Annotated in this window: 47 protein-coding genes and 1 pseudogene (2 of these 48 running past the window's edge); 28 read left to right on the top strand and 20 right to left on the bottom strand. The window is 42.1% G+C overall.

Annotated features, from left to right (window positions below):
* On the top strand, positions 1–183 hold the 3' portion of the coding sequence (locus TI10_RS08700) for a helix-turn-helix transcriptional regulator (RefSeq protein WP_049582920.1). The gene continues 9 nt to the left of window position 1, outside the view; the window shows 183 of its 192 coding nt (coding positions 10–192); its start codon lies off the left edge, out of view; its stop codon occupies positions 181–183.
* Between the two features lie 161 nt (positions 184–344).
* Here TI10_RS08700 and TI10_RS25610 read toward each other — a convergent pair whose 3' ends face one another.
* A complete protein-coding gene (locus TI10_RS25610) occupies positions 345–518 on the bottom strand; it encodes a hypothetical protein (RefSeq protein ID WP_167337838.1) in 174 nt (57 codons plus the stop codon).
* A gap of 223 nt (positions 519–741) precedes the next feature.
* On the opposite strand from TI10_RS25610, the gene TI10_RS08710 reads away from it, so the two are divergent.
* From TI10_RS08710 to TI10_RS08730, 7 genes are all read left to right on the top strand, one after another.
* Positions 742–924 (top strand): hypothetical protein, encoded by a 183-nt coding sequence (locus TI10_RS08710; RefSeq protein WP_049582922.1) that lies wholly within the window; start codon positions 742–744, stop codon positions 922–924.
* A 10-nt stretch (positions 925–934) separates the two neighbouring features.
* Positions 935–3,346 (top strand): DUF5906 domain-containing protein, encoded by a 2,412-nt coding sequence (locus TI10_RS08715; protein WP_049582923.1) that lies wholly within the window; start codon positions 935–937, stop codon positions 3,344–3,346.
* Between the two features lie 934 nt (positions 3,347–4,280).
* Entirely contained in the window at positions 4,281–4,478 is a 198-nt protein-coding gene (locus TI10_RS24940; RefSeq protein WP_139180572.1) for a hypothetical protein, read from the top strand.
* Between the two features lie 323 nt (positions 4,479–4,801).
* Positions 4,802–5,683, top strand: coding sequence for an integrase domain-containing protein (locus tag TI10_RS08720; RefSeq protein WP_049582924.1), 882 nt, complete (start codon positions 4,802–4,804; stop codon positions 5,681–5,683).
* On the top strand, positions 5,683–5,871 hold the full coding sequence (locus TI10_RS08725; protein WP_049582925.1) for a helix-turn-helix transcriptional regulator: 189 nt from the start codon (positions 5,683–5,685) through the stop codon (positions 5,869–5,871). Before TI10_RS08720 ends, TI10_RS08725 begins: the two co-directional genes overlap by 1 nt.
* A gap of 54 nt (positions 5,872–5,925) precedes the next feature.
* Complete coding sequence (locus TI10_RS24945; protein WP_139180571.1) at positions 5,926–6,123, top strand: hypothetical protein; 198 nt, start codon at positions 5,926–5,928, stop codon at positions 6,121–6,123.
* 41 nt (positions 6,124–6,164) lie between these two features.
* Positions 6,165–6,428, top strand: coding sequence for a helix-turn-helix domain-containing protein (locus tag TI10_RS08730; RefSeq protein WP_049582926.1), 264 nt, complete (start codon positions 6,165–6,167; stop codon positions 6,426–6,428).
* 242 nt (positions 6,429–6,670) lie between these two features.
* On the opposite strand, the gene TI10_RS08735 is transcribed toward TI10_RS08730, so the two are convergent.
* Positions 6,671–7,603: a DUF4435 domain-containing protein gene (locus TI10_RS08735; RefSeq protein WP_049582927.1), complete on the bottom strand. Its 933-nt coding sequence runs from the start codon at positions 7,601–7,603 to the stop codon at positions 6,671–6,673.
* The gene (locus TI10_RS08740) at positions 7,603–8,988 is read right to left on the bottom strand and encodes an AAA family ATPase (RefSeq protein ID WP_049582928.1); all 1,386 of its coding nucleotides are present in this window, start codon (positions 8,986–8,988) and stop codon (positions 7,603–7,605) included. The genes TI10_RS08735 and TI10_RS08740 overlap by 1 nt, the downstream gene beginning before the upstream one ends.
* A 456-nt stretch (positions 8,989–9,444) precedes the next feature.
* Between TI10_RS08740 and TI10_RS08745 the strand changes: the two are divergent.
* From TI10_RS08745 to TI10_RS08760, 3 genes and pseudogenes are all read left to right on the top strand, one after another.
* Positions 9,445–10,082, top strand: a pseudogene (locus TI10_RS08745) (primase-like DNA-binding domain-containing protein); the annotation flags it as partial.
* Between the two features lie 969 nt (positions 10,083–11,051).
* A complete protein-coding gene (locus TI10_RS08755; protein WP_049582930.1) occupies positions 11,052–11,864 on the top strand; it encodes a hypothetical protein in 813 nt (270 codons plus the stop codon).
* A gap of 94 nt (positions 11,865–11,958) precedes the next feature.
* The gene (locus TI10_RS08760) at positions 11,959–12,843 is read left to right on the top strand and encodes an IS982 family transposase (RefSeq protein ID WP_049582931.1); all 885 of its coding nucleotides are present in this window, start codon (positions 11,959–11,961) and stop codon (positions 12,841–12,843) included.
* 22 nt (positions 12,844–12,865) lie between these two features.
* Here the strand turns inward: TI10_RS08760 and TI10_RS08765 are convergent, their stop codons facing one another.
* Positions 12,866–13,435 carry a GTPase gene (locus TI10_RS08765; RefSeq protein WP_049582932.1) on the bottom strand — a complete coding sequence of 190 codons (570 nt, stop codon included), beginning with the start codon at positions 13,433–13,435 and terminating at the stop codon, positions 12,866–12,868.
* 291 nt (positions 13,436–13,726) lie between these two features.
* Complete coding sequence (locus TI10_RS08770) at positions 13,727–14,599, bottom strand: phosphorothioated DNA-binding restriction endonuclease (RefSeq protein ID WP_049582933.1); 873 nt, start codon at positions 14,597–14,599, stop codon at positions 13,727–13,729.
* Between the two features lie 750 nt (positions 14,600–15,349).
* On the opposite strand from TI10_RS08770, the gene TI10_RS08775 reads away from it, so the two are divergent.
* The 9 genes from TI10_RS08775 to crtB all read left to right on the top strand — a co-directional run bounded on the left by TI10_RS08775 (position 15,350) and on the right by crtB (position 25,390).
* On the top strand, positions 15,350–16,459 hold the full coding sequence (locus TI10_RS08775) for an S-(hydroxymethyl)glutathione dehydrogenase/class III alcohol dehydrogenase (protein ID WP_049582934.1): 1,110 nt from the start codon (positions 15,350–15,352) through the stop codon (positions 16,457–16,459).
* Positions 16,460–16,579: 120 nt separating this feature from the next.
* On the top strand, positions 16,580–17,428 hold the full coding sequence (fghA, locus tag TI10_RS08780; RefSeq protein ID WP_049582935.1) for an S-formylglutathione hydrolase: 849 nt from the start codon (positions 16,580–16,582) through the stop codon (positions 17,426–17,428).
* Positions 17,429–18,282: 854 nt separating this feature from the next.
* Positions 18,283–18,612 (top strand): hypothetical protein, encoded by a 330-nt coding sequence (locus tag TI10_RS08785; RefSeq protein ID WP_049582936.1) that lies wholly within the window; start codon positions 18,283–18,285, stop codon positions 18,610–18,612.
* 475 nt (positions 18,613–19,087) lie between these two features.
* Positions 19,088–20,521: a carotenoid oxygenase family protein gene (locus tag TI10_RS08790; RefSeq protein WP_049582937.1), complete on the top strand. Its 1,434-nt coding sequence runs from the start codon at positions 19,088–19,090 to the stop codon at positions 20,519–20,521.
* A gap of 75 nt (positions 20,522–20,596) precedes the next feature.
* Positions 20,597–21,499 carry a polyprenyl synthetase family protein gene (locus TI10_RS08795; RefSeq protein ID WP_049582938.1) on the top strand — a complete coding sequence of 301 codons (903 nt, stop codon included), beginning with the start codon at positions 20,597–20,599 and terminating at the stop codon, positions 21,497–21,499.
* Between the two features lie 22 nt (positions 21,500–21,521).
* Entirely contained in the window at positions 21,522–21,776 is a 255-nt protein-coding gene (locus TI10_RS08800; protein ID WP_049582939.1) for a hypothetical protein, read from the top strand.
* Positions 21,755–22,930 (top strand): lycopene beta-cyclase CrtY, encoded by a 1,176-nt coding sequence (crtY, locus tag TI10_RS08805; protein ID WP_049582940.1) that lies wholly within the window; start codon positions 21,755–21,757, stop codon positions 22,928–22,930. The genes TI10_RS08800 and crtY overlap by 22 nt, the downstream gene beginning before the upstream one ends.
* On the top strand, positions 22,923–24,404 hold the full coding sequence (locus TI10_RS08810) for a phytoene desaturase (RefSeq protein WP_049582941.1): 1,482 nt from the start codon (positions 22,923–22,925) through the stop codon (positions 24,402–24,404). The genes crtY and TI10_RS08810 overlap by 8 nt, the downstream gene beginning before the upstream one ends.
* Positions 24,401–25,390 (top strand): 15-cis-phytoene synthase CrtB, encoded by a 990-nt coding sequence (crtB, locus tag TI10_RS08815; protein WP_049582942.1) that lies wholly within the window; start codon positions 24,401–24,403, stop codon positions 25,388–25,390. The genes TI10_RS08810 and crtB overlap by 4 nt, the downstream gene beginning before the upstream one ends.
* Before the next feature lie 121 nt (positions 25,391–25,511).
* Here crtB and ptuB read toward each other — a convergent pair whose 3' ends face one another.
* From ptuB to TI10_RS08830, 3 genes are read right to left on the bottom strand one after another with little or no spacing between them, the layout of a single operon-like run.
* Positions 25,512–26,162, bottom strand: coding sequence for a retron Ec78 anti-phage system effector HNH endonuclease PtuB (ptuB, locus tag TI10_RS08820; RefSeq protein WP_049582943.1), 651 nt, complete (start codon positions 26,160–26,162; stop codon positions 25,512–25,514).
* Positions 26,159–27,817 carry a retron Ec78 anti-phage system effector ATPase PtuA gene (ptuA, locus tag TI10_RS08825; protein ID WP_049582944.1) on the bottom strand — a complete coding sequence of 553 codons (1,659 nt, stop codon included), beginning with the start codon at positions 27,815–27,817 and terminating at the stop codon, positions 26,159–26,161. Before ptuA ends, ptuB begins: the two co-directional genes overlap by 4 nt.
* The gene (locus tag TI10_RS08830; protein WP_049582945.1) at positions 27,817–28,749 is read right to left on the bottom strand and encodes a retron St85 family RNA-directed DNA polymerase; all 933 of its coding nucleotides are present in this window, start codon (positions 28,747–28,749) and stop codon (positions 27,817–27,819) included. The genes ptuA and TI10_RS08830 overlap by 1 nt, the downstream gene beginning before the upstream one ends.
* Before the next feature lie 917 nt (positions 28,750–29,666).
* On the opposite strand from TI10_RS08830, the gene TI10_RS08835 reads away from it, so the two are divergent.
* From TI10_RS08835 to TI10_RS08850, 4 genes are all read left to right on the top strand, one after another.
* Positions 29,667–29,927 carry a hypothetical protein gene (locus TI10_RS08835; RefSeq protein WP_049582946.1) on the top strand — a complete coding sequence of 87 codons (261 nt, stop codon included), beginning with the start codon at positions 29,667–29,669 and terminating at the stop codon, positions 29,925–29,927.
* A 208-nt stretch (positions 29,928–30,135) separates the two neighbouring features.
* Positions 30,136–31,167, top strand: coding sequence for an ABC-three component system protein (locus TI10_RS08840; RefSeq protein WP_049582947.1), 1,032 nt, complete (start codon positions 30,136–30,138; stop codon positions 31,165–31,167).
* Positions 31,160–31,636, top strand: coding sequence for an ABC-three component system middle component 2 (locus tag TI10_RS08845; protein WP_049582948.1), 477 nt, complete (start codon positions 31,160–31,162; stop codon positions 31,634–31,636). The genes TI10_RS08840 and TI10_RS08845 overlap by 8 nt, the downstream gene beginning before the upstream one ends.
* Positions 31,633–33,438: a coiled-coil domain-containing protein gene (locus TI10_RS08850; protein WP_049582949.1), complete on the top strand. Its 1,806-nt coding sequence runs from the start codon at positions 31,633–31,635 to the stop codon at positions 33,436–33,438. Before TI10_RS08845 ends, TI10_RS08850 begins: the two co-directional genes overlap by 4 nt.
* A gap of 428 nt (positions 33,439–33,866) precedes the next feature.
* Here the strand turns inward: TI10_RS08850 and TI10_RS08855 are convergent, their stop codons facing one another.
* The 6 genes from TI10_RS08855 to TI10_RS08880 all read right to left on the bottom strand — a co-directional run bounded on the left by TI10_RS08855 (position 33,867) and on the right by TI10_RS08880 (position 45,703).
* Entirely contained in the window at positions 33,867–39,635 is a 5,769-nt protein-coding gene (locus tag TI10_RS08855) for an ATP-binding protein (RefSeq protein WP_049582950.1), read from the bottom strand.
* Between the two features lie 73 nt (positions 39,636–39,708).
* Positions 39,709–40,185 carry a hypothetical protein gene (locus tag TI10_RS08860; protein WP_049582951.1) on the bottom strand — a complete coding sequence of 159 codons (477 nt, stop codon included), beginning with the start codon at positions 40,183–40,185 and terminating at the stop codon, positions 39,709–39,711.
* Positions 40,178–42,187 carry an integrase gene (locus tag TI10_RS08865; protein WP_049582952.1) on the bottom strand — a complete coding sequence of 670 codons (2,010 nt, stop codon included), beginning with the start codon at positions 42,185–42,187 and terminating at the stop codon, positions 40,178–40,180. The genes TI10_RS08860 and TI10_RS08865 overlap by 8 nt, the downstream gene beginning before the upstream one ends.
* Complete coding sequence (locus TI10_RS08870) at positions 42,180–43,763, bottom strand: site-specific integrase (protein ID WP_053093433.1); 1,584 nt, start codon at positions 43,761–43,763, stop codon at positions 42,180–42,182. Before TI10_RS08870 ends, TI10_RS08865 begins: the two co-directional genes overlap by 8 nt.
* Positions 43,764–43,768: 5 nt before the next feature.
* The gene (locus TI10_RS08875) at positions 43,769–44,941 is read right to left on the bottom strand and encodes a tyrosine-type recombinase/integrase (protein WP_049582953.1); all 1,173 of its coding nucleotides are present in this window, start codon (positions 44,939–44,941) and stop codon (positions 43,769–43,771) included.
* 219 nt (positions 44,942–45,160) lie between these two features.
* Positions 45,161–45,703 carry a single-stranded DNA-binding protein gene (locus TI10_RS08880; protein ID WP_049582955.1) on the bottom strand — a complete coding sequence of 181 codons (543 nt, stop codon included), beginning with the start codon at positions 45,701–45,703 and terminating at the stop codon, positions 45,161–45,163.
* Positions 45,704–46,070: 367 nt separating this feature from the next.
* Here TI10_RS08880 and uvrA point away from each other — a divergent pair, with 367 nt between their 5' ends.
* Entirely contained in the window at positions 46,071–48,905 is a 2,835-nt protein-coding gene (gene uvrA, locus TI10_RS08885; protein ID WP_049582957.1) for an excinuclease ABC subunit UvrA, read from the top strand.
* A 115-nt stretch (positions 48,906–49,020) separates the two neighbouring features.
* On the opposite strand, the gene TI10_RS08890 is transcribed toward uvrA, so the two are convergent.
* Both TI10_RS08890 and TI10_RS08895 read right to left on the bottom strand, forming a co-directional pair.
* A complete protein-coding gene (locus tag TI10_RS08890; RefSeq protein ID WP_049582958.1) occupies positions 49,021–49,959 on the bottom strand; it encodes a pseudouridine-5'-phosphate glycosidase in 939 nt (312 codons plus the stop codon).
* Complete coding sequence (locus TI10_RS08895) at positions 49,940–51,049, bottom strand: PfkB family carbohydrate kinase (protein ID WP_049582959.1); 1,110 nt, start codon at positions 51,047–51,049, stop codon at positions 49,940–49,942. Before TI10_RS08895 ends, TI10_RS08890 begins: the two co-directional genes overlap by 20 nt.
* Positions 51,050–51,612: 563 nt before the next feature.
* Between TI10_RS08895 and TI10_RS08900 the strand changes: the two genes are divergently transcribed.
* Together TI10_RS08900 and TI10_RS08905 are read left to right on the top strand one after the other, a co-directional pair.
* Positions 51,613–51,789: a type II toxin-antitoxin system HicA family toxin gene (locus tag TI10_RS08900; RefSeq protein ID WP_049582960.1), complete on the top strand. Its 177-nt coding sequence runs from the start codon at positions 51,613–51,615 to the stop codon at positions 51,787–51,789.
* Positions 51,790–51,839: 50 nt separating this feature from the next.
* Positions 51,840–52,247: a type II toxin-antitoxin system HicB family antitoxin gene (locus TI10_RS08905; RefSeq protein ID WP_049582961.1), complete on the top strand. Its 408-nt coding sequence runs from the start codon at positions 51,840–51,842 to the stop codon at positions 52,245–52,247.
* 75 nt (positions 52,248–52,322) lie between these two features.
* On the opposite strand, the gene TI10_RS08910 is transcribed toward TI10_RS08905, so the two are convergent.
* From TI10_RS08910 to dnaB, 4 genes are all read right to left on the bottom strand, one after another.
* A complete protein-coding gene (locus TI10_RS08910) occupies positions 52,323–52,577 on the bottom strand; it encodes a colicin E3-like toxin immunity protein (protein ID WP_049582962.1) in 255 nt (84 codons plus the stop codon).
* 480 nt (positions 52,578–53,057) lie between these two features.
* Positions 53,058–54,254, bottom strand: a complete 1,197-nt coding sequence (locus TI10_RS08915; RefSeq protein ID WP_049582963.1) for an amino acid aminotransferase — start codon at positions 54,252–54,254, stop codon at positions 53,058–53,060.
* A 53-nt stretch (positions 54,255–54,307) separates the two neighbouring features.
* Positions 54,308–55,387: an alanine racemase gene (alr, locus tag TI10_RS08920; RefSeq protein WP_049582965.1), complete on the bottom strand. Its 1,080-nt coding sequence runs from the start codon at positions 55,385–55,387 to the stop codon at positions 54,308–54,310.
* A gap of 39 nt (positions 55,388–55,426) precedes the next feature.
* Positions 55,427–56,836, bottom strand: coding sequence for a replicative DNA helicase (gene dnaB, locus TI10_RS08925; RefSeq protein ID WP_049582966.1), 1,410 nt, complete (start codon positions 56,834–56,836; stop codon positions 55,427–55,429).
* 172 nt (positions 56,837–57,008) lie between these two features.
* Between dnaB and TI10_RS08930 the strand changes: the two genes are divergently transcribed.
* A protein-coding gene (locus TI10_RS08930) for a quinone oxidoreductase (RefSeq protein WP_049582967.1) crosses the window boundary here: on the top strand, positions 57,009–57,671 show its 5' portion. It continues 321 nt past the right edge of the window; only the first 663 of its 984 coding nucleotides appear in the window; the start codon lies at positions 57,009–57,011; its stop codon lies off the right edge, out of view.

The following is a 57,671-nucleotide window of genomic DNA, read 5'->3' on the forward strand; positions in this document are numbered from 1 at the left end:
AATCTTATTCGCTTATCTGAAGTTAAACTCCGTACTGGATATAGCCGTGCATGGATTTACCGTCTGATTAGTGAAAAGCGTTTTCCTCAACCAATTAAACTTGGTAAACGTTCGATTGCGTTTGTGGAACATGAAATTGATGAATGGATTAACCAACGTATTACTAAATCCCGTAGTAATTAAATATTTTAATAGATAATTTCATCTGTCTTTTCCATAATAGGAAAAAACGATCAACAGAATGATAAATAAAAAATAGGGGCAATGCCCCTTGTTATCATATTTGTGAAAAAATGAATATGTAATTTTTTAATAAACACAGGGCAAAGAAAGGTGAAATTTATTCAGTTTTTGGATTCTATACCACGTTTGTCTAATTCACGTCTCAATAAGCGTTTTATCCAACCCGATTTGTTATCATCGCCATCTTCTTTCATAGCAATTGCTAAACGCTCAGATAGTTCTTTATCCAGACGTAGCTGGACAACATGGCGTTCTTTGTTTTCTTTGGTTGACATTGTCAACTCCCATGATTTAATCTGTGAAAATGTTGACAATGTACACCATTGCTTGACTTTAAGTAAAGCAAAGCCCGGAAGTGCTACCAACACTACCGAGCTTCTAACCACGACATTATCGGAACTAATGCTATGGCTGACATACAGCATACCCAAACTCGCCCTAAATTTACATGTTTTGATGTACTTGTTAGCCTTAAGGTTATCTTTCAGGAGGTACATCATGCGTAAGCAGCCTATTTCGCTGGCTCAAGCCATGCATCGAGCTTGTCTGGCAGTTTCTTTATTCTACGTCATTCTCGAAAAAGCCAAAAATGAGTGCTCAATCGACTTAAATAACCTGATTGCGCTGGCATGCGATATCAATCAGGAAGTTTATCACGCGCTTCTAGGCGGCGGTTTATAAGGAATAAATCATGAGCCACACATCTTTATATGGATCTAACGTTCGTCAAAAACCGCTCGATCTTATCCAGGCTGTGAAAAAATCTGCAATGTATTATTGGGAAAGTCTGCTGCCTACTTGTGGCATTGATATTCCGGCAAAGGGTAAACATGGTGCTTGCCCTATATGCGGAGGTACTGATCGTTTCCACTTTATCGATGATCACCATAATGGCAACTGGCATTGTCGCCAGTGTGACGAGCTAAAGTACGGCGATGGTTTAGATTTAGTGGCAAGAACCAAAGGGATCTCTATTACTGAGGCGGCAAAAATCGTTGCGGATGCACTGGCATTGCCTTTGCCAGAACCTAAGCCAGCCAGTGAAACCACTTATACAACACCGTCGATTACCGAAAAAGTGGCGGCACTGATGGCGAAATCAGTCAGCGGACATTCTCAATATCTGACCAAAAAAGGGCTGGAATGCCCCAATCAGCGATTGTTTGAAGATGGCTCCTTATTACTGGTCTTGCAGACATTAGATGGAACGGTAGCAGGGGCGCAGCTCATCAAGCCGGATGACGAGAAAAAATTACTGTTTGGTAGTAAAAAGAGAGGCTCCTTTATCTCCCTATCAGTATTGGAAGAACAACCTGACACGGTACTCATTACAGAAGGTTACGCCACGGCACTTACTGTCAGTCAGTTATATAAAGGTGTGGTACTGGCCGCACTAGATGAGGGCAATTTATTTTCTGTTGCAAAAACCGTTCGGGAACGTTGGCCGGACGTGAAAATCATTATGGCAGCGGATAATGACTGGCACCTCCCCGGCGAGTTGGATAAGAACGGTAAGCCGAAAGTGAATGGCGGCAAGATCTCAGCAGAAAAAGCCGCCCTTGCGGTTAAAGGATGGGTCACATTACCACCGGATACCATTAAAGCCGATTGGGACGATTACCGACAACAAAACGGTGTAGAAATGGCAAAACAAGCGTTTTATCAGGAACTTTATCAGCCGGAAGCAGTGAAAGAAAAACCAGTAAATAAATCGAATAATGATAAACCTGTTAAACCGACATTATGCCAGATGGGAGCCAGCCAACGCGGGGAAGTATTACTGGAACGTTATAATGGTGATTTGGCATTGGATGGTGCTTCGGAAACAGTTCATCGCTATGACGGTATTATCTGGCGCCCGATCAGTGACCGCGACTTAATGCGGGAAATGGTGTCTGCTTTCATTGAAGCAAAAGAGCCATATTCTCCCAATGGGATTCGCTCTGCTGTAGATGCTCTGAAATTACAACTTCCCATGATGTTACCGCCAGAACGTCATTTAATCGGATTCAGTAATGGAGTGTTTGACCTGAAAACGTGCCAGTTCCGGCCTCATAACAAAAATGACTGGTTGCTGCTTGCCAGTGATGTGGAGTTCAAAACCCCTGTTTCGGGAGAAAACATGAAAGACCATGCTCCACATTTTTGGCGCTGGCTCAATCGGGCAACGGCTAATTGTGAGAACAAATCTGATCGGGTACTGGCAGCGCTGTTTATGGTATTGGCGAACCGTTACGACTGGCAGCTTTTTCTAGAAGTGACCGGAGTCGGAGGCAGTGGCAAAAGCATCTTTGCTGAAATCTGCTCCATGCTGGCAGGTAAAGGCAATACTGTTTCTGCAAGTATGGCCGCACTGGAAAACCCACGGGAACGAGCGTTGATTGTGGGGTATTCGCTGATTATCCTGCCAGACCAGACTCGCTATGTGGGTGATGGCTCTGGCATTAAGGCGATTACGGGCGGTGACGAAGTTGCCATTGATCCGAAACATAAACAGCCCTATTCAACCCGTATTCCTGCTGTGGTACTGGCGGTGAATAATAATGCCATGAGTTTCAGTGATCGCAGTGGTGGTATGTCACGGCGTCGGGTAATTTTTAACTTTTCCGAAGTCATACCGGAGCATGAGCGCGATCCATTTCTACGAGGCAAAATAACCGCTGAATTGTCTGTGATTATCCAGCACTTACTTCATCGATTTGCTGATCCGAAAGAAGCGAGACGTTTACTGGCAGAGCAACAAAAATCCGAAGAGGCATTAGATATCAAACGTGGAACAGATCCACTGGTCGATTTTTGCGGTTATCTGATTGCTTCCAATGAAGCTGATGGCATGTTAATCGGTAATGCGGAAATTATGCCGTTTAATCCCTGTAAGTATCTCTATCACGCCTACCTTGCTTATATGAAAGGCAATAATTTGAATAAACCCGTTTCTGTTACCCGATTTGGTATGGATATGCCGGGCGCATTGGCAGAGTACGGTCTGCCTTATCTACGTAAGAAAAGCAAACAGGGTATTCGCAGCAATATGAACCTGAATATTGAAACTGCCAATGAATGGATGCCAAAACTGACAAGGAATAGCCAGCCAGAAGAGTAATTTTTTCTATATCTACCACCTATCTAAATAAAACTTAAAAAAGTATTCATAACTGTTCACCCTTTGATTAAAGATAGATATATCAAGATCTCTCAGGGTGAATAATTATTTTTTAAGTATTCATAAGTCTTCACTCTGTTCACCTTTTTCTGATCCTTGGTGAAGGCTTGTATGAAGAGTGATGATGAGTTTGATTTTAAGTTGTCACCATTTAATTGATTGAATTTAAATAAAAATAATTCATGATGAATAGGGTGAACAGTTTTATCCATAATTCTTTAATAATGTGGGGTTAGGTAAAAATGGCTTTTCTGGCTGGCATAGTGTTTTTCAAAATCTCTGGTTTGTCTGGTTAATGTATTAGCCAGACAAACCAGAGAAGACAAGCGTAGCGCGTCAGCCAGAAAACGCCCATGTCATTGTCATCAATAAGCTGATTTCGTCAGCATATCTAATCAACAGTCTAACTAACTGATTAAATTATCTGTTCCCTATTGCTACGTGTTAAATCCTGCGCTAACCTTGCCGTACTTAATCGCTGTCATCGACAGCCGCCAATGTTTCCGAGGGATCTGTGAGGAAACGCTTTCGAGTGATCCGCTATTGCTGCCATTGACAGCACTCAATGCTTCTAAAAGGTCTGTGAAGAAGCGCTTTCGAGCGACCATACCTAAAATTCTCCCTGATCTGAAAAGAGAAGGCCGTCAGATACCATGAGGCTGATAACCCCACTTATCCTTTGAGAGCGGGGATCGCGAAATGAAAGCGATGAAGGTGCACTTATACATTTGACTCACTCACGGGGGTTGTTTATCCCGGAGGAAAAGAGTTCTTCTTATACCCAGGAGTCAGACCGGACAGCTTTACTTGCCTTTCGCTCCAATGAGATTAAGCCACATGTTTAACCTCATTTCACCTAAAGCACCCGGTTTGCTTGGCTCACACCTTAACTAACCGCTGCCTGAGTTATCAGGCGGTCAGCGAGATTATTTCTCAATATCAGCATATTGCGACAGTTTTACACTGCTACGGTCAGTACTTTGCTATGCCATCAGGCATCAGCAAACGCCTGCCCTACTTCTATTTATTAGCCCCAATGTTTAGGCGTCACTTTTTACCGGTTTACCGCTGAAAGTGACGCCGCAGCAAAAGAACAACATGACTATTACAGGCTCATGCCTGTTTAACAGCGCAGTGAATCTGACACTGCTATTTGAGATCAAAAAAGCATCAAAAGGAGAACTTGACGATATCGAGGCTGGTTTTTTGCCAGTGGGGATGACCTGTTAATACAGGCGGCAGTACAGCGTACTCAACCGATACCCCTCAATACCTCAACCCGTGTTCACTCTGGCGCACAGATATCCGTCAAGGACAAAGCAGGCATTTCCTGTTTTGTCAGCACTGTCGCGCGCCAGAGATTGCATGTTGTCAGGTATAAGTAGGGAGAAGCCGATGAGCCGATTGATTAAGGAATTAAAATTTTTCGCCCGGCAGGGTGGAGGCAGCCATAAAACCTGCCATGACCGTATTCAGATTGCGGAACGTTTGGGCGCGTTGTTATTGAGACTGAATATTCAGGTTAAAAGTCTCTGCCATCTAAAAGCCAAGCATGTAGAGCATTACGTTGATGCCCGTTTATCTCAGGGCGTTGCTAAACGAACGGTGCAGAATGAAATGTCCGCGCTGCGTAATATCTTCCGCATGGCAGGCAGGGAAAAACTGGAAACCTCTCCGCGTTTGAGTAATCAGGCATTAGGATTAGGTGGTGCCAGCCGAGCCGGAACGAAGCAAGCGATCCCTGATGCCATGTTTCAGGTTGTTTATCAGAAGGCACTTGAACGTGATGCAGGATTTGCAGTCACATTAAAACTTGCTCGCTTGATGGGGTTACGTTCTCAGGAAGCTGTGCAATGTAGTGCTTCATTGAAAAGCTGGCAGAAGCAGTTAGAGCAGCCGGAGCCAAAACTTCATATTGTTTTCGGTACAAAAGGTAGCCGACCAAGGCAAACTCGTGTGTTGAATGTTGCTGCGGTGAAAGAGGCTGTAGAACATGCAATTGCCATTGCAGAGCAACGTAACGGCAGGTTGATTGATAAACCGGATCTCAGACAGGCCATGAGCTACTGGAGGACACATACCACAAGGATTGGTTTAAAAGGTTGTCATTCTCCCCATAGTTTACGGTATGCGTGGGCGCAAGGTGCACTGAGTTTTTACCAACAAAATGGCTTTAGTCGTCAGGAAGCACGGGCACTGGTTTCAATGGATTTGGGACATGGTGATGGCCGCGGGCGTTATGTTGAGCGGATTTATAGCCAAGGGAAGGGTGAATAATGACAAAAGTTAAAACACTTTCTCTGGCACAAGTAATGCAAAAAACTCGTTTATCAAAACAGTGGTTTTATCAGTTAATGCAACAAGGAAATTTTCCTCAGCCAGTCAGGACGAAAATTGGAGTTGATATATGGCAAGAAAAAGTCATTGCCGACTGGCTTGCTATTGATGAAGGCAATACGGAGTAGGCGATTATTTAACGGTTCTGATTGATATAGTTATTGAACTTAATAGTTCGGTTATTGAGTCAGATAATACAATCGGTTAAAGTAACTGAACCATTGGCAAAATCCAATGGTCAAGGCGTCGCGGTCTTGCGTTCACGGGCACTGGTAAATAATCTTTTTGCCAGTGTGCCTGCTATCGTCCCTCAATGGCGGTTCAGGCAGGGAAGGCTTTGCCTTGCCGGAAGTGAACGCCGGTCCGCGAACCCTGTTTGAATCGCCACCACCAATATTGATTAATGGAAGGGATAGCAGGAATGACTAGCGTTAGAAATGACTGGCATCAAGCCGATATTATCGCTGCATTACGTAAGCGTGGTACAACCTTAGCGGCTGTTTCTCGTGAAGCGGGACTCAGTTCATCTACGCTGGCAAATACATTAAGTCGTCCATGGCCGAAAGGTGAGTGGATTATTGCAGACTATCTCGGAATACACCCTTCGGAAATTTGGCCTAGTCGGTATTTTGATATGGATGGTCAGCTTATTGAACGGACAATTCGCAAAGTTTCTACTGAATAGTTTTATTCCAGTGAAATAAGCCATGAGATAAAATGGTATTCTTAGTTGTTAATTTTAGACTCATGGCTAGATATTTTTATATTTTCTCTTTTATTTTATGTGCAAAAATTATTCTTTCTTATATTTTATTATTAGGAGCACTTCTTCAGTATAGGATGTTTTTAGTAAAAAAACATAAGAATTGGTTATATGTGAAAATTCTAGCCCGGAAAAATGTTTTCCGGGTGTGGTTTTCAGTTGTTTTATGCTACAGAATTAATAAGATTTGAAGGGTAGGTCGCATTCTCTAATTTAACCATTCTTATCCAAGCTTCACTTAGAGCATTTGAAATAGCTGATTCTTTTATATTTACAAATTCTTTAGCACTTTTTTGGGATAAAGGTTCATCTTTATCCTTTCCTACAAAATATAAACAAGCAGCAAATATCCTTTGAAGCATTAATATTGCTGTGTGACCACGACAAATACGAGAGCATATTAATTGATCCGTATGTTCGATAATTGACGTGTATTTATTAAAACAATAGATGAATTTTTCAGCTATTTTGGTTGTTTCTTTCAATTTCCATTTATCAATATCTAAGGTCAATTTTTTTTCACATATATAAAAATCGTCCCATTTAATAGTTCCTATAGGATAGGTGGACTGTTCAATATCTCTGGCAGATAGAGCAATTACCGTTATCAGCTTAATAGCTGATGGGAGAACTTCCTTAAAAAATTCAGTTGCACTAACCTTAAATTCTGAACCAGACAAATAGCTAAATGCATCCACTATAAGATTACTATCAATGAAATAATTTTCGAGAGAATGACCTATTGTCCAATTTAAGTTTCCCTCATTCTCATGATCGTTCATTAGATCTTCTATCTCATTTCCAATATTGAATTTCAAATACTCTCTATCACAAAGGAAATATAGGTTTTTGTATTGTTCTGATAATTTACAGACATCATATATTTGATTAATTTTAGCCCTATTATTTTTCGCAGTGATGCCGCATTCTCCTCTTATATTTTCTGCTGTATCAACTTCAATTTTTGCATCTCCTAATTTTGCAAAAATAAGGTTTTTTATATGTGATCTATCATCTTTTCCTTCCACCAAAACTCTCTTTTTTGCACTCATTTTTACACTTGCTATGTATTGCTTAATATCGTACTTGATACCCATTAGAATTCATCCTCTTCATTTGATAGAAAATCAGAGTCATTTTGTGAGGAATCATTAAAAATAGGTGAAACTTCTTTCATATAGTTATCAAAATCCGCCGCTATAGCTGGAGAGTGAGTGCAGACAATAATCTGCCTATTTCCCAATTGTTTCATCATTTTTTTTAATAGATCTTCTTGCCAATCTATATGTAATGAAATCTCAGGTTCGTCAATTAAAACAGAAGAATTTCTACTCATTCTAGTTACCGCATAAAGCATTGTGAGCAATTGCCTTTCTCCAGATGACATAACCATAATGCTGCTCCAAGTTCCATCAGGAAATTTGAGTCCAACTTTAGGTATTCTTTTATTCTTATCTAAAGAATATGAAAGTTCTTTTTTATCCAAAAAAGTATTCACAACCTCAAAATATGTGTCAATTTCTTTGAACGCTTCCTGCTGAAAAGATTGCCGCTCTTTTAATGCATCACGGTATACGGCGAGTGCTCCTGATGCTGAAATTTTAAGATCTCCATGCTTAGCACTTTTATTAACCAGTTCCTGAAGCTCTCGATATGTATTTGAGTTTTCCTCTAAATCTCCCAGCTTGCTACTAGTTGATTCTGCTGTAAGTTGAGATATTTCATGTAATAACTGATCTGCATTTACATCTATACTTTTTCCTTCTAACAGGGCTGAAAATACTTTTACAAATGAATCTGAAAATACTGAACTCTCATAACTTGCTATTTTAATTTGTTGATTTCTAATTTCATCACGGAGATTATGTTCGATATCAATTGGAGATGGATAGTTAATCTCAGGAAGAAATTGACCAAAGAGTTGCCTTGAAAAATCTGTTGCCCTATTAACCCTATTAAAATACATCTTTCTTACTTCACGAGGAAGATTTCTGGTATTTTCACGTCGAGATGACCAAGCTTCAAGCATAGTTCTAAACGCAGGAAAATAGGATGTTCCAATATGACGAATATTATTTACCTTAACAAACCCCATTAATCTTTTTATTAGATCTGGATCATATTCGTCGCTATATCTATCATCCTCTAATTGACTTATTGTTTTAAAAGCCTCTCTCTTTCCAAAAGAGAATTCAGCATCAGAATCAGTTTTAATGATAACAAATTTTTCATTGTTTTCTTCTCTTTGAGTTAAACAAACGTAGGCGTCATTTGAATATGTAACTTTAATACTAATAAACTCTAAAAAAGCAAATCTAATAAAGTCACAATTAGCTACATTCGCTATAATATGAATTAGGGTTGATTTTCCCGTGCCATTTTTTCCATACAAAATATTTAAAGATTCATTAAAATCAATTTCTAAATCGTAACGTTTGTGAATTCCTTCTAATTCAACTTTTTTTATATAGATTTCTTTCATAATTGATCCTTACCTTATTCTCTTTTGATAACGATAATTAACTACTCGTCGAAGCTATTTTTGAAGTTATAATACTTTGAAAAGTAATAGATTGCTATATCAGATGCACTCTGGTAAAGAGCATAGATCAACCATATCAAAAGTGTGATATTGGGCTTTTAGCTAATTCCAGAATATGATTATAGTGAATTATGGGTAAATCAAAGAAATTCATCTGGGGGCATTACAGGGGGCATGCAAGATAATTGAACTAAATAAAATCATTTAAAAACAATATAATAAGAATTATTATCGAATCCTGTAGGGCTACCGAAGTCCATTAAACCCAGTAAATACAAGACACTACTACAGTTCATATTCTTTCTACGTCCACTATAGTTTGTTGAAATCCATCCTATTTTGGGGGTACGTTCAGGTTCAATGAAGTGAGATACCCCAGATGAAACTAACAACCCAACAGGTGGGGATGAAGTTGCCATTGACCCGAAGCATAAACAGCCTTATTCAACCCGCATTCCTGCTGTGGTGCTGGCAGTGAACAATAACGCCATGAGCTTCAGTGATCGCAGTGGCGGAGTGTCGCGGCGTCGGGTGATTTTCAACTTCTCCGAAGTCGTGCCGGAAAACGAACGTGATCCGCTTCTGCGGGATAAAATCTCGGCGGAATTGCCTGTGATTATCCGGCAACTGCTTCATTGGTTTACTGATCCTCAAAAAGCACGGCAACTGTTGGCGGAGCAACAAAAATCCGAAGAAGCACTGGATATTAAACGCGGTACAGATCTGCTAGTTGATTTTTGCGGCTATCTGATTGGCTTCCCATGAAGCCGATGGCCTGTTAATCGGCAATGCGGAAATCACCCCGTAAATACCTCTATCACGCCTACCTTGCTTATATGAAAGGCAACAACCTGAGCAAACCGGTTTCCGTGACCCAATTCGGTATGGATATGCCCGGAGTACTGACGGAGTACAACCAGCATTACCTGCGCAAGAAAAGCAAACAGGGCATTCGCAGCAATCTGGATCTGAATATCGACATCGCCATCGAATGGCTGCCAAAACTGACAGAGAATAGCCTGCCAGAAGAATAATTTTTTCACACGAATAGCGATTTTCTAAAAAATAGTAAAAAGTGTTCACTCTATAATTTAAATAAGATATATCAATGTATTGTAGGGTGAATGGTTATTTTTAAACTGTTCACAAGTCTTCACCTCTGTTCACCTTTTTCTGATTTAAAGATGAAGGGTTGAGTGAAGAGTAGTGATGAGTTTAATTTCAAGTCATCATCCTTCAATGGTACGAATTTAAATGAAAATATTTAAAGGTGAATAGGGTGAACAGTTTTATCCCTAATTCTTTAATAGGGAGGGGTTAAATAAAAATGATTTTTCTGGCGGGTGATTTTTAAATATATTGACTTAAACAAAATGTAACATGGGTAACTATATCCATTTGATTGATATGCAATATTAATCACAAATTTCTCTCTTTACTGTCACTAATACTAGAATATATAAATATTTTTGGTATATCCTGTCCCGCAATGTATCACAAGTGTGCAATTACCATAGATAATATAAAGAATTTTCTAATTAGGCTGGTTTTTGTACTGAAAAAAACGATAGGGAGGAATTAATGTGGATTAAGTCATTACTCAATATACTGATAATAATAATTTTATTTATTTTTAGTAATATAGGATTTATTTCTATTGATTTAACTATAAAAGAAGTAATAACTCTGTGGACAAACAAGGAGTACACTCCATCTGAATTGTCTTTTTTTATTCAAATCACCGATTATGCAATGCTGGCTAACAATTTTCTATTTGTTTTGTGTGCCACAATATTCTTTTTCCGAAATAAGTTCAAATACAGTTTGAGAATGATTTTTTCTGTCTTATTAATTACCCTAATAAATAATATATCTACGCTTATTTACGTCTTAAATTTTTCGAGTTTTTTTAAGTTAATTAAAAATCATGATATACATTTGATACTAGTTTCATTTCCTGTTTCAATGGTTATTATTTATATTCTTGCAAGGATAAAAAACAAATGAACAATAGAGACATAATCAGACAATCAAGAATTTTGGATAAACTTGATACACATACATTAAATATGTATGACACTACCTGTCGATGGCTTCCTAAGGGTATTTTTTTATGGGTAGAAACAAAAGGTACAGGGCATACATTTATTTCTGTTCATACAGAACAAGGAATAAATGTGTTTACCTATGGTCGTTATGCTGATACCGGACCATTAGGAATAACTGGCGATGGTGTTTTAATTTGGTTGCAGGATAATGAAGCAATTGAATATATGTCAACCGAACTTTATAGAATGGAAGCTCAAGTTTATAACATCAGAGATGCCAATATTTTCGCAATAATGGGATATTTTAAAAGTTTATGGCATACAGGTAAAAAAATAGGTGGTACTTCCGTATCTGAGTCGACCAAAAAATTTGGGAAAGTCATTGATGTTTATGATGTAACTGGAACTAACTGTACAACGCATTCTGTCAAGGCGCTTAATTATGCAGGTAGCTCGGTCTTTCAAAAGAAGAATATATTTTCTGTAAACTATACCGAAGATTTTACTATTCCATATTCATTAAGAATATACATGAATGATATTGATACGCTTAAGAAAAGCATGATTATTACTGATGTTACCTGGAGTTTTAGGCAACAAATGAGGAATACGAAGGAATTAGTTCCTTTAAATGGAACAGGAAAAGTGCAAGGAGTACTTGGTGTTGGCGCTAAATTTTCGGGTACGCTAGGTACTCAAAGTAGTGGTTATGGTGGTGCAACTTTTGGAGGTTCGTCTGGTTGGAATTACACTCCGAAAGAAGAATAATTAACCTGAACTCTGGATAAAAAAATGGAACTCAGTGCCTGTTCCAAGATCAAAATTTTCGACCAAGAAAAAAACGATCTTATTAGGAACAGGCATGGATAAACTAGTTGAACTCTTCTGCGATGTCGATGATTTTTGCCGTGTATTCATTCCACTCTGGGAACAACAGGGTATCGAGGAAGGACATCGTCAACGCAGACGTCATGGCCGCATGAGCGCCAGCGAGATTATGACCATTGTGATTGCTTTTCATATGTCACATTATCGCGATTTCAAAAATTTCTACTTTGGATTAGTCCGACGATACCCTCAACAAGACTTTCCCACCCTGCTCAGCTATACCCGGTTCTTAGGCGTCGTTTCCTCAGTTTTAGGACCGCTTTGTAGCTATTTGACGCAGGTGAAAGGGAAACCCACAGGACTCGCTTTTGTCGATTCCACAAGTATTCGTGTTTGTCATAACATTCGTATCCCTCGCCATAAGGTGTTTGACGGCATAGCGAAACGAGGAAAAGGGTCAATGGGAGGGTTTTTCGGTTTTAAGCTGCATCTGATAGTCAATCATCAAGGAGAAATTGTGTCAGCTAAACTCACTCCGGGTAATGTCGATGATCGGGAGCCTGTCCGTGAGTTAGCCGCAGGATTAACAGGAACGCTTTACGGCGACAAGGGATATATCAGTCAGGCTCTGTTTGATGATTTAAACGCGACAGGGGTGACATTGATAACGGATACGCGCAGTAACATGAAGGCCAAAGCGCTCTCAGTGTGGGATAAGGTAATGTTATCAAAACGTTTCATCATAGAAACCATCCATGCTCAGTTAAAGAATATTTCTCAGATAGAGCACTCACGACACCGTAGTCTACAGGGATTCATGTTGAATGTGTTAGGAGGGCTAATCGCTTATTGTTTCAAAGAGAACAAACCATCACTGAATATCTCCCGCTCAGAAATGGACATATTAGTGACGGCTTAACCAGAACTCAGGTTAATTATTTTTATACAATATTAGTGCTGTTTCCCTTACCTGATCGATTTAAATAATCAGAAAGCTCCCATTCTTTATATTGCTGATTAATTTCTTTCACTGACATGAGTTTTATCTTGGGAATTGACAAGCTTTCGTAGATTTCAGTATGACGTTTTTTGTTTTTGGGTATGGCGAAAATAATGTGATGTATCATCTCCCATTTTATGCGTTCTTTAGCTCCAGAAAGACCACCATGTCGATGACTTTGGAGTAAAGTCCTATTCATATATCGAGATAAACTTAGCAAAGTAGGGATATCTAATAAAATTAATCCAGTAGCTCTGGAAAGACGCTGCGGAAGCACTTTTTTATAGTTTCCATCTATAACCCATTTATCTTCATTTATTACTTTATCATGTAACGTAATAAATTCATCATAAGGGCGAGGTTGCCAATCTGAATCAGCCAAATGAAAAAGTTGGTCCAAATGCGTAGCTTTCAGATTGAGTTTTTTCGAAATTGCATTAGCCAATGTGGATTTCCCGCTATTTGATGGTCCTATGATACATATTCTGCAACCAAGATCTGAGAGTTTCATTGTGGCTCCGTTATAAATATACCCTCTTGTCAGCTACATGAGAATGACCAGAGCTAGTAATTCGAGAGGGTGGAAATTTTATCAACTATTTCTGTCGAAAGGAAATCTCGGAGACCTCAACTTTGGAGCAGATTTCTTGTCTGTAGGCACGTAAAATCATTACGACATCACCAAACCGATGAATGAAGCGAGTATAAATTAGGTATTCAAGCACATTGGCAACCAATACAGAGCTACGAGTCACATCAAAATGTCTAGATAGTTGATATCTGCAACACAAATCAACTTTATTTATGTCTTAAACACCTGCGTCTGGTGCCATTCAATAAATCTATCTGCCGGGTAATACTGACGATTACGCGGCAGATAAAGGCTTTCGCCATCTCTGGCCCAAAACAGTTGCTCAACAACCGGACTACGATTGACCCCATCAGAGATTTTGATCCTCAGGTGCTCATCTATACCAATTGCCCCTCTGTCAAAAGCGGAATGATGAAGTGTGCAAAGTGCCAGACCATTTTCCACCAGGCAGGGACCGCCAAACTGTTTCCATTTGATGTGGGCAGCTTCCAGACCGACCAGTGAGCCATCCAGACGTAAATCATAGCCACAAACGGCACATCGGTAGTGATAAGCGCGTAAAACCACATCACGAAAACGTGGATCACGGCTATTTAATTTCTTATTAATATCAAAACCTAGTCGTTCAGCCAGACTTACCTGAACGCTTTCCGGGAAATGTTCATTAAGGATCTGTTGTGCCAGTTTATCAATAAGCGCAGGCCGACGGCGCAGTAAATGGAAACTGGCTGAATCAAAACCTCCGGCAACCTGATACTCAATCAGCTCTCGTTTTGGCGGTTCCTTACTTCCCAAGCGCGGAGTGCAGTGTTCTGCATTTTTCAGCTCCCAGAAACCATCTCTTCGTAAACGCCAGAAAGGCATTGAAGGATAGTGTTCTTTGCGACTGGGACCGAAATCGGTGAGTAATTGTAATAGTGGTTGGTGGATTTCATCACCGTAATTAAACAGTTGCCCATGCCCTTTTTTGTACTCAGACAACACATACAACAGCAGTAGTGGCTTATGTGGTGCGCGTTGATCGCCTTTACGCCAGACGGTGAGTTTTGATATCGCTGCTTGTAATGTTATGAGTGAGGTCATGACTATTAGCTAAACTGGTGAATGAACTGCGATCATGCTCGCAAAGGTGGATGAGTTCAATGCTTAGTTGATGCTGAATATTGAACAGTCAATTCAGACAGGAAAAGAAAATACAAAATAGGTAAATATACCAGTATCTCAAAATTCAACTAACTCACCAGCATCCAGATATTTTAATAATTCTGGGCTGTTAGAATATCTCGATAAAAATGGTTTCCCACCGATTGATTAAAATACAGAATTGTAATCCTTATTTTCTTCGTAAACATAAATTAAGCTAAAAACCTTCATAATTAATTCTTAATTTATCCCCTTGTCTAATTAATTATTTAAAGGAATACGAGCCTATTTATTCGCAACGTAATTACATTGCAATTACTTAAGTAATGATCTCAACCTGTTCAATGTTTCGTAATACATATTACCCTCCATTTATGAGTGCTTTTTTTACAAATTAATTATATTTCACACTTTATTTCCTCAATTACGACACACCCGACAAAATTGGAGATCTAACCCTTAGAAAGAATTGGCGCACCTCTATAACCATGACTAATTCATAGTCTTCCAATTATCTCTAGTAAGCTATTTTAAAAACACGTATTAATGTTAAAATTTTTGTGCCATTTCTACAGATGCGAAATCATATTCTTAATAAACTATTACAAAGATATCTTCGCTGACAACCCGATTGACTTTATTAATCTGTATTCGCAAACGCGTAGCACTGTCTATTCAAAAGGAGAACTTATGAAATCAAGAGCTGCTGTTGCATTCGGACCGGGCCGTCCCCTTGAAATCGTTGAAATCGATGTAGCCCCACCCCAAGCTGGTGAAGTGCTGATCAAAATCAGTCATACCGGCGTGTGTCATACGGATGCCTTCACCCTGTCAGGGGATGATCCGGAGGGCGTTTTTCCTGTCATACTCGGGCATGAAGGCGCCGGCGTAGTCGTTGAGGTTGGCGAAGGCGTCACCAGCATCAAACCCGGTGACCACGTTATCCCTCTTTATACCGCAGAATGCGGAGAGTGCCTGTTCTGCCAATCAGGAAAAACCAACCTGTGTGTAGCTGTGCGGGCAACTCAAGGGAAAGGCGTAATGCCGGACGGCACAACCCGTTTTTCCTACAAAGGGCAGCCTATTTATCATTATATGGGATGCTCCACATTCAGCGAATACACAGTGGTAGCCGAAGTATCACTGGCAAAAATCAACCCGGAAGCAAACCATGAAGAAGTGTGCCTACTGGGCTGCGGTGTCACTACTGGCATCGGCGCAGTGCACAATACCGCTAAAGTACAATCTGGTGACTCTGTCGCCGTCTTTGGACTCGGCGGCATTGGCCTTGCCGTGATCCAAGGCGCTCGTCAGGCAAAAGCTGGCAGGATCATTGCCATCGATACAAATCCGGCAAAATTTGAGCTGGCAAGACAGTTCGGCGCCACCGACTGTCTGAACCCAAATGATTACGACAAACCTATTCAGCAAATCATTATTGAGATGACGGAATGGGGCGTGGATCATACTTTCGAGTGTATTGGCAATGTCAATGTGATGCGTGCCGCGCTCGAAAGCGCACACCGTGGCTGGGGGCAATCAGTGATTATTGGTGTGGCTGGTGCTGGACAAGAAATATCAACCCGACCATTCCAACTGGTCACCGGTCGTTCGTGGCGAGGCACTGCCTTCGGTGGTGTCAAAGGCCGTAGTCAGTTGCCTAAAATGGTGGAAGAGGCAATGAAAGGTGAAATTGAGTTAAAACCTTTTGTTACTCACACCTTACCGCTCGAACGCATTAATGAAGCATTCGATCTGATGCATGAGGGAAAATCTATTCGCACAGTCATCCATTACTAAGCTGTTCTGAAGGAGTTAAAAGCCATGCTGTGATAGGCAGTTTTTAACAAAACAAGAAACGATAGCTCCAGGTTCACCATGAAATGAGTGAGCCTGTATGTTTTACAGAGAGGAAAAAGAATGGAGAGGATTGAACGCCACACTTGTTTTGGGGGATGGCAGGATGTTTATCAGCATGAATCGGCCGTGCTTGGCTGCACCATGAATTTTGCAGTCTACCTCCCTCCTCAGGCTGAACATCAGAAATTACCCGTGCTGTATTGGCTCTCAGGCCTAACCTGTAATGAGCAGAATTTCATCACTAAAGCGGGAGCTCAACGCTACGCTGCCGAACAGGGTATTATTCTTGTCACCCCAGATACCAGCCCTCGTGGTGAGAAAGTTGCAGATGATGACGCTTATGATTTAGGTCAGGGCGCCGGTTTTTACCTCAACGCAACACAGGAACCTTGGGCGCCGCACTATCGCATGTATGATTATGTGGTGTCAGAGCTACCGGCGCTGATCGAAACACACTTCCCGGTAACAACAACACGAGCCATTAGTGGTCATTCTATGGGCGGTCATGGCGCACTGATGATCGCACTACGCAATCCAGATCGTTACCACAGCGTATCGGCCTTTTCACCGATTGTTGCTCCCTCTCAGGTTCCTTGGGGAGAAAAAGCTTTTCGCACTTATTTGGGCGAAGATCGTGACACATGGAAAACCTATGACACAATCGAGCTGCTAACCAATAGCGCCAAATCATTGCATATGCTAATTGATATCGGTACCGACGACCCATTTCTTAAAGAACAATTACGTCCTGAGCTGTTGAAGGATGTATGCGAAAACAGCGGGCATCCCTACACGCTGAACCTGCGCACTGGTTATGATCATAGCTACTATTTCGTCGCCAGTTTTATCGGCGAGCATATCGCATATCATGCCAATGTATTGAAGGGAACTTGTTCTGATAATCAATAAATTACATACGAATCCATCAATATTTTTACGATAAAGGGTGACCAAATCAATACAAGTTCAGATAAAAAGCCCGACATTAAAAGACATTAAGGAAATTTTTTCACCACATGTATCTTGGGTCAATCCTGTAAAGTAGGCCGCTGGCTTGAAGTGAATTCTCCAGCGGCATCCTGCCAAATCCTGCAACAACTTTATGCCGAATCACTTGAATAACTTATTAAAAGGCAAAAGATATAGGAAACAAACTTTTTATCGGTGACAAAATAAAAAATAAGATTCGTCATAAATAAATTGAATAATCTCCCATGTAAGATATTAGAGTGCAAAACACTCAATACACTATTTTTAAATAAAAAAATTATCTTATAGTATAGATAAAATCATTTTCACTTATTATACGAATATACAAAATTTAATAAATCATTTTCCCAATATAATAAATCTTGGTCATAAACCTATTAGATAATCGACTACGAAAAAATCAGGATGGAAAAACATCTAATGAATTATTAAAAAAACACGAAATTATTTACTCACAGTGTAATTATGTTGCAATTATTACTAATTAAAATAATAAAGTCATTATTGTATAGAAATAATCATCTCATTAGATTATATTGCAAAGAAAAAACAGGAACCATATTACATATCTGATGAAATAAAATCGCTTATTTTGGCACTTATCAAAATAATTTTTGTTTTTTCTAAAATACATATAATAATTATTTGTTATAGTAGTTTTAATGTGTTATTTATCTCACTTGTTAAGATTTATTTTTTATTTAACACATCTTATACGACTTATGTAGTTGAATAGCTAAATGTTATTAATTTTTTCTCAAAAGGAGACTATGATGACATTGCAAGAAATTGGCAAGATGAGTCTTAAAAATTCAGGTGGATTTGTTGCTAGAATCCAATTCAGTTATATGGATGGCGATGGTGAAAAGCATTTAAGTAAACAAGGTAATAATATTACTCTTGGATTAACAGATACTGTTGACCCAGGCGATCTTGGCGTTCCTGATGGCTCAATAGTTTTTATGCATGTATTTGTAGTATGGGGAAATGATAATGAAGCCCGTAAAGCTTTTTTATACAAAAAAGGAAGCCAAATACTTGCTAGCTACGATATCAGTGGTACGACATTAAGCAATGATCTTGGTTTAATCGATATTTCGTAATACATATATACCCTATGGATTTCAGGATACATCGCGAAGTCAAGGGAGTGCCCCCCGGGAGCATAGCTAACTATGTGACCGGGGTGAGCGAGCGCAGCCAACAAAGAGGCAATTTGAAAGATAACGGGTATAAACTTTCCATTTTTAAACTGCCTCCCTATGTACGGATTGGCGTCCAACATTTGGGGGACAGTTCATGCTTGCACTCTCTCATGTTCCTAACCTAAGAACACGTTTATCAGGCATTGTTCCTAATATTTCAGTCACTCTTCTACATGTACGCCATCACACCAAAAGTGTGTTAGTTAGTAACGGAATTCTTTTTTGTGATTTCAGTTATAAAAATCCATTTGAAAAAAAATAGTACTGTTCATCTCCAGCACAGTACTGTTACTTTAGTGTCGCTGTATCTTCTTATAGTGCTCCGGTATTAAATCATTACCTATTATTCGGTTGAAAATATAGAGGTGAAGGCTTGAGCGATTTTGTATTCTCGAAAAACCATCTGAATCCTTTTCAATCTCAGTTGGAGGAACTTGATGCAAAATTAGTTCCTATTGAGGGAGAGGTTCCTTCAAAGTTAAAAGGTACCTTCTTTAGAATTGGTCCCGGTCGCCTGCACAGGGGAGACGAATATTATAATCATCCATTTGATGGGGATGGGATGATATTTAAAGTAACGTTCAGTGATAATGGGGTATTCTATAGAAACAGACATGTATTAACAAAAGAATACTTAAGAGAGGAAAAAGCGCAAAGGTTACTGTATCGCTCAGTTGGAACCGTCCCCAGAAAAATAAAATTCAGGATGAGATTTTTCATTATTAAAAATCCAGCAAATACAAATATTGTGTATCATTCTCATAAACTTCTGGCGTTATGGGAAGGAGGGATGCCACATTTAATTAATCCGGTAACTCTTGAGACAATTTCAAAATTTGATTTTTCTGGAAAGCTAAGAACACGATTTTCTTTCCTCCCCAAACTTAACCTTTGTGAAGCACCATTTACAGCACATCCTAAAAAAATACCAGATGATGATAATTTATATGGATTTGGTGTGACATATGGTATTGGTTCTAAATTGACGCTATACAAAATAGACAGTGCCGGCGACCTGACGGTTATACACAATATTCGGTTTAAGAAAAGGTACTTAATTCACGATTTCATAGTGACAAAAAATTACTTTTTATTTTTTTTAGGTGGACCGCATATAAAGCTTACGTTAAGGAATATAATTGGCAATGAAAGCATCCTTGCATCCATGAATTCACGTGAAAGTGAAGATGGCAGGATTCTTTTAGTTTCAAGAAAATGCCATGATGCGAAATTCTATGATGCAGTTCCTGGATTTATTTTTCACTTCGTAAATGGCTATGAAAATGCCAATGGGAATGTGATTTTTGATGCCTCATTTTGGAGGTCATTCCCAGTATTTACACACAATATATTTGAAAATAATAGTTCAGAGCTTTGTCGTTTTACTTTATACACTGCATCCGGGAATGTCGATAAAGAAATTTTATTCAGGGGAAATACTGATTTTCCAGCCATAAACCCTATAGTTTGTGGTAGAAAGCACAGATATGCCTGGTTCGTTTGCTGGGGGGATTCTGAAAGTGAAGAGAGATCAATAATTAAATTTGATTTTTTTAACAAGAGTGTATTAAGCCACAGTTTTGATAATGATTTGCCTGAAGAGCCTGTTTTTGTCGCCAAAGAGGATTCTGTTAAAGAAGATGATGGTTGGCTTATTTTCAAGGTTTATGTCGAAAAATTACACTGTACAGATATCGTGGTTTTAAATGCTGATGATCTCTCAATGGCGTGCAGATTACGTTTGCCGCACCATATCCCAATGGGAATGCATCACTGCTGGATAAATGAAGTTATGCTAGAAACCTAAAACCAATAGCAATATAAACTAGTCATTGTTTTTCAAATGATTAGTGAAATTATTTACGTGATTCGGGAAATATTTATGAACGTTAATACTGCATGCGTTATGAATTACGAAGAGACATTACTGGAGCTACAGAGTGCGCTACAACAGCACCTAGAACTGGTACTTCCTTCAGGAGTCCCGGATGACAAAGTCTGCGCAGCCATGCGAGAAAGTACACTGGTGTCTGGAAAACGTATCCGCCCCCTCTTATTGCTGCTCATAATCCTGGATCTTGGAGAAAACCCCAAGAAGACTGACTTTCTACAACTGGCATCTGCAATTGAAATAGTGCATGCAGCCTCATTAATTTTAGACGATCTTCCCTGTATGGATAATGCTGAGCATCGGCGCGGACACCCAGCTATTCATCGACAGTATGGCGAAAGTGTAGCGATCCTAGCGGCTGTAGCCTTGCTGAGCCGGGCTTTTGGCCTCATTGTAGAAACAAACCTTCCTGAATACGATAAATCTGCTGTTGTCGCCATACTTTCCCATGCAATTGGTTTAAACGGTCTTGTCCAGGGGCAGTTTCGCGATCTGAATAATACATTCTGTACTGGCAATTATCATACCATTGCGACCACCAACGATTTAAAAACCGGTTTGCTTTTCGACGCAACATTTCAATTAGCGGCAATTGCGGTGAATGCACCTGATATAACTCGTCAGGCATTGCGCCATATATCACAACATTTGGGGCAAGCGTTTCAATTACTGGATGACTTGAACGATGACCAGAATAATACAGGGAAAGATATGTATCAGGATAAGGAAAAGTTAACAATGGTTACACTGCTCGGAAAATCTAAAGTGCATGAGCATTTACGCAGGCACATCAGATACATTGATAAATATTTGGCGGTAGTGGGTCGCAGAAATTTAGCCTCACAATATTTTATACGATACTGGTTTGATAAAAATATTGCGATGTTTAATTAATTTCAGCCTTGGCACGAAAAAAATGAAAAAGATCGATCACACTCATCGTAAAAATGAGCATCTGGATATTATATCCCATTCTCCTCAAACTAAGGCCCAAGTAAGAACGGGGTTTGCTGAGTGGCGATTTTCGCATTGTGCTCATGCGATTAATCACCATCTTGCAGAGGCAGCCAAAATTCGTGGCGAACGTGGGTTTAATTATGCTCTGCGTACAGCCGTTCTGTTACCAACGATTGCCGGAGGATCAACAAAATGGTGTACGACTGGGATCTGATTTTGGTGGGAGGAGGATTAGCCAACGGACTGATCGCAATGCGTCTTCAGCAGTGTAAACCACATTTGAGAGTGTTGCTTATTGAAAACACAGAAACAATAGGAGGCAATCACACGTGGTCATTTCATCAACACGATCTCACTGAGGCGGAACATGGATGGATAGCACCGCTGATCACCTATCGCTGGTCAGGTTACGACGTAATCTTTCCAGCATGTCAACGCACATTGCCACATTCATATTTCAGTGTCACGTCCCAACACTTTGCAAACATACTCCATGCATATTTGGGCGAGCGTATACAGACTCGTTTATTGGTACAAGAGCTGACTCCACAGAAAGTTTACTTACAGGACGGCTCAGCTCTAAGCGCAGGCGCAGTCATTGATGGGAGAGGCTGGCGACCGGGGCCATTTATGGGGTGTGGTACCCAGGCATTTTTTGGTCAGGAATGGGAACTGGAAGAAGCGCACTCTTTAACCCACCCGATTTTAATGGATACCAGCGTGGGACAGAATACAGGTTATCGATTTGTCTATGTCCTACCGTTTTCCTCAACTCGTCTGCTGATAGAGGACACTCACTACGTTGATCGGGGACCACCGGATAAGACCTTGTCACAGGCAACTATCGCAGAGTACGCGAAGAGGCATGGCTGGAAACTGGGTAAACTAATTCGAGAAGAGAGCGGTTGTCTCCCGATTACACTTACAGGGGATTTTACCTCTTTCTGGGCACAACTAGCAGGCCAGCCCACCTGCGGGTTACGCGCAGCTTTGTTTCACCCCACAACAGGCTACTCTCTGCCACACGCCGTTCGGTTAGCAGATCGTATCGTTGCTCTGCCAGAGCTTACCGATACCTCCTTATTCATTACCCTCAGGGATTACGCACGACAGCAGTGGCAACACCAGCGCTTTTTCCGTCTTCTAAATCGCATGCTCTTCCTAGCTGGGGAACCACAACAACGTTGGAAAGTGATGCAACGTTTTTATCAACTTTCCCCAAATCTGATTGCGCGTTTTTATGCAGAACAACTTAATTCCGTCGATAAGGCCCGGATTCTCATAGGTAAACCGCCGGTGCCGATCAAGGGCGCCCTAAAGGCAATGTTTAAACAACACAAGAAGCTTCAGGGTTTTTATCATGATTAAAGCGCTGGTAATTGGTGCTGGTTTTGGTGGGCTGGCGCTGGCAATAAGGCTCCAGTCCGCGGGGATTCCGACATCTATTTTGGAACAACGGGATAAACCAGGTGGACGCGCCTATGTTTATCAGGAACAGGGGTTCACCTTTGATGCCGGCCCCACCGTAATCACCGCTCCCAATGCCATTGAAGAATTGTTCACACAGGCTGGCAAACGTATGGCTGATTACGTCGATTTACTTCCCGTACGCCCTTTTTATCGGCTCTGTTGGGAGTCGGGCAAGATATTTGATTACGACAATGACCAGCAACATCTGGAAGCACAAATCCATACGTTCAACCCAGGTGATGTTAACGGGTATCGACGCTTTCTGGACTATTCCCGGGAGGTCTTTGATAAAGGCTACCTGAAACTTGGGACAGTGCCCTTCCTCTCTTTTCGCGACATGCTGAGTGCGGCGCCACAGTTGGTACGTCTACACGCATGGCGTAGTGTTTATAGTCAGGTGGCACGCTATATCAAGGATGAGAGTCTGCGCCAGGCATTTTCATTTCACTCGCTACTGATAGGCGGCAACCCCTTTGCTGTATCTTCTATCTATACTTTGATCCACGCACTGGAACGAGAATGGGGAGTCTGGTTTCCGCGTGGAGGAACCAGCGCCTTGGTCGAGGCAATGGTGAAATTGTTTACTGATATTGGTGGAAAAATTGAGCTTAATGCAAAGGTAAAACGCCTCACCACTCATGGTAATCGGATCACAGGCGTGCAATTGACTGATGGACGAAATATGACATGTGACGTTGTGGCCTCAAATGCCGATGTCGTGCATACCTATAAGCATCTGTTGGGTCAGCATCCGGTCGGAATAACCCGCGCCCGAACACTGGCGCGTAAACGAATGAGCAACTCACTGTTCGTGCTTTATTTCGGTCTGAACCACCATCATGCTCAATTAGCCCATCATACAGTTTGCTTTGGCCCGCGCTATAAGGAACTCATTGAAGATATTTTTTATCATGACCGACTGGCGGAGGATTTTTCGCTCTATCTCCATGCCCCCTGTGTTACTGATCCATCCCTTGCGCCCCCGGGATGCGCAAGTTACTACGTTCTGGCCCCTGTACCACACTTGGGGACAGCTAATCTCAACTGGGATATAGAGGGGCCGCGCTTACGCGACCATATTTTCGCGTATCTGGAAAAGTACTATATGCCCGGTCTGCTCAAGCAATTAGTCGTTCATCGTATCTTTACCCCATTTGATTTTCGTGACCAGCTAAATGCCCATCTAGGTTCGGCCTTCTCCTTTGAACCGTTGCTGACACAAAGCGCCTGGTTCCGACCACACAATCGGGACAACCGCATTGATAATCTGTACCTCGTCGGCGCAGGCACACATCCTGGAGCGGGTATTCCCGGCGTAATTGGATCAGCAAAAACCACAGCCACATTGATGTTAGGGGATATAGCCAGATGAATCCCGCGTTGCTTAAACACGTTACTCAGATAATGGAGCAAGGCTCAAAAAGTTTTGCCAGTGTCACCCGACTTTTCGATACGGCAACACGGCACAGCACAATGATGTTGTACGCTTGGTGTCGTTATTGTGATGATATAATAGACGGGCAAGAGCTGGGGAGACAAATAAGCAATGTTGATAAGTATGACGCCCGTGAGAAACTTGAAATGCTGCAACATCTGACGAGGCAGGCTTATGACGGCTTGCCGATGACCGAACCTGCTTTTGCAGCTTTTCAGACAGTCGCTCTGAGTCATGAAATCCCTCAGCAACAGGCCTTCGAACATCTGGAGGGATTCGCGATGGATGTACGCGGCGATCCTTGCAGAACGTTAGATGACACTCTGAGATATTGTTACCATGTCGCGGGAGTAGTTGGGCTGATGATGGCAAAGGTGATGGGGGTTCGCGAGGCGAGTGTGCTGGATCGGGCCTGTGATCTAGGAATTGCTTTTCAGTTAACTAACATTGCTCGGGATATTATAGAGGACGCGAAGGTCAAGCGTTGCTACCTTCCGCTAGAATGGCTTTACCAAGAAGGGCTAATGCCGGACACACTTATTTATACCGAAAACCGTCCTGCGCTAGCTCGGGTGGCATCCCAATTGATTGTGGAAGCAGAGTCTTATTATACCTCTGCTTTGACAGGGCTTGCTGGTTTACCTTTGCGTTCAGCCTGGGTCATAGCTTCTGCTCATAGTATCTATCGGGAAATCGGCATTAAGGTGCAGCAAGCAGGGGTACAAGCCTGGGAGTGCAGACAAAGAACTAACCGTAGAGAGAAAGTTACCTTATTAATGGCCGGCGCAATGCAGGCGCTTATGTCTCGGATGGCAATAATAACGCCTCGCGATCCCAAATTGTGGCAGCGGCCTCATGAAAAATTAACTCCACTTTGTTGTGTGGCACCACCCTGTATTTCGTCATCTGAACAGAGATGTTAACTATGAATGTCAATAATGGGTTAAAAATGGACCTTCCACATTTTTAGTGTAAGTGTCCAGCCAGCGCCGTCTCTCATGTCTGAACTCTTGTCTATAACTTAGACGTCAACCTAATAACGGTTTATATAAATTGTTTGTTATACAGCCATGCATGCCTCAGGGCAGTACTAAACTCTTCAGTCTTAAGTTCCTCCAGTTGCTCGTGAAGCAACAGAGTCCATTCTTCTTCCTCAAGCTCCTCAAAGGTCAAGTAAAAATATTCAACTTCTTTTATCACATTTTGCAGAGCAGTCCTTCTTCTACCGAATAATTTTGCATCACCATTCAAATTAAAAACACGAATGGTTTCCTCTGCCTTCTTTAATGCTTGACCTTGAAGTCCGGATGCAGGTATTACCCTTCCTGTCGTAAGAAACAACAAAAAATCGTCAGGGTTCTCTACGTCAGGCTTGATAAGCTGGTTTACATCGTATGCCCCTGCACCATGATCTTTGTAAATCCCGCACCGTTCCCAGCCACCTGATTTTGAACTGTCCCCACAGGAACCAAACAAATTTTCCCAATCAAATGTCAGAGCAGAAAACTTCCCCCTAGGCCTGAAATGTTCAATATGTTTGCGATTCAATCGACATTCACAGTATGCGCAGAACGCACCCTGCATTTCTTCAAGATGTGGCCAAATCTCCGTTTGGTCTATTTCCATCCAAGTATTCTGACCCGCTTTAAACTGGTTAAGTACATGCGGCTTGGGCGGACGAGTTAATGCTTTCATCCTTGCTTATCCTTCTCCGATTTTAATTTATTGATTTTATTTTTCATTTGATGGACTCGAATGAGGCTGTCAGCTTTCTTAAGTTCAGGACTATCATTGCCAAAATGCTTTTTTATGTTGTCGTAAAGTGTACGAGTTTGCACGCTAATTTCCTCACCATCGGCAATCAAGGATTGCTCAAAGTTACCGACCCAATGGGATTCTTTGATCCTGGGAGGAGTGGAAAATACGCCCATCACTTGTTCGAGAATATGCACATTTTCGCTGCCTTTGGTTTGCATCTGTGGTAATTGTAGGAACTGCATGCCACTTTCATCAATATCAGCAAACTCACGGATGCATCGTCTTTCAATCGTGGATAGCACTATTGGGCTGTGCGTAGTAATGATAAACTGGATATTCGGGAAAACCTTTTGAAGGTCAGTGATCACATCCTGCTGCCATTTCGGATGGAGATGAAGCTCAATTTCATCAATTAATACAATGCCACTCCCTTCTAGAGGGTTTTTCAGGAGAGGATTAAGCATCACCATACGGCGCGCAAGGTCAGCAATCAATCCAAGAAAAACACGTTGTCCATCTGATAGCTGCTCAATAGTCACGTCCTGACCATCATTAGTGACCTTCACAACATCTATTCCTGACTCCGTCTCAACCCAAATATGACTGATGCTTGGTACGACCAAGGTAATGGCTTGTTCCACGATTTTTTTCTGAAGAGATTCAGCCAGTAGCCTCTTTGACAGGGCTAAATTATATTTCGCGGTTGCCGATTCCAGCTTACTTTTCATATCTTCAAGCAATGGCGCCACTGAAACCATACCATTATCAACGGACTTCTGTAGATCACAAACCTGTTGTCTAAGCGTCTCAATTGACGAAGAAACATCCCCGGCTGTTCGCTTATGAAGATAAACGTACCATTCAATAAAGTGGTCGAAGCGGCCTGCGCCTGTTAGCGAATGATTATAGGCATCAAACCGGTCTTCCCTTCTTTCATTACTATCCTTTTGAAACTTAGTGAATGGGTGCGACCGTTCAACCGTGTACAGCGCGAATGTGGGTAAATTTATTGTCCTGGCCTCATTCACAACACGCCAGACATCAGCCAAATCTTTTGCAGGTTTAATCCGGCTATCCCTTCGTTCTGAAACACCAAGAGCCGACCGGGATAACCGAAGCGCTAAGCTCTTCAGCCCTTTCCCAAAGAAAAAATTCGTGGTGATATCTGCATATTTGTTCACAGAATCATTCCTGATATCTGTAAATTCACTCAGACGCTGACCACTACCATCTTCTTTCAGTATGTTTGCACTAAACCAGCTTAGTGATTTAGCAATAGCCGAAAGAATGCTCGTTTTACCTTTTCCATTATTGCCAATAATAACCGTCAGATCTTTTTCAAGGTTCACTTTCAGATGTGAAAAACGACGAAAATCACTTAAATCCAGCTGGCGAAGGAACAAGGGGTTAGTAGGTCGAAATGTCTCTGAGCTATCTATGTAACCACCTTGCAAATAGTCCCAACAAAGTTCCAACCATTCGTCAGCTTGTTTTTCATCCAATTCACGCTCAACTTGCAAACTACGCTGATAAAGTTCGAATGCAGACAGTAAATTTCCACCTTTTGCTTTTCTTTCTAATTGTCTGGTCATTACGGTCTCCTCAAACGTTCCATTAACTCTATAGAATATTTATTGTTCACCCGACCAATGAAGTCGGGTTCAATATGGTTCGCAAACGCCAACAACCCTCTCAGGTAAGCTATATCCGCCTCATCCAGTAAGCCATATTTATACTGATTAATGAGATGTTTAATGAACCGTTTTCTCTCGCGCCCTAACGACAGATTTCCTTCATTGCTCAGTGTAACGCCTGTTACGTGACGATTATGAGCTTTAGAGGAAGATACTGTTTTACCGTGGTTTATCTTGAGTGCTTTGTTGAATATTTTTTTTAACAAAGCTTCAATCATAACCGGAACCGTTCTCAACACATCACGCATGTCGCAAGAAAAGGTCAGGTCATCAGCGTAACGGGTATAAGTAATACCTAAGTTTTGACAATCTTCGCTGAGTTTTCGATCGAATTCATAGAGACAGAAGTTGGAAATGTCAGGTGAGGATGGCGCACCGACACTCAACATCAATCTTTTCTTGCTTTTTTTTACAGGTTGCCAAAAGAGAATGCGTTCAACATAGGGTCTATCCTGAACTGAAAACTTTGGTGTCTCGATCGATGACGTATCAATGCATCGCCAAAAAATATCAGGAGTGATCGAATTGAAGAAATCTTCTAGATCAGTTTTAAGTAAGTACGGGTTGTTAACGTGAGCCAAGGCGTTGTCACGTATACTTTTACCTTTCCTGTATGCCATAGACGTTTCGTGCACAGGGAAGGAATAGAGTTGTAGGAATGCTCTTTGAAGTGCTTTAAGCTCCTTTGCGGGCTGGGCGATTATCCTGAATCCAGTGGTACGTTTTGGAATTCTGTAGACTTTGTACTTTCTGGGGGCATTTTCCAGAAACGACCTAACATCAGCTTCACTCCGATGCAGTACCGTCGCTAACCCATTGATAATCGACATAGCTATACCTATAAACCGCCCGGCACATGTAACCTGCCGGGCATGACTCTTTACTAGAGGAAGCGAAAGTGTCGCAACCCGAGGGAGGAACGAGAGAGGGTTGCGACACTTTCGCAACCCTTAATGCGTTCAATAAGTTAGAGTCTGGCTAATCACCCGACTAGACGTAAACGTCCAACGCTAAAGAGTGTGTCAAGCTTATCTTACTCAGTGGTACTAAACAACTTTGTCTTAATTTTTCGGTTCATAATGAAAGGAACAAACCCCGTTATTTTTAATGAGGTTTGTCAACGGTCTGGTCTGAAAACCCTGCCGGAGCAGGATTTTCTGGTTCTTAGTTAACAATTCTAAAAAATGAACTCTAGAATGGCAGTTCACATAAAGTATGCAAAAAGCCATTCAATCTATTAAAAGTATTGGTTTTTATTGTAACAAAAGCCAAACTTGTTAAGTTAATCCCAAATATTGTCAACGATTTGGGCAAGAACTATGGAGGTGTTAGCCGCTAAGCGTAAAGATAGCATCTTGACACTTTCAGCGACAGCACCTAATCAACAAAACGCCGACCGGATCTTGGAATACCCAGTTGGTCATGCTTATCTCCTGTGATTATGGAGGAGTACCTTGAGAGATAGCCTCCCGAGGGTAAGGTATTGCTGTTTGGGGCCAGCTACCGTTATAGCCAGCGAGCGCTGACAATGAGTAAAGAGTATGACAGGCGCCGAAAAGGGTAAAACTCTGTAATTGCCCTTTTGAGGTGCAAAAGAAAAAGTTGACCACTACAGTTCTCCTGAGCGAGGGATAGGATGAGAAGTATGATGATTCACTTGTGAGTGGGTTAAACTATCCAAACATAAGGATCTAGGAAAAACTTTCACATGTGAAAGTTTTTCGGCTCAACCCAAAAGGTGCAAAAGATGGGCAGAAAACTAGAAGATATTATTGCAGATCAACCTCAAAATCTCGTTGATTCTGCTAAGGAAATAGCTTCAAAACAGCTAATCCATATCCATTTAATCCAGTTACTAGAACATATCGGGACTGATGCAGGTTGCCACATTGATAACTGCACAATCGATAGCTTACAGCGATTAAAGCAGCTTGTTGAATCAGGTGGAGGAAAACTTCGCCTTCATGTTGACCTACCAGACGGCTCACATCACGGTTTTAAGCTGTGACCTGAATACTCAAGAGTACCACTTTAAAACAAGAAACTTGGGAAGCTACTTCTTTTCTCGGATTTCAATTCTAGTTGTACTTAGGAGCAGTAATGCGTGCTATAGCCCAACCAAGTAATCTCAGGCTTCCAAATCTTTCGTAACTATTCACATTGAGCATTTTTTGTTTTAGTCTCAATTCGTTATTAGCGCTTATAGATGGAAACTAATGAGCACACCTGTTTATCACCCTGGACCAGAGCAGCCGACACCGGAACAACGACTACTTTTATTCAATGATGAGAAGTGGGAGATGTTTATAGAACAGTGCGCTAGACAGTTGCAAGTAGAGGGAAAATATACTCATGTGCATCGACTTGGTGGTGCGGGTGATAAAGGCAGAGACGTGTGCGGCTATTTACATCCATTGCCTGAGGAGTCTACTTGGGACCTATATCAGGGGAAATACTATGCAGGAACGCTATCTCCAAGCGCTTTTGCACCTGATCTTGCAAAATTCTTATGGTACGTCTTCTCGGAGGAGTACACGCGCCCTTTAAATTACTATATATGTGCACTCAAAGTAGGCCCCTCACTGCTTGATTACACGCTAAATCCTGAAAGGTTTAAAGCTTGGATGCTTAAGGAATGGAAAGATAAGTCCGGAAATTTCGTAACATTTAAAAAAGAGCTCACACCAGAATTAAATAAATTTATCCAAAACTTCCCTTTTGAGGTTATCAAGGTCAAGCCTTCAGCTGATCTGTTAGAAATACACTCTCGATCATGCAAGCACTGGGAGATGTTTGGCGTGTTACCCGCGCGACAGCCCGATCCAATTATGCCAGAAAATCCTGACACCAATGAGCATCAATTCGTCAAAGCACTTCTTGATGTTTATCAGGAGTTAGATCAAATTGAACTCTCCCATCTGACTGACATTCCTAAAAAATATCAAAAACATTTTAAAGCACAGCGAATGCTTTTTTACAGCGCGGAAGGTCTTAACCGTTTTAGCAGAGACAAGCTTCCAGGAGCATTTGATGATTTGAAGAATCAAGTCGAGGTAGGGATAGGTAGCTCCTTAAATTATCCCCATGCAAATGGCCTCACAAGACTAAAAGAAGTTTTAGATACTGCAAACGTATTACAGGTAACCGCTAACCCTTTAAGTGGACGATTACAAGCAGGCGACCTCGGAGGAACCTGCCATCATCTTGCGAATCAGGGTAGAGTAAAATGGGTGGATGAAGATGAGTGATGTATTTAATACTCCATTTGAGCTTGGACTCAGAATGGTTCATTTGTTGATGGCTCTTTATCCTAGAAAAGTTGATTTACAACGCCTAGTTTATTTCGATTATGCCGCTATCTACTCGGCAGATCTAAACGGTCCAGAAAGCCTACATACGCCAGTCCCCCTGCGAGGTGGAGAATATGCCAGCAGGAGAGAGATAATTGAAGCAGGGTTATATTTGATGGCGCAACGCTCATTCATTGATGTCCAGGCTGATAATGGTGGTATTAGTTTCCAGCTTGGTGAGAATGGTCCAGCCTTAGTTGGTCTGATTGGTGGAGAATACTCGCGAGAATTATACAAGCGCTGTGAATGGGTAGCTTCTGCGCTAGGTGATATGGATGAAAAAAATCTCGAAAAAGTATTTGGAATGCGCGGTACCTTATGGGGAGCAGAGTTCCTTCCGGCAACAAACACAGGAACTGCTCTATGACAATTAGTATTCATGAACTGGTGGTGACTGGGCCGGGTAAAGTTCCAGCAAAACTTACACTAAATGGAAAATCCCATTTAGTTTTTGGTCCCACTGATACCGGGAAATCGTACATTGTCGAGTGTTTTAGATACTGCTTTGGTGGAGGTCAAAAGCCTAAAGGTGTTGGCTTCTCGGATGGATATACTCGGGCAGCCGTTCAAATTTCACTCTCCAATGGCGACTGTTTCACATTATTTCGAGACCTACTTAATGGTGAAGAAGCTGTGTATGAGGGCTTTCATGAGAATCCTCCTCAAAGTGAGATTGCACTTGAAAAAAATATAAGTGAGCTGCTTCAGACATGGTGTGGGGCTGCGGGAGTAAAGATACTGACTAAGTCAGGAAAGCTTGGCAATTTGACGGCCGGGGATCTTCGTCGCGTTAGCATATTTGATGAGATTGAAACATTGGACAATGTTTCATTTGAAGGTAAAGATACCAATCTAAAAACTCGAAATAAGTCTGCCCTAGCTATGATCCTAAGCGGTTCAGATGATTCCGAAATGGTTCTTCCTGCATCAACAAACGATCGGAATATTGCAAAAGGACATACAGAGGCAATTAATGAACAGATCAACAGCTTACTTGCAGACATACCTGATGGCCTATCACTGAAAGATGCTCAGGAAAGTTTACTTAAAGTGACAGCTGAGATTGAGATCATCAACCGTCATATAAGAAGTCATGCCTCCGAACTTGCAGAGCTTAGAAATACCCGCTTGATAATTGATAAAGAAAGGCGACAACTATCTCAAGAGTTAGCGGCATTAAAAGAGGCAGAAAATAGATTCCAGTTGCTTGATAAAAAATATGTAAGCGATCAACAACGACTGCAAGCTATATCTACAGCCGCTTCAATCGCTGATAGTTTTGAAATTCGACCATGTCCTCTTTGCTATACAGATATCCAACACCAGTTACGTCACAAAGATCAAGATACTCAAACACCTATGCTTCGCTTGGCTGCACATGCTGAGAATGAAAAAATCTCAGGATTACGTGAAGGATTGAAGGAGGCTTTAAATGATGTTCTCATTAGCCTTGATGAAATATCTAACGCACTGAAAAAAAATGCGAGAGAAGCTCTAGAGAATGAGCAAAAGCAAGAAGCACTTCTATCGCCACAAAGTATCAATATAAAGTACGGCTTAGAGACTCTTTCCGATCGTAAAGTAACACTGTCCATGGCGGTTGCTGATTTATTAAGGGTGGAAAACCTTAAGATTCGATTGGCTGAGATGAAAGAAAAAAGTAAGCGAAAAAAGCAAACTGTTAACAGGGATATGTCAGAAAGTTCGACTGTGTTATGCAAAAGAGTAAAAGCACTATTAGATACTTGGGGAGTCCCTAGCGTGGATTCTGTTTATTTTGATGATAGCATTTCTGACATTGATATTAATCAGCGTAAGCGTACATCTTATGGAAAAGGAAAGAGAGGTATTTTTCTAACAGCTTATATGGTTGCATTAATGGAGAGAGCTACTGTGAACGGACATCCGCATCTGGGTTTTACCATTATTGACTCTCCAGTGGTGACGTATAAAGATCCCAAGCATGGAACTAACAGTGACGGTGAAGAACTTCTTGATGAAAGTGTTAAAGACCGCTTTTATACTTGGTTAGCGAACCGCACCGAACCGGGACAAATTCTCATTTTAGAGAATGAAGAGCCGAATTTAGAGACCTTAAATACATTGAATTTTACTGAATTTGTTGGTCCCAAAGGTGTCCCTGGCCGGTTAGGTTTTTTCCCCGTATAACAAATGAACCCTGCTAAAAAATTTAATAACCCCCAACAATTAGAGAACATGTCCAAAGTTTGAGAAGACATCATTGCAGAGCAACCTCAAGATATCGTCGACTCTGCCTAGTCTATTGCGTCAAAGCAGTTTGTTAGAACAGGTGGAGGCAAACTCCACCTTTCTGATGACCTACCATGCGGCTCACATGTACTAGCTCGCATCAGGGTTTTAAGCTGTGACTCTATAACTTTCACATGTGAAAGTTAATACTTCTCTAGTTTAAGCACCAGTCAAGCTGGCGTTGCTTCCTAAATCCGACAAAGTGTACAGATCTGGTTATCACCTGACTTCGGCCAAGGCTTCGACAACTTTGCCGATATAGCAGTGCAAACTCAGCATAGGGCTAAAGAGTTACTTACTCTATGATGCGATGTGAGTCATATAAATCAACATATAAAAAACTCAATCTCTTGTTCATTAAATTCCCTAAAGTTATCTCCAGCTGTAAGCAGAATGGCTTTACATAAGTAACAGCTCTTATGCTCTGTTTCACTTGAGCTATGCCATTCTTCAATTCTTTCCTTGCTTACTGCGGTATAAGAGCCACAAAAAGAACGAATCCCTCTGGGATGAATAGGTTGCCAATAGTTGTACCAGAACGATGAAAAACCAACTTTAGAACCATCGACAGAGTAAATAAACAAACCATCGGAAGATGAACCGACAATCTTTTTACCATCAATGGTACATTTGGGAATGTAGAACCCTCGTGATTCGAGATCGGAGTGCCAGTGTCCATATCTCATAAATGGATACGAAGTGCCAGCCATTGTAGGAGCTTTGGGCATCTGACTATCACCAAACTCATAAGACAGCTCCTTATCCAAAAGATTACCAACGGCCAAACAACCGGAACGCTCTTTTACCTGCATGTCAGGCGTCAGCTCAATTTCAGTGCTCACCTTTACAACAGTCAGATCAATCCAGTTATTGTCATCAATCTTTATGGGTAATGAAAATGCTAAAAGGTCATTACTGTCATCTGTTTGTGTAAAGTTGGCTAATCCTTCTTTAACATAGCTGATTAAATTAGCTTCATTCGGGGAATTATTACCATTCCAAACCGGTAACCATTTAGGTTTTTGAGGGCGAAGCTCCATATACGCAGGTTCGATAGGTAGTGCTGGTATGGATAAATATTTCGCGTAAGAATCCGGCATGCCGTAAAATTCTTTGGCTAGGTCTATTGTCCTAAGATATGCAGAACGGCCTCGATGACTTGCTTGCGTATAGAATTGCCCAGTAGATCTTTGCCTATCGCTGCTAAAAAAGTAATCAATGGTTGTTGCTGTTGATGGTTGATATTCGAATGTATTGTTCCACTCAGTTTGATAATGATCTGTAAAGGGTAAACGGGTTCTTTTTGTTTCTTTTTTCAGCCAAGAATAGTACACACGAGGAACATGGCTGCCCTGATAATACTCGAATCTATTATTGTCATGACCCAAAATAATAAAAGGAGAAAATGGATAAGCATACTCCCCGAATTCTACTGAGGTCGATAGCAATTCCGATAGTATTAGATCTGACAGTACGGACCTTGCCCTTATGTAGTGCCCCAGATCATTTGGGCAGACATAACCCTTAGACTTCGCAATAAAAAATACACACAATACTTCTACGCACTCAGACTCTTGCTTCCTACCTGCTAAGTCTTCCTTTAATAATTCTTCAACTCTTGGATGCTGAGCTATTAAAAGTAGTGAAAGCTGATCTACTACCCGCAACTTTACAGAGGGTATAGGCAGCTTAAGCCTTGAAACTAACGTCTTGAGCATTGCTTCCTCGAGAGAGTCATCTTGACGCCAATCCCAGACCGGTCTTGCAAGTTGAAGATTGCGGACGCTTTCTTCTAAGCTTGTAACCATCTCTAACGTGAGCTTAAGCGCCTCATCTTTCCTGCCACCATGAGAAAGCAAAAAAACCAGCTTATCATTCGGAATAATTAAGTTGCCAAACTTATCTTTCCAATTATCCGGTTGTGATGTTGTTAATTTAATAAATTCGTCAATTTTTTTAGGGTATTGCTCTGCAACCATCTTAAGCCGATTGAGGCTATTTTCTGAACGCTCATACCAATCAGACCACCCTCCCATTGCCTTGTGAGCCGCAACCAAAAGATCAAAGGCTTTCGTTTTACCGTCTAATTTTTTAACACTGAAAAAAAGAAGATCTAACAAGTATCGTTTATCATCAAAACGATCAATAAACTTCGACACCTGTGGAATTAGCAGTTGTAATAAATCAGGTTCCTTACCTTGGGTACACCAATATGTGTACCAGGTTTTCCAAAATTCACTGGTACTATATTTTTCTTTGAGCAATACAGTCAGTTCTTCGAACTTTTCAGGCGGATAATCCGATGGCTGCAACGAAATTTTTTCATCAAGTTCATTAGCTGACGGTTGCTTTTCTTCAACCATATTTTGAACATTAATATCAAGAAGGTTCTCTATTTCATCGGCAATACAAATGGCATGAGGTTCTCCTTTCTCAATCTTTTCTCTGAGCACTTGGTAGCAGCTAGAGTGCAAACCTGTAAGATATAAATATTTTGTAATCGGCGAAGCAAAATCACACCTTTTAAGCAACCTAGAAATTGTCTCTTCAGCATAATACCATTCGCCATCGCTGAGCTCCTGCTCATAAACTGAAGCAGCTGTTTGCGGGTTTAATTTTGCTAATAATGAAGATATTGAATGCTTAGAGTGCCTAGTTTCATCCCCATCAGTAAAGTCGGATATATTGAAAACTATCGGTGATATTCGTTCTAATATTTCCAAGGCAGAACTTGGATCAGATTCAGAAAGGTATCCCACAGCTTTCAATACATCAAAGATGGTGGGGTCTTTGTGATGTCCGTAACCAAGCACAAAGTCCCATGTCTTTCTCAAACATTTTTCAAAAAGAGCTAATTTATCATGTTGAAATGCTATTTGAGCTAGCTCAAGATAAGCATTAGAATTTTCAATTGTTTGCTCTAACTCATTTAATTGTCGATTATCTTCAAGCTCGATAAGTAGCTCAGCGGCATCATCGTCTAATAACTTAAGACCTGCGTCCTTATACCATAGCCTTAGCCAGTCAACTCTAAATAAACCATCGTTAACTGTTTGCTTTAGTTCATCACGCGAAATTTCAGATTTGGTTGTTATCAGGTGACAATCGGCTGCAATTTCAATCCAATCACGCTTTAAAGCTATGTCGGCTCTCCGTGTTTCCCATTGGATCTCATCTAATATTGGAACACGCGGAAACATCGCACAAACTACGTCAAAGTTCAGTGTATTTCCTGCGATAAGTTCATTTGCGACTAAATCTGCCAACTCATTGAGTAAATCATAATGAGCTGACACATTCGCTCTATCTGAGGTTGCACTTACTGGTAACCAAGAATAGTCACCTTCTGCATTTAACCTGACACAAAGTGAAGAAAAAAACCAGCAATGGTAGCTGCCCGCAGCTTCAACTTTGAAGGCTTTCGACGACTGACCATGAAAATAATGAGTCTCAATATTGGTGAAGATTTTCTTAGAAAAAATATCTATGAACTGAGATAGCTGCTGCGAGGAAAAAGAGCCATACTCTGGCCTATAGGCAATATCAGCCCCCTCTACTATGCTTAATCTAATTGCATCAAGTTCGATTTGACCAATATGATTTGAATCAGGGGGCAAGCACTGCCGTGCCCTAAAGAGCAGGCCAAGTTCTTTTTTTGTGCGGCATGCACGTCTAAAGCTAGCCACATATCCATCAGGCCAATTAGAGAATTTTCCTTCTTCAAAAATCGCATCACAGTTAAGACTGTCAGTTAATACTCCTGCTTTTATCAATGCAGTTGCTTCAGCTTCATTATCTTGAGAGTGTCGTGAAGACAAGAGTTTGGTTTTAGCCCGATATCGATCAATTGCCTTCTGCGATAATAGCTCTGCTTGAGCAACCGCCCCTCTATACCATAATGCAATTGCCAATATAGATAACTTGGTTGGTGAATACTCGTTTTGTCCTGAGATTATTTCGTTCAGAGACTGCTCATCAGCGATCAGTAGCGAGAGCATCTCCAAGTTAGTGGAGTCCCATGTCTGAAATTCAGGGCCATTGATAAGCCTAGTTTTTAGAGCTCTATGTCGATATGCCTCCGCATAATCAAGCGCCTGGAAAGCATAAGTTTCAGCCTCAGATAACAGTCGAATACATGATCTAACAGGCATGCCAATTATAAGCCTATCAAGCACCCAATCTCGAGTAACCCCCTGTCGCAACTTGGAAGAGTCGCCACCTCGAGCCAAACTAGACCAAAGCCAATTATCTTTGAGATGTGTTGGGGCGCTAGAACTAAGCCATTCACATACAGGTGGTAACAACGCATTTATTCGCTCTTGGTGCTCTTCCTTATTTCGAACAAATACAACTAGGCTTTCGTGGAAAGGTCTTACGCCACAAATTCCCTCCGAGAGCATATGTGCAACCGCATCTACACTCGGTGCATATTCATGATTGTCTTTTACAACGGCACCAATCGCCTGTCTCGGCCACGCAAACTGAAAGCCACTGCATAGGTGAAGAACATCTTTTTGTCTATAGTTAAGGTTACGCCAAAGCTCAGAATAGTAAGTAGTAATATTGCCATCGGAGCACGGAGGAAGCTTCTCAATTTGCCAAGAAGAAAGTGCTAATCCATGATGAGACAGATACTCAGATGAGTAAATTACATGCAGAGGGTAGCCATTTGTTATTTCTAATAAAGCGCCAGCACTGTTCTGAATCTCTTCATCAACTTGATTTTCATGACAGTTTAAGAACAATCGACCAGATTCAATATGAAGTTTTAAAAATTCGTATATCGAATTTCCAGACATCTCAGGCAACCAATGCCATTCATTCTTAGGAGAGTAAGTAAGCAATGTGTAAGGAAGCAATTCATCATCAACTGGTTGCGTTCCGACAAGTACCACTAAGTTGTCTGTTGTAGGAAGCAATTGCCTGAAGGTTTCATCCAATGGATTTTTATTTTTAGCATTATCTCGCCAAACATGATCCAGCCCATCAATCAATACAACAAATGGTTTTCCCTTACCTTTGTAGTAATTTGCGCAGGTTAACAATGCATCACGCAAATTTTCCGGTTGGGATGTACTAGCATTTGACTCTTTATGAAAGCTATCGATTTGATGTAACAGAGATTCAGCAACAACCCTTGGGCTTAGCCTGTCTTCAGTTGTGTCTCCCAACGACAAGAAATAGTGGTGACGTATTAACGGAACCTCCTGATCTTCCAGTTCTTGGCATAAAAACGATAGATACGTACTTTTTCCAACACCAGGCTTGCCCGTTAGAGTTATGACTTCACCATTGGAGCGGTTAATTTGAGCAAGTAACTCATTGTGAAAGTCTGAGTCGGGGAGGCAGTAGTCATCAGGCACAGAGAATATTTCAGGTATAGGCTCTGGTCTTTTGGGTGATAAGACTTCTCTAACATGATGAAGATAAATCCAACCATGCTCTGGTGGATTATCCTTAAACATTGCCCATTCACGTGCTCTTGCTACAAGCCGTTCGACGCCTGTATCGTCGGAAAATTTCAGAAGCTCAGCTCGAAGACTACGTTTTATCGCAAGATAGTCACCATCACTATGCTGGACAGTCAATTTCGAAAAAAGAAAAATGGCAGCTTCTTTATTTCCTAGTTGGCGAGTAATCTCAAGCTGTGAGTCATCATCAATTTGACTAAATTCTACTTTCGAACCGTGCAGGCAGGACTCCATCGACCTGTCCGGCCGTTTGTTGGTCAAAAGAATAACATCCCCGAGTTTTTCAGCAGGCACAACACTAATAGCATCATAGAGCTTTTTAAGAATGGAACGAGACCTAGCTGTTTTGCCTGAGATCTTCAACAGCCAATCCCACGTAAGGCGGTTTTCATCCTTCTCTGGGGAGGGGGTGAATTTTACTTGCCAATAATCTCTAACACCATCTGGTCGCTCACAGACAACATCGTCTATTCCTTCAGGCGTTTCATTACTATCCGTATCGGCTTCAAATGCCACCCTGACATACTTAGTCGAACTATGAAGCCATTCAGCAAGTAGTTTTACTCCCTGCAAAGTCTGATAATCATAGCCTGTATAGATAATCGCAGAATTTTTAACTTTCATAAGACTCGAAAACACTCCTTATTCAATAAATCATCCTCTCCACCCCAAAAGTACACCTCATCAACAGTTAACATTATGCTCTTCCTGAAGGAGGCATTTCTTTGTCAAAAGGCCGTAATATTCGAGCTACCTCAGTATTTGAAGGCAGGTCTGCCCCTTTTGGCGGAGTTTTATCAACGCTAGCCATCTGTATGCCTTTCTGCCGCACGTGGAAGGCGATTTGCTGCCAGCGGCGCAGCCATTGAGCTTCTTTTCGCTTGTAGGCCTCTAGCTCCGCTTTAAGGCGATCCACCTCTACCTGAAGCTCCTCCGATTCTTTGGTTGCCTGCGCTTTGGTTTTCACGAGACCACCCGACAGTGCTTGTTTAGCATTGTCATAAGCGGCTTTAATTTCAGACTTGGCTTGGAGTGACTGACGACTAAAGCCAAAGCGTTCTTCTAGAACAGCCCAGGTGAGTTTTGATCCAAGCTCGCCCAGCGCCCAGCGGTCCAAATCGGCAACGATTGTATTGATGTCACTGTCGGACATACGTCTGAAGCGCTTAACCATGCTCTACCTCGTTTAAATATTGTTCGGGATCAAAGTGCTCCACCCCGTTGTCGGCCAGTTGCACAGCCAGCGTTTTGAGTTTTTTATCGTTATGAGCTAACCAGTCAGCGCTCTTTTTGGACTTGTTGCTACTTAACTGTTTCTCAGCATTTTTTCGGGCCAGTGCGGTAAGGGCATATTGGCGCTTCTGCTCATCCAGCCTACCCTTATCATCCTTGACCCACACGTAGTCTTTGCAGTCTGCCGAACATTGTAAATGGCGCTCGCAGGGCGTTTGAGAAAAGTTGTGAACGCAGATACCCGTACCGACATCATGCACAGCCTGAATTCGTGCTTTAAGAATGGCATCCTGTACTTCTACCGGAACTACTTTGATTTGCTCAGCCAACAGGCCACCGACCAAGCCTTTTTTGATGTCTTCGCGGAGCATCAGCGCACGTTTTTCGCGGGATGTATGCTGATAGGCTTTGGTGTCTCTGGGATTGGTTCGACCAAACCATTCGGTTTGCAGAAGATCACTTAACCCACCTTCATCAAGTAAAGTATTGAGCGTGTGGCGGAAGTGGTGACTGGTAAAATCTACCTCGATACTACTGGAAGCGTATTCATCTGCAAGAGCGGGTAAATAACGGAGAAATGTAGAGAACATAGACTGACTACAGCTTGTAGCCAACCAGTGAGCGTAGCTCCCAGTAGAAAGTCCCAATGGGCGAATAAATAAAAGATCTTTTAGATAGTATTCTTTACCAAATTGATCGATATGGAATGGTCGTAGTAATTTTTCAGAAAAGTCTCGAAAACAATACGCTTTGACAGCATCCTTATTTGTGTAGCAAATAGGGTTATTAGGCTTTTTTCCTTGCTTGGTAAGTCGCTCATGGTCCTGCCAAACAAGACCAATCTTTCGAATCCATCCAGTAGAACAAATTGTATTGCTACTTACCCCAATCTTTAGCAGGTCATCGATGTATAACTTTCTTTTCTCTGGAATTTTATTCAAAAAACGAAGATCTGGGCCGCGAGAACGATGCATTTCCTCTGCGGTAATTCTCACCGAGTCTGTTGCCGCACGTACCTCATCAAGTACATCTCTAACTATTGTTACAACCTCTGACGGTAAGTAGAGGTTTCTTTTAGGTGTAAATAGATCACCGAGACTAGCCTTTCGAGGGAAGTATTGTATAAAGGCTTTTTGGTCTTCGTCTAACGTAACTTCTTGAAGCGGAAGCAATGAAATCTCACTAAAGCGGCGGCCAGTACAAGCAAGCAGAGTCAAAATCAGGATATAGAACCGGTACTTATGGTCTTTGGAAACATTTAAATAAAGCTCGCCTATAACTCGAAACACGGCAGGAGCAACAAGCTTCTCGGATTTGGTCTCCAGAACTTCAGGATCATCCAGCCTTTTATGATTCAGACCTCCTGTATTCACTGGGCGTACCATCTTGGAATATTTGTACTGCAACAGCACCCTGCACAAACCATTAGCATCACAGTGTGCAGCGAACTCTGCAACATGCTTGTGAAGGTTATAGGCCGAGCTTTGACTGTAATGCTTTAAGATTAAAGAACATGCATTATCAAGAGCTTCTGGCGTTAAACTTACTAACACCAGCCCCAGTTTTGAAGCTGAATAATGGATGTAACCTATTGCTGTAATGAAGTTGCGTTGATTAGGGCTTGCCTGGTTTTTCCTATGAAACCGAAGAATTAATAACGCTTTGGCAACCTCCTGCCAATCACTATCTAAAGCATCAGAGCCCAGTTTCGGAGGAAGCGAAAAATGGAGAGATACGGATTTTACGTTCTTGCCAGTAAGCTTAACTAGGCAGCCAGCCTTGACCTGCCAAATATCATCACCCCATGTAATCGCCTCAAAACCTTCCAACTTCATCAGCTTTGCTTTTCTGACTAAAGTCTTAAGATTTACCTTTCTATCGCGCTCAATACGATCAATAAAGGGAATAACCTTGGCTTTACGATTAGAACGGCCGTCAGACATTCTGATGCTCCTGCCCACAAAGCTGAGCCATTTGTGCGACGGCAGCTATCACCTCATCAAGCTGTATACCCAGCCGTGCATTCTCATATTTCTTTAAGCGTTCCTCTCGTCCAGCAAGCAGACATTCCAGAACATGCTCATGATCAGAATGCCGATAAGGCTGAAATTTAGGACACAAATAACAGGAATAAGGAGGATCAAGGTGGCATACACTGGATTCGCCACACACACCAATATCAGACTGATCAGCTGGATTTTGCTCATCGACAAACGTCAAGTGCTTGTCATCTCGCTCACCATTGATAGCGTCTTCATCACTATCAACAAGCTTACCTTTGAAGAAGTTGAGGTACTTCGAGAATCCTTTTACCATTGACTTGTCGAGATGCTCAACAACTTTTCCCGCAACATCAAAATATACCCCCACATGCTGGGTATCCGTATGATCCAATATTCTAGCCAGTTCACGTCTGCTAATTCCCTCAGCTGCTAGGCCTGTAGCCAAGGTGTATCGTAACCTCCTTGGTGTGACATGCATGAGTTCACCAGTAAGAGGGGAAATTATGTTATGGCGCTTTATAAAGGCTGTAATTAAACGAGATATATCCCCGCTCGTCATATTGAAAATATTCTCTGCATCTAGAGAAAACATGGCAACGCGGTTACCACCTGTTCTTATTAGAAGTGGTCGATTCTCAGGGGTAGAGAAGTCTCTACCTTTAAAGCTAAGAGGCACTGAGTTATTTTGCTCAACAAGATTTTCTAGAATTCTTCCGAAATGGGGATCTAAATATTCATCCATCAGGTCGTCACGAGGATTAACAAATCTCTTCTTAATACGCGGCATCCGAATGAGATAACAGGGGTCTTCGTTCGACGGATCAAGCTTAACGAGATCGCCTTCCCTGAGGTATGTCAGGTTTGCGGGGTTTCGACCGAAAGCTAGTGACAAAGCCATAACAGCCTTCTGCTGGAGATGCTCAAACTCTAGACTTTTGTCCTCTTTTAGCGCAGCAATCAAAAGAGGGAGCTCTAATGATTTATGTAATGGTCCCATATCGGGATCGGACATCCTAACTGCCTCTCCCTTTGGACCACTGGGTATAACCATTGCCTCAAGCTCAGCGGCATACGCATCTGAAAATGTACTGTCTGAAATGTTCTCAGAGCACCAGATATACCACCTAATTGGCTCGTACATCATCCAAAGCTTGTGCCGAGAACGCTGAGAATTGATAGATTTTTCAAATAAATCAATAAGATGATCTTTAATAATTGACGATTGAATATCCTTTTCCCAATTCCTAAGAACTTGCCTCCATACCTCATGAAACACTTTGTATCCAGCAGATGTTGAAATACGCCTCATCTGGTCAGACACATAGTGCTTCAAAGCATTTCTCAGCTGTAAATTTGAAATCTTGCCAAAATCGAGCGTTGAGTGGTGGCGAATCACTATGGGGAGCACCCATTTATCGCCTGATATATTAACTTTTTTCCCTTCTCGGGTAACCAGGATCTGCATCTCAGACCAAGACTGTTCTACAGCTTGTGCTTTCGATAATTTTGTGTTCACTTTGGCTACCTCTCAGACATCATATCAGCCTGATACCGCCTCAATGACTTAACTGCCAGCTCCTCCACTTCTTGGGCGATATAAGTGTCTTGTGACTCCAAACTACTATCGCCACGCAGAAAGGCCAGCGCTTCTCGTCTGCGCTGCTCATCCATTCCTGAAGCCCTAAGAACCCTCTCAAGCCGGGATGAGAATGTGTGTCTAAGAGACTTGGCCGTTAAGTTTTCGGGAAGATGGTCAGCATATTGCGATCGCAATAACTGGAAAAACTGTGTAATTGAGGATTGTGACAAGGGCGCTCCCTCATCACTCAAGATTAAATAGTCTGATTCATGGTTACTTTTGCTTTCAAGCACTTCACGCCAGGTAACAATGTACTCATTTAATGCAAAAGCAAACTGCCTACTCTCAATCGGAATAAGTCTACCATTACGTTTTATTTGAGGCCTCGGCCGCCTCACATCCAATGGGTCTGCTGGTCTACGCTCAACCTTTATCGCCGAAATCGCACCAACCTGGACATCTTCTACCCTGAGGCTAAGCAGCTCACCTGGCCTTAAACCACAAAATAGCATCAGCCCAACAGATACATAATTTCTGAACTTTACAGCTGTATCTCGTCCAAATCCTTGCTTGGCATCGGGATGCAACACGGCAAGCAGGAAGTCAACTTCTACCTCATTTAAACCCTTACGAAGGCTTTTTTTCATTGGTGTGGCAGACATAAAGCTACCATCCAGCATTTTTAGAAAAAATGACTTTCGCTCTCTCAAACGTTCATAGTCCAGGGAAGACAAAGGCAACTGACTTGTCAGTACGTCCATGCACCAACTAATAAATTGTCGGATAGTTGTTAACCGTTGATTGAAGGTATTAGGCGCTACTACACTTATACGTTCATTGGCCTGATCAATTCTTAACGCTTCGACCAAGCCACCTTTTAATTCTGCTTCGTTGAATGAGTTCTGAGCCAGTAATTTCGCAGATAGGTCACAATTCGATTTATCCAGCCAACGATAGAGCACTGATAGTTCTCTCAAATTCCGAACTAATGTATTTGTACTAAGGGCTCGTCTGGCAAGAATAAACTCATTAGGTAAGACAACTGGCATACCAGAAGCATCCAGCATCATTGGTATCTGCTCGCCCGTTTTGTGTGTGACTAGCTCTATTTTCATTGCACCACCCTTATTGACAAAATAAGAGTAGCTACAAACTTCCATCTTTACAACTTTTCAAATTATACGACTTTATAAAAGTACAAAGTCACATAAAACAAAAAAGCCCTTCAAATGTTTACACACTTAAAGGGCTTTATTTCTCATTTATAGCTCGTAAAACCAATCAGTTAATTAGACTAGATCAAGAATTACTTAACAATAATTACTTTATGTCATTCAAAACGGAATATCGTCATCAAAATCCATTGGCGGCTCATTGCTCTGCGGAGCAAAAGATTGAGCAGGACGTGAAGGAGCGCCGCCGCCGCTGAACTGCTGAGGTTGTTGCTGAGATTGTTGCTGTGGTTGTGGCTGCTGTGGCTGTCCCCAACCGCTGCCTTGTGGTTGGCTATCCTGGAAACTACCACCAGCGCGGCTTCCCATCATTTGCATGGTGCCGCCCATGTTTACCACCACTTCTGTGGTGTAACGCTCCTGACCGTTCTGATCCTGCCATTTACGGGTTTGAAGAGAACCTTCAATATAAACCTGTGAACCTTTACGCAGGTATTCACCCGCAACTTCCGCCAATTTGCCAAACAAAACAACCCGGTGCCATTCAGTCTTCTCTTTCATCTCACCGGTCTGTTTATCGCGCCAGCTTTCAGAAGTCGCCAGAGTAATGTTAGTCACTGCGCCGCCGTTTGGCATATAGCGGACTTCCGGGTCTTGCCCCAGGTTACCGATTAAAATAACTTTGTTTATGCCTCTGCTGGCCATTGGGAATACTCCTGATGAAATGAATTTCTACAATTATTAAGTAACGCAGTTTAACATGCGACACTAAAAATGAAACGCGGCCGCTTTAAAGCGGACTTTGCGAAGCTCACCGTACTTTCATACTGTCATACTGTACTTATTACATTATTTCACTTAAATACTGTATATCTAATCAGTCAACTCTGTGTAATAATAACTCACTTATTATTATATACCCTATGGATTTCAAGATGAATCGCGGCGGCAAGGGAGTGAATCCCCGGGAGCATAGCAAACTATGTGACCGGGGTGAGCGAGTGCAGCCAACAAAGAGGCAACTTGAAAGATAACGGGTATATGCACGTATGAATAATCCGGGAAATGGTTCATGGATAACATCGAAGTTCGGGGCGCACGTACCCACAATCTCAAAAATATCAATCTGATAATTCCCCGAGACAAGCTGATCGTTATCACGGGCTTGTCCGGCTCAGGTAAGTCTTCTCTGGCATTTGATACGCTTTATGCCGAGGGACAGCGTCGTTATGTGGAATCGCTTTCAGCTTATGCGCGCCAATTTCTGTCACTGATGGAGAAACCCGATGTTGACCATATTGAAGGATTATCCCCGGCCATTTCCATCGAGCAAAAATCTACTTCCCATAATCCACGTTCAACCGTGGGGACTATTACCGAAATTCATGATTATCTACGTTTGCTGTTTGCCCGCGTAGGTGAACCACGTTGCCCAGAGCACGATGTTCCATTGGCGGCACAGACGGTTAGTCAAATGGTAGATAATGTGCTAACACTGCCAGAAGGCCATCGTCTGATGTTGCTGGCGCCGATCGTCAAAGAGCGAAAAGGCGAGCATACTAAATTGTTGGATAATCTGGCGGCACAAGGTTATATCCGCGCTCGTATTGATGGTGAAGTCTGTGATCTATCTGATCCACCAAGGCTAGAATTACAGAAAAAACATACCATTGAAGTCGTTATTGATCGCTTTAAAGTTCGCGCCGATCTGGCGCAACGTCTGGCGGAATCTTTTGAAACAGCGCTGGAACTTTCAGGCGGTACCGCTATTGTCGCCAATATCGATGATAATACAGCCGAAGAGCTGATTTTCTCTGCTAACTTTGCGTGTCCTGCATGTGGCTATAGCATGAGTGAGCTGGAACCTCGCCTGTTCTCTTTTAATAATCCAGCCGGGGCTTGCCCAACTTGTGATGGTTTAGGTATTCAGCAATTTTTTGATCCTGATAGAGTCATTCAGAATGGTGATATCTCTCTAGCCGGTGGAGCAATTCGTGGCTGGGATCGTCGTAATTTCTACTATTTCCAAATGCTGTGTTCATTGGCGGAACATTATAAATTCGATATCGAAGCTCCCTTTAATTCCCTTAGCGCCAATATTCAGAAAGTGGTGTTGTACGGTTCCGGTAAACAATCCATCGAATTTAAATACATCAATGACCGTGGCGATACCACGGTACGCCACCATCCGTTCGAAGGTGTACTGCATAATATGGAACGCCGTTATAAAGAGACGGAATCCACCGCCGTTCGGGAGGAACTGGCAAAATATATTAGTAATCGCTCGTGTATTTCCTGCCACGGAACCCGCTTACGTAAAGAAGCCCGTTACGTATTTATTGAGAATACCACTCTGCCGGAGATCTCAGATTTCAGTATCGGCCATGCAATGGATTTCTTTCAAAACATTAAACTCAGTGGTCAACGTGCGCAAATTGCTGAAAAAGTATTGAAAGAGATCCGCGACCGTCTGAAATTCCTGGTTAATGTCGGTCTGAATTATCTGACTCTCTCTCGTTCTGCCGAAACTCTGTCCGGCGGCGAAGCTCAACGTATCCGCCTTGCCAGCCAGATTGGCGCAGGTTTAGTGGGCGTGATGTATGTACTTGATGAACCTTCTATCGGGTTGCACCAGCGGGATAATGAACGCCTGCTGGAAACGCTAATCCACTTGCGCAATCTGGGAAATACCGTGATTGTGGTTGAACATGATGAGGACGCCATCCGGGCTGCCGACCATATCATTGATATCGGCCCCGGCGCAGGTGTGCATGGCGGTGAAATCGTCGCGGAAGGCACAGTTAAAGACATTATGGTGAGCAAAGCGTCACTGACAGGTCAATTTCTGAGTGGCAAACGGGAAATTGCCATCCCAGAAAAGCGTATCCCGGCTGATCCGAAAAAAGTGCTGAAACTGATCGGAGCGAAAGGCAATAACCTGAAAAATGTGACGTTCAATCTGCCGGTTGGGTTATTTACTTGTATTACCGGGGTTTCTGGTTCCGGTAAATCGACGCTAATCAATGATACCCTGTTCCCCATTGCCCAACGTCAGTTAAATGGCGCGACCAATATCACCCCTGCACCTTATATCGATATTCAAGGGTTAGAGCACTTCGATAAAGTGATTGATATTGACCAGAGCCCGATTGGCCGAACTCCCCGCTCTAACCCGGCAACTTATACCGGCGTATTCACACCCGTCCGTGAATTATTCGCTGGCGTACCTGAATCACGCGCCCGCGGTTATACACCCGGACGATTCAGTTTTAACGTCAAAGGTGGGCGCTGTGAAGCTTGCCAAGGTGATGGCGTTATTAAGGTAGAAATGCACTTCTTGCCTGATATTTATGTCCCTTGTGATCAGTGCAAAGGTAAGCGTTATAACCGTGAAACACTGGAAGTAAAATATAAGGGCAAGAATATCAATGAAGTATTGAATATGACGATCGAAGAAGCTCGTGAATTCTTTGATGCGGTTCCTGCTCTGGCCCGTAAACTACAAACTCTCATGGACGTTGGTCTTTCTTACATCCGTCTGGGTCAGTCAGCAACAACGTTATCAGGCGGTGAAGCGCAGCGAGTAAAACTGGCACGCGAACTATCCAAACGCGGCACTGGGCAGACGTTATATATTCTCGATGAGCCAACAACAGGTTTGCATTTTGCTGATATTCAGCAGCTATTAGCGGTTCTGCATCAATTACGCGATCAAGGGAATACCATTGTGGTTATTGAACATAACCTTGATGTGATTAAAACCGCTGATTGGATCGTGGATCTTGGCCCAGAAGGAGGTAGCGGCGGCGGCGAAATCCTGATTTCTGGTACACCAGAAGAGGTTGCCGAATGTGAGACATCACATACTGCGCGTTTCCTGAAACCGATATTGAAAAAAGAAGCATAATTCGCAAACAAGGGGCAATTTAAGCCCCTTTATTTCTGACGACGATTTCTCAAACCTTTGAGGTAGAACCCCTTTAACCAACTAAGGATGGAACTTAAAGCATAACGCAGTTGTTTTACCCACGGCTTTCCCAATAATGGCAAGCAATTTTCGCTGCCAGTTCAGCGTTATTAAGTACTAACTGAATATTGGCAGATAGGCTATCACCCCCAGTTAACTCAGCCACTCTGGATAACAAAAACGGCGTACACGCTTTTCCATTTACTCTCTGTTCTATGGATTCGCGTACTGCCTGTTCGATAGCAGCGTTGATCTCCGCTTCCGGCATAGCGTATGGCTCAGGGATAGGATTGGCAATCACCAAACCGCCCTGTAATCCAGTATCCCATTTTACTGCCATCGCCTGAGCTATCTGTTCTGGAGAATCCAAACGAATATTGACGGGAAATGGACTGGTACGACAGAAAAACGCCGGTAAAGAGTGAGTCTGATAGCCAATTAGTGGTACACCGTGAGTTTCAAGATATTCTGTTGTCAGGCCAAGATCCAGAATGGATTTAGCGCCAGCACAGACTACCGCGACACTGGTTTTCGCTAACTCCTGTAAATCGGCAGAGATATCAAAAGTCTGTTCCGCGCCACGGTGCACACCACCAATACCGCCGGTAGCGAAGATTCTAATCCCGGCCATTGCAGCAATAATCATGGTAGAAGCAACCGTCGTCGCGCCATTTTTTCCTGCCGCTATAACAAAGGGTAAATCACGACGACTAACTTTAGTTATCTTGTCACCTTCTCTACCTAAAAACTCTATTTCTTCATGCGACAGACCTGCTTTCATAATCCCATTGATAATAGCAATTGTTGCAGGAACAGCGCCATTTTCCCTGATTTTCCGCTCAACTTGTCGCGCAGTGTTTACATTTTGCGGATAAGGCATTCCATGAGCAATAATGGTAGATTCCAATGCCACAACTGGTCGGTTATTCGCTAAAGCCTCTGTAACTTCTGGGGAAATATCCAAATATTCATTGCTAATAGCATAATTTTTCATGAGATTGTAATTCCAACAGTTTTTGGACACTGCCATTTGACAGATTTGGATTATTGGTAAATTCACAAGAGAGCGTGAGTGCAGAGCACCCTTGGGCAAAGCGAACACTTTCTGCTAGTGTCATATTTTCTAGCCAGCAGTTCACCAGTCCAGCCATCATGGCATCTCCGGCGCCCGTTACATTGACAATCTTGATACTAACGGGAAGTGACCACCCCGCCACGCCATTACTTTCACTAAAGTAGACACCCTCTACGCCCATGCTGAGTACTAACCGCTGCACACCTTGATCGTGAAACCACCGCGCCACTGCCGGAACATCGGTAAGTTGGGTAATTTTCATTCCACTCAGCGCTTCCGCTTCCAGACAATTAGGTTTTAAGGTGTGGATATAGGAAAGCCAGTTTTTAATCTTAGGTGCTTTAAATGCGGATACTGTATCCACAAATACCGGCACCGTTCCGGCATTAGTCAACAACCAAACCAAAGTTTCTTCAGATAAATTGCAATCAATAACCAGTACGCCGGCGTGCTGAATAAGATCACAATGATTCGCTAACAACGATGGCGTCAGTTTTTCCAAAATATGCATGTCATTGATGGCGACTAACATCTCACCACCGTCATCTAATAAGGAGACATATGTCGAGGTATTTTCACCATAAAGCTTATAGCAGTAGTCGATATTAACGCCTGCGCATCTGGCCTGATCCAGTAAAGTGCTACCATAGAAATCATCGCCAACAACAGAAATAAGATGACATTCTTTACCTAATAACGTGATATTTTGGGCAATATTTCTGCCTACACCACCAGGGGTACATTTTATTTTTCCTGGGTTAGAATCTTGATAAATGAGTTTATTTGATGTATAACCGCAAACATCCATATTAATAGAGCCAACCGCTACTACATAATTGTGGTCAGATAAAATATAACCTTTCCCTTTTATATATCCCTTATTCATTAAATTCATAATATGACCAGCAACCCCCGAGCGACTTATACCTAAAACGTCGGCAATTTCCTGCTGTGGAATCAACGGATCTCGTCTCAGAAGTTGCAATATTTGTTTTTCCCGATTCGTCATTTTTAGACACTTGTTTGTTCTTAAACACACGTTTGTTTTATGTGTTAAAAGCAAAACAGTAAAGCGGGATTTTTTATTTTACAATGAAGTTGGGATAACGATCGTAAGAGTATATGACTGGATTACCAACACTATTTTATGTGATAACCATCAAGTTAAATCCTACTGGAATAACCCTTCCTCCAGCATATTAAGAATCGGCTAGTGTTTTATACTAGAAATAGATTTAATAAAACAAAGAAATAAGAAAAATCTTATTGGAAGCTAACAAATGTTTGGGTATACCTTGAAATGATGAAAATTACTTTTCGCCATCTGAAACATGTTTCATTAAAAAGTGATCTGTTTCACATTAAAAAATATACTTCATAGCCGAAAATATCCGCGAACAAATTATATATGCTGAGATTAGAACAATTCTCACATTAAACTTCACCCTATAAGGAATAAATACAAATAGTTTAACGTTATTACGCTTATAAACAAAAATGCTTATAAACCTCTTGCTCATATAAACAAAAATGTTTATATTTATTTTCAAGTTAAACAAACAGGAGGAGGCAGTGAAGCAAAGCGAGTTTCGCCGGTGGCTTAAAGCTCAAGGAGCAGAATTTAAAGATGGGACTAACCATTTGAAAGTTTTCTTGAACGGTAAGCAAACCACGATGCCAAGGCACCCTAGTCAAGAAATCCCAGAACCTCTGAGGAAAGCAATATTAAAACAGCTAGGCATCAAATGACAGACCGGCCCTAAGGGGCTGGTTACTCGCATAACTTCACTGAGTAAAATATGCGATACCCAGTAAAATTCGAACATGACGAAACAGGTTGGGCTGTGATGTTCCCAGATATCCCAGAAGCCTTAACAGGCGGAGATACCAGAGAAGAAGCGTTAGCTATGGCACAGGATGCTCTGATTACTGCGTTTGATTTCTACTTTGAAGACCGGCGCGAAATACCAACACCATCCACTGAAGGAGAAGCTTTTGTCGAAGTACCAGCCAGTATAGCGGCTAAAGTTTTACTGTTGAATACGATGCTTCAAACAAGAACAAGCAACGCAGAGCTTGCGCGGTTATTGGGAACCCGACCGCAAGAAATTCAACGTATAGTGTCATTAGGTCATAGCACTAAAATTGACACCATCGCGAATGCGTTAAATGCCTTGGGAAAACATCTAGAACTTGTTGCCATTTAAACATCACCATCAAATAGTCTTAAACCTTGCCACAGCAAGGTTTAAGTACATGACTAAATTTAAATTACGGCCTCACTACCATTTATCTCGATAGTCAAATGATATTTGATACCAATATTTATCTGTTTCAATTTTATTTCTAAAATATGATTCAAGTGTTGGCACCCATTCTTTTTTTACATCGAATGCGCCATTATTAATATTATCTTCAATAGGAAGCCCTAATTTTTCTATTACTGAACCATCATCTCCTAGATCTCTAGAATATTCCTCACCAATAAACTCTTCCTTTTTTATATTAAACCACGCAATGTTTAACTTTAATCCCATAACTTACCTTATAAAAATTTTTTAATGCTACGTCATGATCATCCTCTGCTAATGACTCACCTGTTTTATTAAACAAAAAGTACACATTAATACTATAAATAAGATTCCAAAATAGTGCTACGCCTTATACCACTCACAACTCTATATATACAATGGGTTGAATAGGACTATGTGTAGCAGAGTTACGAAACGTTATTTATAAACACAGACAATTAAAGTAGAAACAGATCGATCTCAAGTAACAATGATTATCATTATTTATGTAATAGTAAACGCTATTTAAGATTAGTGATATCAGTTACTAGTTTCACTAATAATTGCGAGCTGAAAAAACATAAGAATAAAAACATTAAAAATAAATTAATTGAAGCATAAAGCAAGCGCACCATATTATGGGGCGCTTCTAAGAAGGGATATACTGCTATTCTACAAAATTGTCGATCATTATCATCAATAGCAGATTATTTATATTAGAATCCATTATTTATTTACCGCCGCAAATGTCTCAGCAATACGTGCCACATTACGATGGTTAACACCTGCCATGCAGACTCGGCCATTACCGACCAGATAAACAGCGAATTCTTGACGCAAGCGATCCACCTGTTTCTGGCTAAAACCGGTATAGCTGAACATCCCGCGCTGTTTCATAAAATACTCAAAGTTTTTCTCTGGTAATGCTGTTTTCAGAGCATCCACCAGCACCGTGCGCATTTCCAAAATACGCAAGCGCATATGTTCAACTTCTGTCAACCATTGTGCCTTCAAAGCAGGATCAGTCAGTACTTTCGCCACAACCTGCGCGCCAAAATTCGGTGGGGTAGAGTAGACGCGACGTACACCCGCTTTTAACTGCCCAAATACCCGCTCTTTGGTCTGTTCATCATCACAGATGACAGACAAGCCACCCACACGCTCACCATACATAGAAAATATCTTGGAGAAAGAGTTACTCACCAGACAAGGCAAACCGGCTGTCGCCATAGCACGAATGGCATAAGCATCTTTTTCCATACCATCCCCAAACCCCTGATAAGCAATATCAAGGAATGGCAGTAATTCTCTCTCTTTAACAATCTGAACAACTTGATCCCATTGATCATAGGTCAGATCCGATCCGGTTGGGTTATGGCAACAAGGGTGCATCACAATAATGCTTTTTGCCGGCAACTTCCTGAATGTTTCCAGCATTTCATTGAATTTTACCCCTTTAGTCTGGGTATCAAAATAAGGGTAATAATTCACCTTGATACCAGCCCCCGCAAAAATAGCGGCGTGGTTTTCCCAAGTTGGATCACTGCACCACACTTCTGAATCAGGGAAATAACGACGCAGAAAATCAGCACCAATTTTAAGGGCGCCAGAACCGCCCAATGATTGAATCGTTGCCACTATCCGCTGTTTCAACACCGGATGATCTTTACCAAATAACAGTTCCTGAACCGCAAGACGATATGATTCCAATCCCTCCATCGGCAGATAAAGAGAAGCCGTCTGTGACAACGCTCTAAGTTGTTCTTCTGCGGTAGCCACTGCCTGCAATTGCGGAGTCACACCCTGCTCATCGTAATACAGCCCGATACTCAGATTAATTTTTTCCGCACGAGGATCTTTTGTAAACTCTTCCGCCATCGAAAGAATAGGATCACCAGCATAAACATCAACATTCTGGAACATCAGGCTCTACTCCTTATCAATCTGTTAATTAATAAACAATATAACCTACAACATCATTCGTCCAGGTATTCCATCACCACTCTGGAAGTGAGTTTGGTCACCAGTTCATAAGTAATGATACCAGTGCATTCAGCAATCCGTTCCACTGGCAGCACATCTCCCCAGAGCACCACTTCATCACCCACTTTATCTGTCGCATCTGGACCTAAATCAACAGAAATCATGTCCATTGAGACACGACCAGCAATCGGCACTTCACGGCCATTAATATGTATTGGCGTTCCCGAAGGCGCACTACGCGGATAACCATCACCATAACCAATAGCTACAACACCAAGATAAGTATCACGTTCACTGACCCAAATCCCACCATAGCCAACCGACTCACCAGCTTTATGCTTACGAACAGCAATTAAGCTCGACTTTAAGGTCATTGCTGGGATCAGGTTAAAATCCGTGGCTGTTTTATCAGACAATGGCGATACACCATACATTATCAGCCCGGGACGCACCCAATCTTGATGGACTTCCGGCCACAACAGGATACCTCCCGATGCATCAATGGATTTTTCTCCCGGTTTGCCAGCACAGAAAGCCTGAAAACAGGCTATCTGCTGGCAAGTGGTATCTACCGCTGGCTCATCAGCTCTGCCAAAATGGCTGACAATATTGACGGGCTGTTGCACATTTTTACAACGACTTAGCCGTTGATAAAATTCTTCGGCATCTTCCGGCCTCACACCTAAACGATGCATCCCGCTATCCAATTTCATCCATACTTTTACCGGATGAGATAATTTAGCCTGTTCCAGCGCTTCCAACTGTTCAATGCTGTGAACCACGGTTTCAATATGGTTAGCAACCAGTACTGGCAAATCAGCCGCACCAAAGCATCCTTCCAATAACAGAATCGGTTTGACGATACCACCATGACGCAACGTCAATGCTTCACCAATTCGCGCTACACCGAAACAATCGGCATCTTCCAGCGTATGTGCTGTCTCCAGTAAACCGTGGCCATAAGCGTTTGCTTTCACAACTGCAATCAGATTGCTTTTAGGGGCGATCTCCCTTACCCGTTGCAAGTTATGTCGCAGAGCGCGGCGGTCAATAACTGCGGTTGCCGCTTTCATTCTATTCCTTAAATTTATTGATTCTTTGGTGGTTAATACTTATTCGTCGTCATAACTTGGTCCGGCATAGTTATCGAACCGCGACCATTGACCATTAAACGTCAGGCGAACTGTACCGATTGGACCGTTACGTTGCTTACCAAGAATGATTTCAGCCACACCTTTCATGTCGCTGCTCTCATGGTAAACCTCGTCACGATAGATAAACATAATGAGGTCGGCATCCTGCTCAATAGAGCCGGATTCACGTAAATCAGAGTTAACTGGACGCTTATCTGCCCGCTGTTCAAGGCTACGGTTGAGCTGAGAAAGTGCGACTACCGGCACTTGAAGCTCTTTAGCCAAGGCTTTTAGTGAACGGGAAATCTCCGCAATTTCCAAAGTACGATTATCAGATAAGGCCGGAACCCGCATTAATTGCAGGTAGTCGATCATGATCAGACTTAATCCGCCATTTTCGCGGAAGACACGCCGAGCGCGGGAACGAACTTCGGTAGGCGTCAGGCCAGATGAGTCGTCAATATACATATTGCGTTTTTCCAGCAATATCCCCATCGTACTGGAGATCCGCGCCCAATCCTCATCATCAAGCTGACCGGTACGGATACGGGTTTGATCCACCCGTGAAAGGGATGCCAGCATACGCATCATGATCTGGTTGCCGGGCATCTCAAGACTGAAAATCAAAACCGGCTTATCCTGCATCATGGCTGCGTTTTCACACAGGTTCATGGCGAAAGTGGTTTTACCCATAGAAGGACGCGCAGCCACAATGATCAAGTCTGATTTTTGTAAGCCTGCGGTTTTCTTATCCAGATCCTGATAACCGGTTGAAACACCGGTTACACCATCGTGAGGACGTTGATAAAGTTGCTCAATCCGCTCGACGGTTTCTTCAAGGATCTGCTCTATTCCTTTCGGCCCTTCATCTTTACTAGCACGATTTTCAGCGATCTGGAACACCCGTGATTCGGCCAGATCCAATAATTCTTCGCTACTCCTGCCTTGAGGATCATAACCGGCATCTGCAATTTCATTTGCAACTGCGATCATCTCGCGGACAACAGCACGTTCGCGGACAATATCCGCATAAGCATTAATGTTAGCCGCGCTTGGCGTATTTTTGGATAATTCGGCCAGATAAGCAAAACCGCCTACATTATTCAGTTCCCCACTCTGCTCAAGGGATTCCGATAATGTAATCAGGTCGATAGGATTGCCCATCTCCAGCAAGCGCTGCATTTCAGCAAAAATGCGCCGATGTGGACGACTGAAAAAATCATTGCTAGTAACACGTTCGGAAACATTATCCCAACGTTCATTATCTAGCATTAAACCGCCTAACACAGACTGCTCTGCTTCCAAAGAGTGTGGCGGAAGTTTCAGCCCTTCCATTTGGCGATCTTTCGGTTCAGCCATTTTGTTGTGAGTTGATTTTTTTCCCGCCATGAATCCCGCAATAATCTACTGATAAATCTGCAACAGCACATGAGTATACGCTATGAAGCGCCTTGAGTAATTACATATAGTTTGTAATTATTTCTGACACATTAAAGCCCGTTTACAATCAGTTCAACTACTACGTGCACACACATTCCCCTTATATTGATGAGGTTGAGTCATGGCAAAACATATCGAATTTTCCTCTATTGGCGGCCCTGAAGTTCTCCAATATTGCGAATTCACCCCCAAAGCTCCTGCTGACGATGAAGTACAAGTAGAAAATAGAGCGATTGGCATCAATTACATCGACACTTATATTCGTAGCGGGCTATACCCACCGGCACAATTACCGAGCGGTCTTGGCACTGAGGCCGCTGGAGTAGTCACCAAAGTGGGCTCGGCTGTCACTACCATAAAAGTGGGTGATCGTGTAGTTTATGCTCAATCAACTTTAGGCGCTTACAGTGAAGTGCATAATGTCGCGGAAAGCAAAGTCGCTGTTCTGCCGGATACCATCTCTTTCGAACAAGCCGCTGCTTCTTTTCTAAAAGGGCTGACGGTTTACTATCTTCTACGCCGTACCTACAAAATCCAGTCAGGCGAACCCTTTTTGTTTCATGCCGCCGCCGGGGGCGTTGGGCTAATTGCCTGCCAATGGGCAAAAGCTTTGGGGGCAAAACTGATCGGAACAGTTGGCTCTGATGAGAAAGCACAACGCGCTAAAGATGCCGGTGCATGGCAGGTCATTAACTATAGCCGTGAAAATATTGTCGAACGGGTTTATCAAATCACCAACGGTGAAAAAGTCGGTGTAGTTTATGATTCTGTTGGTAAATCGACC

This window comes from Photorhabdus luminescens subsp. luminescens (assembly GCF_001083805.1).
Classification (GTDB): domain Bacteria; phylum Pseudomonadota; class Gammaproteobacteria; order Enterobacterales; family Enterobacteriaceae; genus Photorhabdus; species Photorhabdus luminescens.

Excerpts from the sequence above, each read along its gene's own strand:
- TI10_RS25610 (WP_167337838.1), bottom strand. The coding sequence starts at position 518 with ATGTCAACCAAAGAAAACAAAGAACGCCATGTTGTCCAGCTACGTCTG.
- TI10_RS08710 (WP_049582922.1), top strand. The coding sequence starts at position 742 with ATGCGTAAGCAGCCTATTTCGCTGGCTCAAGCCATGCATCGAGCTTGT.
- TI10_RS08715 (WP_049582923.1), top strand. The coding sequence starts at position 935 with ATGAGCCACACATCTTTATATGGATCTAACGTTCGTCAAAAACCGCTC.
- TI10_RS08720 (WP_049582924.1), top strand. The coding sequence starts at position 4,802 with ATGAGCCGATTGATTAAGGAATTAAAATTTTTCGCCCGGCAGGGTGGA.
- TI10_RS08725 (WP_049582925.1), top strand. The coding sequence starts at position 5,683 with ATGACAAAAGTTAAAACACTTTCTCTGGCACAAGTAATGCAAAAAACT.
- TI10_RS08730 (WP_049582926.1), top strand. The coding sequence starts at position 6,165 with ATGACTAGCGTTAGAAATGACTGGCATCAAGCCGATATTATCGCTGCA.
- TI10_RS08735 (WP_049582927.1), bottom strand. The coding sequence starts at position 7,603 with ATGGGTATCAAGTACGATATTAAGCAATACATAGCAAGTGTAAAAATG.
- TI10_RS08740 (WP_049582928.1), bottom strand. The coding sequence starts at position 8,988 with ATGAAAGAAATCTATATAAAAAAAGTTGAATTAGAAGGAATTCACAAA.
- TI10_RS08755 (WP_049582930.1), top strand. The coding sequence starts at position 11,052 with ATGAACAATAGAGACATAATCAGACAATCAAGAATTTTGGATAAACTT.
- TI10_RS08760 (WP_049582931.1), top strand. The coding sequence starts at position 11,959 with ATGGATAAACTAGTTGAACTCTTCTGCGATGTCGATGATTTTTGCCGT.
- TI10_RS08765 (WP_049582932.1), bottom strand. The coding sequence starts at position 13,435 with ATGAAACTCTCAGATCTTGGTTGCAGAATATGTATCATAGGACCATCA.
- TI10_RS08770 (WP_049582933.1), bottom strand. The coding sequence starts at position 14,599 with ATGACCTCACTCATAACATTACAAGCAGCGATATCAAAACTCACCGTC.
- TI10_RS08775 (WP_049582934.1), top strand. The coding sequence starts at position 15,350 with ATGAAATCAAGAGCTGCTGTTGCATTCGGACCGGGCCGTCCCCTTGAA.
- fghA (WP_049582935.1), top strand. The coding sequence starts at position 16,580 with ATGGAGAGGATTGAACGCCACACTTGTTTTGGGGGATGGCAGGATGTT.
- TI10_RS08785 (WP_049582936.1), top strand. The coding sequence starts at position 18,283 with ATGACATTGCAAGAAATTGGCAAGATGAGTCTTAAAAATTCAGGTGGA.
- TI10_RS08795 (WP_049582938.1), top strand. The coding sequence starts at position 20,597 with ATGAACGTTAATACTGCATGCGTTATGAATTACGAAGAGACATTACTG.
- TI10_RS08800 (WP_049582939.1), top strand. The coding sequence starts at position 21,522 with ATGAAAAAGATCGATCACACTCATCGTAAAAATGAGCATCTGGATATT.
- crtY (WP_049582940.1), top strand. The coding sequence starts at position 21,755 with ATGGTGTACGACTGGGATCTGATTTTGGTGGGAGGAGGATTAGCCAAC.
- TI10_RS08810 (WP_049582941.1), top strand. The coding sequence starts at position 22,923 with ATGATTAAAGCGCTGGTAATTGGTGCTGGTTTTGGTGGGCTGGCGCTG.
- crtB (WP_049582942.1), top strand. The coding sequence starts at position 24,401 with ATGAATCCCGCGTTGCTTAAACACGTTACTCAGATAATGGAGCAAGGC.
- ptuB (WP_049582943.1), bottom strand. The coding sequence starts at position 26,162 with ATGAAAGCATTAACTCGTCCGCCCAAGCCGCATGTACTTAACCAGTTT.
- ptuA (WP_049582944.1), bottom strand. The coding sequence starts at position 27,817 with ATGACCAGACAATTAGAAAGAAAAGCAAAAGGTGGAAATTTACTGTCT.
- TI10_RS08830 (WP_049582945.1), bottom strand. The coding sequence starts at position 28,749 with ATGTCGATTATCAATGGGTTAGCGACGGTACTGCATCGGAGTGAAGCT.
- TI10_RS08835 (WP_049582946.1), top strand. The coding sequence starts at position 29,667 with ATGGGCAGAAAACTAGAAGATATTATTGCAGATCAACCTCAAAATCTC.
- TI10_RS08840 (WP_049582947.1), top strand. The coding sequence starts at position 30,136 with ATGAGCACACCTGTTTATCACCCTGGACCAGAGCAGCCGACACCGGAA.
- TI10_RS08845 (WP_049582948.1), top strand. The coding sequence starts at position 31,160 with ATGAGTGATGTATTTAATACTCCATTTGAGCTTGGACTCAGAATGGTT.
- TI10_RS08850 (WP_049582949.1), top strand. The coding sequence starts at position 31,633 with ATGACAATTAGTATTCATGAACTGGTGGTGACTGGGCCGGGTAAAGTT.
- TI10_RS08855 (WP_049582950.1), bottom strand. The coding sequence starts at position 39,635 with ATGAAAGTTAAAAATTCTGCGATTATCTATACAGGCTATGATTATCAG.
- TI10_RS08860 (WP_049582951.1), bottom strand. The coding sequence starts at position 40,185 with ATGGTTAAGCGCTTCAGACGTATGTCCGACAGTGACATCAATACAATC.
- TI10_RS08865 (WP_049582952.1), bottom strand. The coding sequence starts at position 42,187 with ATGTCTGACGGCCGTTCTAATCGTAAAGCCAAGGTTATTCCCTTTATT.
- TI10_RS08875 (WP_049582953.1), bottom strand. The coding sequence starts at position 44,941 with ATGAAAATAGAGCTAGTCACACACAAAACGGGCGAGCAGATACCAATG.
- TI10_RS08880 (WP_049582955.1), bottom strand. The coding sequence starts at position 45,703 with ATGGCCAGCAGAGGCATAAACAAAGTTATTTTAATCGGTAACCTGGGG.
- uvrA (WP_049582957.1), top strand. The coding sequence starts at position 46,071 with ATGGATAACATCGAAGTTCGGGGCGCACGTACCCACAATCTCAAAAAT.
- TI10_RS08890 (WP_049582958.1), bottom strand. The coding sequence starts at position 49,959 with ATGAAAAATTATGCTATTAGCAATGAATATTTGGATATTTCCCCAGAA.
- TI10_RS08895 (WP_049582959.1), bottom strand. The coding sequence starts at position 51,049 with ATGACGAATCGGGAAAAACAAATATTGCAACTTCTGAGACGAGATCCG.
- TI10_RS08905 (WP_049582961.1), top strand. The coding sequence starts at position 51,840 with ATGCGATACCCAGTAAAATTCGAACATGACGAAACAGGTTGGGCTGTG.
- TI10_RS08910 (WP_049582962.1), bottom strand. The coding sequence starts at position 52,577 with ATGGGATTAAAGTTAAACATTGCGTGGTTTAATATAAAAAAGGAAGAG.
- TI10_RS08915 (WP_049582963.1), bottom strand. The coding sequence starts at position 54,254 with ATGTTCCAGAATGTTGATGTTTATGCTGGTGATCCTATTCTTTCGATG.
- alr (WP_049582965.1), bottom strand. The coding sequence starts at position 55,387 with ATGAAAGCGGCAACCGCAGTTATTGACCGCCGCGCTCTGCGACATAAC.
- dnaB (WP_049582966.1), bottom strand. The coding sequence starts at position 56,836 with ATGGCGGGAAAAAAATCAACTCACAACAAAATGGCTGAACCGAAAGAT.